General features: G+C 37.7%; 60 protein-coding genes and 1 pseudogene (2 of these 61 cut by a window edge). 51 read left to right on the forward strand and 10 right to left on the reverse strand.

Annotated features, from left to right (window positions below; all coding sequences use genetic code 11):
• From LEUM_RS05235 to LEUM_RS10350, 4 genes are all read left to right on the forward strand, one after another.
• Window positions 1-2,032 carry the 3' portion of a sacsin N-terminal ATP-binding-like domain-containing protein gene (locus tag LEUM_RS05235; RefSeq protein ID WP_011679818.1) on the forward strand. The gene continues 392 nt to the left of window position 1, outside the view, so the window shows 2,032 of its 2,424 coding nt (coding positions 393-2,424); its start codon lies off the left edge, out of view; the stop codon is at window positions 2,030-2,032.
• Complete coding sequence (locus LEUM_RS05240; RefSeq protein ID WP_011679819.1) at window positions 2,025-3,008, forward strand: TIR domain-containing protein; 984 nt, start codon at window positions 2,025-2,027, stop codon at window positions 3,006-3,008. Before LEUM_RS05235 ends, LEUM_RS05240 begins: the two co-directional genes overlap by 8 nt.
• A gap of 88 nt (window positions 3,009-3,096) precedes the next feature.
• Complete coding sequence (locus LEUM_RS05245; protein WP_011679820.1) at window positions 3,097-4,029, forward strand: hypothetical protein; 933 nt, start codon at window positions 3,097-3,099, stop codon at window positions 4,027-4,029.
• A 3-nt stretch (window positions 4,030-4,032) separates the two neighbouring features.
• Window positions 4,033-5,586 (forward strand): AAA family ATPase, encoded by a 1,554-nt coding sequence (locus LEUM_RS10350; RefSeq protein WP_011679821.1) that lies wholly within the window; start codon window positions 4,033-4,035, stop codon window positions 5,584-5,586.
• Between the two features lie 190 nt (window positions 5,587-5,776).
• On the opposite strand, the pseudogene LEUM_RS10505 reads toward LEUM_RS10350, so the two are convergent.
• A pseudogene (locus LEUM_RS10505) lies at window positions 5,777-6,085 on the reverse strand (IS30 family transposase); the annotation flags it as partial.
• A 659-nt stretch (window positions 6,086-6,744) separates the two neighbouring features.
• Between LEUM_RS10505 and LEUM_RS05255 the strand changes: the two are divergent.
• From LEUM_RS05255 to LEUM_RS05355, 21 genes are all read left to right on the forward strand, one after another.
• Window positions 6,745-8,079, forward strand: coding sequence for an MFS transporter (locus LEUM_RS05255; RefSeq protein ID WP_011679822.1), 1,335 nt, complete (start codon window positions 6,745-6,747; stop codon window positions 8,077-8,079).
• A 40-nt stretch (window positions 8,080-8,119) separates the two neighbouring features.
• Window positions 8,120-8,785 carry a flavodoxin gene (locus LEUM_RS05260; RefSeq protein ID WP_011679823.1) on the forward strand — a complete coding sequence of 222 codons (666 nt, stop codon included), beginning with the start codon at window positions 8,120-8,122 and terminating at the stop codon, window positions 8,783-8,785.
• A 42-nt stretch (window positions 8,786-8,827) separates the two neighbouring features.
• Entirely contained in the window at window positions 8,828-9,661 is an 834-nt protein-coding gene (locus LEUM_RS10355) for an alpha/beta hydrolase (RefSeq protein ID WP_011679824.1), read from the forward strand.
• 146 nt (window positions 9,662-9,807) lie between these two features.
• A complete protein-coding gene (locus LEUM_RS05270; protein ID WP_011679825.1) occupies window positions 9,808-10,440 on the forward strand; it encodes an NAD(P)H-binding protein in 633 nt (210 codons plus the stop codon).
• Window positions 10,441-10,536: 96 nt separating this feature from the next.
• Window positions 10,537-11,214, forward strand: a complete 678-nt coding sequence (locus LEUM_RS05275) for a flavodoxin (protein ID WP_011679826.1) — start codon at window positions 10,537-10,539, stop codon at window positions 11,212-11,214.
• 3 nt (window positions 11,215-11,217) lie between these two features.
• The gene (locus LEUM_RS05280; protein WP_011679827.1) at window positions 11,218-12,486 is read left to right on the forward strand and encodes a ferric reductase-like transmembrane domain-containing protein; all 1,269 of its coding nucleotides are present in this window, start codon (window positions 11,218-11,220) and stop codon (window positions 12,484-12,486) included.
• A 179-nt stretch (window positions 12,487-12,665) separates the two neighbouring features.
• Complete coding sequence (locus LEUM_RS05285) at window positions 12,666-13,655, forward strand: aldo/keto reductase (RefSeq protein ID WP_011679828.1); 990 nt, start codon at window positions 12,666-12,668, stop codon at window positions 13,653-13,655.
• A gap of 32 nt (window positions 13,656-13,687) precedes the next feature.
• Window positions 13,688-14,134, forward strand: a complete 447-nt coding sequence (locus tag LEUM_RS05290; RefSeq protein WP_011679829.1) for a cupin domain-containing protein — start codon at window positions 13,688-13,690, stop codon at window positions 14,132-14,134.
• Window positions 14,127-14,444: a carboxymuconolactone decarboxylase family protein gene (locus tag LEUM_RS05295; RefSeq protein ID WP_011679830.1), complete on the forward strand. Its 318-nt coding sequence runs from the start codon at window positions 14,127-14,129 to the stop codon at window positions 14,442-14,444. Before LEUM_RS05290 ends, LEUM_RS05295 begins: the two co-directional genes overlap by 8 nt.
• Window positions 14,445-14,512: 68 nt before the next feature.
• On the forward strand, window positions 14,513-15,256 hold the full coding sequence (locus tag LEUM_RS05300; protein WP_011679831.1) for an SDR family oxidoreductase: 744 nt from the start codon (window positions 14,513-14,515) through the stop codon (window positions 15,254-15,256).
• A gap of 44 nt (window positions 15,257-15,300) precedes the next feature.
• Window positions 15,301-16,167: an aldo/keto reductase gene (locus LEUM_RS05305; RefSeq protein WP_011679832.1), complete on the forward strand. Its 867-nt coding sequence runs from the start codon at window positions 15,301-15,303 to the stop codon at window positions 16,165-16,167.
• Between the two features lie 167 nt (window positions 16,168-16,334).
• The gene (locus LEUM_RS05310) at window positions 16,335-17,213 is read left to right on the forward strand and encodes an aldo/keto reductase (protein WP_011679833.1); all 879 of its coding nucleotides are present in this window, start codon (window positions 16,335-16,337) and stop codon (window positions 17,211-17,213) included.
• Window positions 17,214-17,245: 32 nt separating this feature from the next.
• Window positions 17,246-17,632, forward strand: a complete 387-nt coding sequence (locus LEUM_RS05315) for a MerR family transcriptional regulator (RefSeq protein ID WP_010295482.1) — start codon at window positions 17,246-17,248, stop codon at window positions 17,630-17,632.
• Window positions 17,633-17,784: 152 nt separating this feature from the next.
• The gene (locus LEUM_RS05320; protein WP_011679834.1) at window positions 17,785-19,191 is read left to right on the forward strand and encodes an NAD-dependent succinate-semialdehyde dehydrogenase; all 1,407 of its coding nucleotides are present in this window, start codon (window positions 17,785-17,787) and stop codon (window positions 19,189-19,191) included.
• 88 nt (window positions 19,192-19,279) lie between these two features.
• Window positions 19,280-20,155 carry an alpha/beta hydrolase gene (locus LEUM_RS05325; protein WP_011679835.1) on the forward strand — a complete coding sequence of 292 codons (876 nt, stop codon included), beginning with the start codon at window positions 19,280-19,282 and terminating at the stop codon, window positions 20,153-20,155.
• 236 nt (window positions 20,156-20,391) lie between these two features.
• A complete protein-coding gene (locus LEUM_RS10360; protein WP_010287471.1) occupies window positions 20,392-20,619 on the forward strand; it encodes an alpha/beta hydrolase family protein in 228 nt (75 codons plus the stop codon).
• A gap of 368 nt (window positions 20,620-20,987) precedes the next feature.
• On the forward strand, window positions 20,988-21,065 hold the full coding sequence (locus tag LEUM_RS10795) for a putative holin-like toxin (RefSeq protein ID WP_243236589.1): 78 nt from the start codon (window positions 20,988-20,990) through the stop codon (window positions 21,063-21,065).
• 226 nt (window positions 21,066-21,291) lie between these two features.
• Complete coding sequence (locus LEUM_RS05340; protein ID WP_011679838.1) at window positions 21,292-22,614, forward strand: Y-family DNA polymerase; 1,323 nt, start codon at window positions 21,292-21,294, stop codon at window positions 22,612-22,614.
• Window positions 22,607-22,975: a hypothetical protein gene (locus LEUM_RS05345; RefSeq protein WP_011679839.1), complete on the forward strand. Its 369-nt coding sequence runs from the start codon at window positions 22,607-22,609 to the stop codon at window positions 22,973-22,975. The genes LEUM_RS05340 and LEUM_RS05345 overlap by 8 nt, the downstream gene beginning before the upstream one ends.
• Window positions 22,972-23,226 (forward strand): hypothetical protein, encoded by a 255-nt coding sequence (locus tag LEUM_RS05350; protein WP_011679840.1) that lies wholly within the window; start codon window positions 22,972-22,974, stop codon window positions 23,224-23,226. Before LEUM_RS05345 ends, LEUM_RS05350 begins: the two co-directional genes overlap by 4 nt.
• 16 nt (window positions 23,227-23,242) lie before the next feature.
• On the forward strand, window positions 23,243-23,563 hold the full coding sequence (locus tag LEUM_RS05355; protein WP_011679841.1) for a MazG nucleotide pyrophosphohydrolase domain-containing protein: 321 nt from the start codon (window positions 23,243-23,245) through the stop codon (window positions 23,561-23,563).
• Window positions 23,564-23,958: 395 nt separating this feature from the next.
• On the opposite strand, the gene LEUM_RS05365 is transcribed toward LEUM_RS05355, so the two are convergent.
• Together LEUM_RS05365 and LEUM_RS05370 are read right to left on the reverse strand one after the other, a co-directional pair.
• Window positions 23,959-24,282 (reverse strand): hypothetical protein, encoded by a 324-nt coding sequence (locus LEUM_RS05365; protein WP_011679843.1) that lies wholly within the window; start codon window positions 24,280-24,282, stop codon window positions 23,959-23,961.
• Window positions 24,263-24,493: a hypothetical protein gene (locus tag LEUM_RS05370; RefSeq protein ID WP_011679844.1), complete on the reverse strand. Its 231-nt coding sequence runs from the start codon at window positions 24,491-24,493 to the stop codon at window positions 24,263-24,265. The genes LEUM_RS05365 and LEUM_RS05370 overlap by 20 nt, the downstream gene beginning before the upstream one ends.
• A 17-nt stretch (window positions 24,494-24,510) precedes the next feature.
• On the opposite strand from LEUM_RS05370, the gene LEUM_RS05375 reads away from it, so the two are divergent.
• Window positions 24,511-24,720: a hypothetical protein gene (locus LEUM_RS05375; protein WP_011679845.1), complete on the forward strand. Its 210-nt coding sequence runs from the start codon at window positions 24,511-24,513 to the stop codon at window positions 24,718-24,720.
• A 219-nt stretch (window positions 24,721-24,939) separates the two neighbouring features.
• Here the strand turns inward: LEUM_RS05375 and LEUM_RS05380 are convergent, their stop codons facing one another.
• The 3 genes from LEUM_RS05380 to LEUM_RS05390 form a co-directional block, all read right to left on the reverse strand.
• On the reverse strand, window positions 24,940-25,158 hold the full coding sequence (locus LEUM_RS05380) for a hypothetical protein (RefSeq protein WP_011679847.1): 219 nt from the start codon (window positions 25,156-25,158) through the stop codon (window positions 24,940-24,942).
• Between the two features lie 215 nt (window positions 25,159-25,373).
• The gene (locus LEUM_RS05385; RefSeq protein ID WP_011679848.1) at window positions 25,374-25,817 is read right to left on the reverse strand and encodes a hypothetical protein; all 444 of its coding nucleotides are present in this window, start codon (window positions 25,815-25,817) and stop codon (window positions 25,374-25,376) included.
• The gene (locus tag LEUM_RS05390) at window positions 25,798-26,154 is read right to left on the reverse strand and encodes a hypothetical protein (protein ID WP_011679849.1); all 357 of its coding nucleotides are present in this window, start codon (window positions 26,152-26,154) and stop codon (window positions 25,798-25,800) included. The genes LEUM_RS05385 and LEUM_RS05390 overlap by 20 nt, the downstream gene beginning before the upstream one ends.
• 517 nt (window positions 26,155-26,671) lie before the next feature.
• On the opposite strand from LEUM_RS05390, the gene LEUM_RS05395 reads away from it, so the two are divergent.
• The 8 genes from LEUM_RS05395 to LEUM_RS05430 all read left to right on the forward strand — a co-directional run bounded on the left by LEUM_RS05395 (window position 26,672) and on the right by LEUM_RS05430 (window position 38,296).
• Window positions 26,672-27,265 carry a deoxynucleoside kinase gene (locus tag LEUM_RS05395; RefSeq protein ID WP_011679850.1) on the forward strand — a complete coding sequence of 198 codons (594 nt, stop codon included), beginning with the start codon at window positions 26,672-26,674 and terminating at the stop codon, window positions 27,263-27,265.
• 435 nt (window positions 27,266-27,700) lie between these two features.
• Complete coding sequence (locus LEUM_RS05400; protein ID WP_011679851.1) at window positions 27,701-27,967, forward strand: hypothetical protein; 267 nt, start codon at window positions 27,701-27,703, stop codon at window positions 27,965-27,967.
• Window positions 27,954-30,221: an ArdC-like ssDNA-binding domain-containing protein gene (locus LEUM_RS05405; protein WP_011679852.1), complete on the forward strand. Its 2,268-nt coding sequence runs from the start codon at window positions 27,954-27,956 to the stop codon at window positions 30,219-30,221. Before LEUM_RS05400 ends, LEUM_RS05405 begins: the two co-directional genes overlap by 14 nt.
• Before the next feature lie 13 nt (window positions 30,222-30,234).
• Window positions 30,235-30,717, forward strand: coding sequence for a hypothetical protein (locus LEUM_RS05410; RefSeq protein WP_010284510.1), 483 nt, complete (start codon window positions 30,235-30,237; stop codon window positions 30,715-30,717).
• Window positions 30,714-32,612, forward strand: coding sequence for an AAA family ATPase (locus LEUM_RS05415; RefSeq protein ID WP_011679853.1), 1,899 nt, complete (start codon window positions 30,714-30,716; stop codon window positions 32,610-32,612). The genes LEUM_RS05410 and LEUM_RS05415 overlap by 4 nt, the downstream gene beginning before the upstream one ends.
• Window positions 32,599-35,619 (forward strand): type IV secretory system conjugative DNA transfer family protein, encoded by a 3,021-nt coding sequence (locus tag LEUM_RS05420; protein ID WP_011679854.1) that lies wholly within the window; start codon window positions 32,599-32,601, stop codon window positions 35,617-35,619. The genes LEUM_RS05415 and LEUM_RS05420 overlap by 14 nt, the downstream gene beginning before the upstream one ends.
• The gene (locus LEUM_RS05425) at window positions 35,616-37,718 is read left to right on the forward strand and encodes a pLS20_p028 family conjugation system transmembrane protein (RefSeq protein WP_011679855.1); all 2,103 of its coding nucleotides are present in this window, start codon (window positions 35,616-35,618) and stop codon (window positions 37,716-37,718) included. Before LEUM_RS05420 ends, LEUM_RS05425 begins: the two co-directional genes overlap by 4 nt.
• Window positions 37,719-37,780: 62 nt before the next feature.
• Window positions 37,781-38,296 carry a hypothetical protein gene (locus LEUM_RS05430; RefSeq protein WP_011679856.1) on the forward strand — a complete coding sequence of 172 codons (516 nt, stop codon included), beginning with the start codon at window positions 37,781-37,783 and terminating at the stop codon, window positions 38,294-38,296.
• 55 nt (window positions 38,297-38,351) lie between these two features.
• On the opposite strand, the gene LEUM_RS05435 is transcribed toward LEUM_RS05430, so the two are convergent.
• Both LEUM_RS05435 and LEUM_RS05440 read right to left on the reverse strand, forming a co-directional pair.
• The gene (locus LEUM_RS05435; protein WP_242824513.1) at window positions 38,352-38,606 is read right to left on the reverse strand and encodes a hypothetical protein; all 255 of its coding nucleotides are present in this window, start codon (window positions 38,604-38,606) and stop codon (window positions 38,352-38,354) included.
• A 26-nt stretch (window positions 38,607-38,632) separates the two neighbouring features.
• A complete protein-coding gene (locus LEUM_RS05440) occupies window positions 38,633-39,412 on the reverse strand; it encodes a ParA family protein (RefSeq protein ID WP_011679857.1) in 780 nt (259 codons plus the stop codon).
• A gap of 370 nt (window positions 39,413-39,782) precedes the next feature.
• On the opposite strand from LEUM_RS05440, the gene LEUM_RS05445 reads away from it, so the two are divergent.
• From LEUM_RS05445 to LEUM_RS05515, 15 genes are all read left to right on the forward strand, one after another.
• Window positions 39,783-40,112 (forward strand): hypothetical protein, encoded by a 330-nt coding sequence (locus tag LEUM_RS05445; RefSeq protein ID WP_004915939.1) that lies wholly within the window; start codon window positions 39,783-39,785, stop codon window positions 40,110-40,112.
• Window positions 40,112-40,765, forward strand: coding sequence for a hypothetical protein (locus tag LEUM_RS05450; RefSeq protein WP_011679858.1), 654 nt, complete (start codon window positions 40,112-40,114; stop codon window positions 40,763-40,765). The genes LEUM_RS05445 and LEUM_RS05450 overlap by 1 nt, the downstream gene beginning before the upstream one ends.
• Before the next feature lie 2 nt (window positions 40,766-40,767).
• Complete coding sequence (locus LEUM_RS05455) at window positions 40,768-42,723, forward strand: type IV secretory pathway, VirB4 protein (protein WP_011679859.1); 1,956 nt, start codon at window positions 40,768-40,770, stop codon at window positions 42,721-42,723.
• A gap of 1 nt (window position 42,724) precedes the next feature.
• Window positions 42,725-42,919: a hypothetical protein gene (locus LEUM_RS05460; RefSeq protein ID WP_004915944.1), complete on the forward strand. Its 195-nt coding sequence runs from the start codon at window positions 42,725-42,727 to the stop codon at window positions 42,917-42,919.
• Window positions 42,920-42,922: 3 nt separating this feature from the next.
• Window positions 42,923-44,173 (forward strand): phage tail tip lysozyme, encoded by a 1,251-nt coding sequence (locus LEUM_RS05465; protein WP_041775241.1) that lies wholly within the window; start codon window positions 42,923-42,925, stop codon window positions 44,171-44,173.
• 12 nt (window positions 44,174-44,185) lie between these two features.
• Window positions 44,186-44,611: a glutaredoxin family protein gene (locus tag LEUM_RS05470; protein ID WP_011679860.1), complete on the forward strand. Its 426-nt coding sequence runs from the start codon at window positions 44,186-44,188 to the stop codon at window positions 44,609-44,611.
• A 2-nt stretch (window positions 44,612-44,613) separates the two neighbouring features.
• Complete coding sequence (locus LEUM_RS05475; RefSeq protein ID WP_011679861.1) at window positions 44,614-45,171, forward strand: hypothetical protein; 558 nt, start codon at window positions 44,614-44,616, stop codon at window positions 45,169-45,171.
• Between the two features lie 2 nt (window positions 45,172-45,173).
• Window positions 45,174-45,770, forward strand: coding sequence for a hypothetical protein (locus LEUM_RS05480; protein ID WP_011679862.1), 597 nt, complete (start codon window positions 45,174-45,176; stop codon window positions 45,768-45,770).
• Window positions 45,771-45,933: 163 nt separating this feature from the next.
• The gene (locus LEUM_RS05485; protein ID WP_011679863.1) at window positions 45,934-46,557 is read left to right on the forward strand and encodes a Type 1 glutamine amidotransferase-like domain-containing protein; all 624 of its coding nucleotides are present in this window, start codon (window positions 45,934-45,936) and stop codon (window positions 46,555-46,557) included.
• 162 nt (window positions 46,558-46,719) lie between these two features.
• On the forward strand, window positions 46,720-47,109 hold the full coding sequence (locus tag LEUM_RS05490) for a hypothetical protein (protein WP_004901735.1): 390 nt from the start codon (window positions 46,720-46,722) through the stop codon (window positions 47,107-47,109).
• 15 nt (window positions 47,110-47,124) lie between these two features.
• The gene (locus tag LEUM_RS05495; RefSeq protein WP_011679864.1) at window positions 47,125-49,263 is read left to right on the forward strand and encodes a hypothetical protein; all 2,139 of its coding nucleotides are present in this window, start codon (window positions 47,125-47,127) and stop codon (window positions 49,261-49,263) included.
• Window positions 49,264-49,273: 10 nt separating this feature from the next.
• Complete coding sequence (locus tag LEUM_RS05500; RefSeq protein ID WP_011679865.1) at window positions 49,274-50,155, forward strand: sortase family protein; 882 nt, start codon at window positions 49,274-49,276, stop codon at window positions 50,153-50,155.
• Window positions 50,156-50,220: 65 nt separating this feature from the next.
• Complete coding sequence (locus tag LEUM_RS05505; RefSeq protein ID WP_011679866.1) at window positions 50,221-52,239, forward strand: SspB-related isopeptide-forming adhesin; 2,019 nt, start codon at window positions 50,221-50,223, stop codon at window positions 52,237-52,239.
• Between the two features lie 611 nt (window positions 52,240-52,850).
• Window positions 52,851-53,768, forward strand: a complete 918-nt coding sequence (locus LEUM_RS05510; protein WP_011679867.1) for an IS30-like element IS1070 family transposase — start codon at window positions 52,851-52,853, stop codon at window positions 53,766-53,768.
• Window positions 53,769-53,921: 153 nt separating this feature from the next.
• Window positions 53,922-54,947 carry an IS30 family transposase gene (locus LEUM_RS05515; protein ID WP_011679868.1) on the forward strand — a complete coding sequence of 342 codons (1,026 nt, stop codon included), beginning with the start codon at window positions 53,922-53,924 and terminating at the stop codon, window positions 54,945-54,947.
• Between the two features lie 411 nt (window positions 54,948-55,358).
• Here LEUM_RS05515 and LEUM_RS10365 read toward each other — a convergent pair whose 3' ends face one another.
• Complete coding sequence (locus LEUM_RS10365) at window positions 55,359-55,832, reverse strand: NUDIX hydrolase (RefSeq protein ID WP_011679869.1); 474 nt, start codon at window positions 55,830-55,832, stop codon at window positions 55,359-55,361.
• Between the two features lie 142 nt (window positions 55,833-55,974).
• Here LEUM_RS10365 and LEUM_RS05525 point away from each other — a divergent pair, with 142 nt between their 5' ends.
• Window positions 55,975-56,892, forward strand: coding sequence for an IS30 family transposase (locus tag LEUM_RS05525; protein ID WP_011679870.1), 918 nt, complete (start codon window positions 55,975-55,977; stop codon window positions 56,890-56,892).
• Window positions 56,811-57,437 (forward strand): HAD-IIIA family hydrolase, encoded by a 627-nt coding sequence (locus LEUM_RS05530; RefSeq protein WP_242824514.1) that lies wholly within the window; start codon window positions 56,811-56,813, stop codon window positions 57,435-57,437. The genes LEUM_RS05525 and LEUM_RS05530 overlap by 82 nt, the downstream gene beginning before the upstream one ends.
• Before the next feature lie 42 nt (window positions 57,438-57,479).
• Here LEUM_RS05530 and LEUM_RS05535 read toward each other — a convergent pair whose 3' ends face one another.
• A protein-coding gene (locus LEUM_RS05535) for an ASCH domain-containing protein (protein ID WP_011679872.1) crosses the window boundary here: on the reverse strand, window positions 57,480-57,671 show its 3' portion. Its footprint extends 147 nt past the window's final position; the window shows 192 of its 339 coding nt (coding positions 148-339); the start codon falls outside the window, past its right edge; it ends in the stop codon at window positions 57,480-57,482.

Consider the following 57,671-nt stretch of genomic DNA (forward strand, 5'->3'; position numbering starts at 1 on the left):
AGAAGATAGTGGCAATGACTTTGAAATCACTATAGATCGTTCAGGAGAAACACACGAAGACATTGCAGCATCAGTTGAAGAAAACTTTAGTTTACTTGAAAACTTAAATTGTACAGAACCTAATTTTTTTCAAAGCAAAACTACAGTATTCGAGTATGATTTGAATAATTCGGATGATGTTGATGAATCAATCAAGGCAGTCCAAAATGGCATAAAAAGCTTGCATGAACATGCCCGTTATTTATTAGTACTAAACACGTCTATTAATTCGATCACTGTCAATGATACGAAGCTATCTCTATACTCAGATAGTCAAAAGTTTAAAAATATGGAAAACATGAAGATGTTTGCAGTCAAAAATTCTGCGCAGCAAGATTATCAATATGTTGCCAAATACGATTTTGAAAATGGAAGTTTGTTAACTCCCCTAGAAAAAAAGGACTCAAATTTTTCTTTTTCTCAAATTTCTGATCAAACAGCCAGATTATTTTGCAAATTTCCATTGGTGGGAACAGAAAAATTCCCTTTTCCCATTGTATTAAATTGTGACAATTTTAACACTGAACTTGACCGTGACAATATCTACATTGGGGATCCCTTAAACACTAGTATTCTTGATACTGCTGCTGCCTCATTCAAAGATATTTTAAATAGTTTGAGTTCACAAACAGAAGTAGATATTTATAATGTTTGTAATTTAAATATTGATTCTGTTAAAAAAATGAAAAAATCGCAATGGTTAAATTCTATTTTAGAGACAATCAACAACACAAGAATGGTGGAAACATCAAGTGGTAATTTAATTTCAATAACGAACCAAGCTGGTGATATTCAAGTTTTGGTACCTACATGTGCTAAGGAAGAATATTTTGACGATTTTTGGGAATTGTCATATAAATTACCTAATATTCAGATTACTTCTAAAGATACATCAAGTGGTTGGCGCAAAATTATAAACAATAATTTTACGTTTGAAAATGTGCAGCAGGAATATTTTAGAAATAAAGATTTAAAAAAATTTTTGAGTATTTTTAATAATGGTGAAGAAGCCATTGAGTGGATTAATAAATATTACTCGATATTTGAAAAAGCTGATCCTAAAAATTTATCAGAATCCTTACTACCCAATTGGTCTGGTGAATTTAAACTTGCCAAAACAATGAAGTATACTAGTGGGATAGATGAGCTGTTTGATTTACTGCTGATTATTATTCCAGAAATGAGTAAAAAAATCATTCACCCAAAAATAATCATTCCACAAACAATTTTAAGCAACATTACTATATTTGGAGACAAAGAACAGGCAAAATTAATGGAAGACAGAGTATTGGGAATAATGCACAGACTTGATATTGAAAACAATGGGAAGAGAGAAAGCGAAAATCAAATACTTTTCGATAAAATTTTAATTTTCTTCTCAAAATATCAAACGTTTTCAAAAACCAATTTACCAACTTTGTATAAAGAACGAAACAAATTACGACCCGTAGACTTCTCAGAAGAACTTAACAAAATTGGAGATATTATAACTGAAAAAGGGATATCCCCAGATTCCTTAAAAAATATCTTATTAAATACCGAATTTACTCAAGCTGTCGAAAACGGATTGCTGGATGATCCAGAATTAATAGATAGATTGAGGCATGAAATCTTGCACACTCCAGAAGCTGCAATAAAGGTTCAAAAATTAATCAAGAGATCTGTAACCAATGTTTATTGTTCATTATTAAGTAATCCATTATATACTGTTCCTAGTACTGTAGAATTATGGAAAAAGGAAAGTCTATCTGAAACCGTTTTCAAAGCAAAGAAGCAAGGTCGCGACATTTTAATTGTTGTCAGACCAACTGATGAACAAAAAATTATTTTTTATAGTGAAGAAGAATTGAGCACATTGAGCAGTGATAAATTTGAGTTGTGGACTGACAACAATGAAATTGTTACACCAGTATCATTGGGAGACTTGTTAAGGACAACACAAATTACGGAAATACCTTTAGTAAATTTGTTTACGGAGAAAGACAATGAATGAGAGTATCAGTGATATATTGATGACGAACCAACGAGGGAACGTAAGATATGTTTTCCCAGGGGAAAATACAGAAACATTGGCTAAAATGATAGCAACATTAGCAAACACAAAAATGGGAGGAAAAATTTTATTGGGTTTTCAAGACAGAGGAAATATAATTGAATGTAAAGGCTTTTCTTTCCCTTTGCCCAAAAGAGAGGAAATTGTAGACTTTTTGGATGGTTTTGCAGGGTTCGAAATTTTCGATGCTTCATATTACAAACAGCGAATTGCAGTGATTAATGTTCCGCCTAGTTTTGAAAAAATTGCTTTTTCAAAAAATAAGTTTTATAAGTTTGATAGTAATTATACTAATGAACTTTCAGAAAAAAAGCCAGTTAAATTATTTATCTCTTATAATCATGAAGTATCTGAAATTGCCGACTTTATTGAAACAAAAATGAAACAATTGTTTCATTACGACTTGATTATCACCCGAGACACCTCATTAGTATACAAAGATGACATTGACAAATTTATGTTGTCCATAAAAAAACATGATATTGTTCTATCCTTAATATCAAATTCCTACCTTGAGTCAGAAGCATGCATGTACGAAATATCAGAATTAATGAAAGATTCGGAGTACTCAAAAAGATTAGCGTTTATAGTTTTGACTGAAAAAGATAACGAATTATTGGAAAAACCAATTAGTATAGAAAAGTTAGTGCCGTCTATTTATAGTGATAATAGATTCAAGTACGTAACATTTTGGAATGATAAAATTGATTATTATCAATCTGTGTTGAAAGATACTAAGCATCATCCAGAAACTTCTTTAGAGATTATAGACACGCTAAGAAGAATCACTAATATAGCTAATAATATTGGCGAATTCGTTAGCATGTTAAACAAAACAATGGGAAAGTCATTGTTCGATATGATTGATGATGATTTTTCTGATATTGCCAATATGATCAAAAAATATGTTGATTAAAGGTAAATAAAATTCTACACCTAGTTGATATTATCCTGAAAATGAAAGGGTAAAATTTATTTAGAAGTTTTATTTAGGAGGTTTTAGTTTGAAACAATCAAAGTCAAAAGATTTTAATATATATTATCTTAGTTTTACCAAGGTTTATGAAATTGCCATGATGATAAATAATGTTATTTTATCAAAAATAGAAAAGAATCACACAAAGAGCTTTGAAGAACAGTATGGATTTACTTCGTCCATTTCTGCGCAAGGGTCAAAGTTTTTTTTAAATGGTATTAAAGCATCTATTTCAACAGATTCAAAAGAAACAGCCTTTTCATCATCTAGGGTTGTTGAAACTCTCGATGTTAAAACTACCAAGTCGATATTACTTCGTAGAGTAATTGAACAGTGTATGAAAATCAGTTCTTTTGGGAACAGTAGTGAAGGCGATTTAATTAAAATTGATCATGTGAAGTTAGAGATTCTAGACGAAGAAAGCTTAAGGCGATTCCTCATTATTAGAAGAGATGCTCTAAAAGGTATGAAAGTGGAAGGCATGGAAGTGAATAATATAGTGAGTTCAATGCTTCAAGACTATGCTTACATACTAAAGGGAAGAGTTCATAATGATTTTACGAATTCGTATTGCTCAGAAGAAATTCTAATTAAAATTCCTTTAGAAATACAAACGGAATTCGAAAATAAATATAGTATTGATGACTTATTAATAGGTCATGTGTCAATCATAGGAGTTTATAAAGGATTGATTGAAAAAGAATCGGTCTCTTCTAATACATTTACTTTTTTTCAAGATATAGGTGAAGGCAAGACTAAAGAAAAAACTACAAAAATAATAAAAAGTAATGAACCACCACTCGTTTCAATGAGTAAAACAATCAATACTGACAAATACCATTTTGTTGACACCCTGGCAATTATTCAAAATGTTTCTTTCAACCTTGAAGAATCAGAAACTGTAATACCTCACTGGTGGAACAAACTTGGGATTTGGTTAAGTTCGTTGTGGAGGAAGTAGTCGATGAATTATTTTACTCTTTATACTTATAAGAATTTAACCGAATTAAGAAAAATTCAACAACAAAATAATGTTACTACTTTTATATTTGAAGAAACGCTTGAACTATTGAAAGAAGAACAAGATGTTTGTATAGACATCACTTCTTTAGTTCACATGTTAAGACAAAATCAAGGCAATATATATTCAGCTGGTATCAATCTTAGAGAAATTAACGAAGATTCGAAAATAATAATTGAGGAGAGTTTGGCAGAGATTGCAATAGATTTCTTTCCGCACATTTTTTCTAGCCATATTTCTCTTTTGAATAAAGATGAAGTAGTTACAGAGAGCCAAATTCCAAAAACCTTTGTTCACTATAGGAGGTCTCTGTATACTTATTATGCTAATGAGGACTTGAGTGCAATTATTGATTATGCTAATGAAAATAATATTTCTATAACTACATTTTCTTATGCAAATGAAAATCTTTCTACAGAGATTAAAAAATTTAATTTAAACTCAAAATTAGCAATTGTTGATTTGACATCTGCAATTTATGCAATAGAAGATAACAAAAACTTAATTTACATGATTGAGTCCTTTTTAAACCAATTTTCAAATGTTAACGTAATAGGATTAGCTTCACAAAGTGACCAAATTCTAAAATATTTTTCACTTTATATTGAGGGGGTTGAATCATTAAAAAAAATCCTCCCAGATCTAAAAATTAAATATTCGAATGAAATTGTATCAAAAGAAGTAAAAAAAATAACTTCATTTTCTGAACATGAATTGGATTCGCTATTCACGTCTTTTAATCATAAATTAATAGGGCATGATTATTTTAAAAGGAAATTAAAATATTTACTTAACAATTTCATCAAATTAAATAAAGCTAAGGAACAAAAGGTTTTTTCAGTTTTTCTTTTTGGCTCATCTGGAATTGGCAAAACAGAGGTTGCTCGGCTACTCGCCAATGAATTACAAGAAAATAGTTACCTTGCAAAAATAAATTTTCAAAATTATAGCAGTCAAGATGCACTAAATACACTGATTGGTAGTCCAGCAGGATATGTTGGCTATGGAGAAGGAGAATTACGCAAAAAAGTGAATAAAAGTAAAGTAGGTCTAGTATTACTGGATGAATTCGAAAAAACTACAAAACCGGTCTTTTCGTTTTTTTTGGATCTTCTTGAAGAGGGGACATTCACTGACTCAATGACACGAGAACATGATCTGGATGGATATGTTTTGATTTTTACGTCTAATATTCAAAATGAAACCGAGTATAAGAAAATTATTCCCCCTGAATTACAAACAAGATTTGACTTAGTATGTGAATTCCAAATCCCATCTATCAATGAAAAAAGAAGGTTTTTAGAATTATTATTTGAACAGGCACAAAGAAAATTTGTAGATCAATTTTCTAAAATTAAATGTACAGAAGAAGATAAGGAAGAATTATTTGCTTTTGATTATTCAGAGGTGAATGCATTTAGAGATCTAAAAAGACATTTCAATAATCGGTTAATGGATTTTTTCACATCAAAGAATGTAGATATTGACATGAAATAAAAAAACAAGGAATAGTACTTTAGTCATTCCAAAATTTACACCATATTTTACCTATTTTAAACGGAGGTGAAGTTACGAAGATAAATTACAAGAAACTAAATAATGTTTCAAGACTATCAAACCATGATCAGAAAGTAAAAAATTTCATCATGTTTAATTTTTTGAAAATGCTTATGGTAGATTGCAAGAATTAACTGAACACTACAAACTGATGAAAAACCTTTCGTGGTGATTGCCAATTGAGTATTTTCATTGGTATTGCATTAATCCAATGGTTGATTTGATCTAATTCTTTGTTACAGACGGTTTCAATTTTGTGCTCTTTTGGTATAAAACGACGAACGGATCGATTTAATATCTCATTACTCCCACGTTCTTCTGGTGAGTTTGAGTGTGCAAAATAGACTGGAATACCTAGTTTTTGCTCGATTTCGTTATATTTTGCAAATTCCCGTCCAAGATCGACAGTGATTGACTTGGCATTCTTGATTCCTTTAAAGGCGCTGCGGTTTTTTATTCAAGTGTTCAGTTTAATTTTACAATCTACCTTATACAGAATTAATTTTCAACCATCAACGAATAACAGATGTTACATAATAAAATTGGTTAACATTATGAAAATAAATATATAATAGCACATTACAAAGCGTTTAATTTAATATTATAATCCATCCTAAGAACTTAATGGAAAGCATGAATACTCTTTTTCAATAAAAATGATTATATTGAAATAAACAAAATACGTAATATTGACTTTTAAGTCTATACCAATTGCAGTTGACATAATAGCTGCTATATAAAGTATCACAGTGACAGGCTTTCAAGAGCCTGTTTTTTGTTTGTGAAATAGAAAAATTCACAAGCTAATTTAATTGCGCATTTTTTCATTTCACAAGCACACATTTTTGACATATTTCACAAGCGACTATGTTTTAGACCAATCGCTGATATTAAGCACAGTCATCGTGCATAATATCAGTAATGAAGCAAAATTTTGGTAATTTTGAATTGATTGCCAACCATTAATATTTGCTCTGGTGGGTTGTGCATCTGTATATTGTTGACAATGTAAACACACTTAAAAAATGGATAAGTATTGACTTAGAGTGTACTCCAAGGTGTTTAATAATATTATTAAATGAAAAGAGGAAATACTTTATGAAACAAAAGTTTGGCATGGTTTTGCCGATTGTCTTATTGACATATTTTTTGATTTTGCTGGATAATTCGATAATTTTTACTGGGACAGTTAAAATTGCTAACGAATTGAATCTGGACGCACGTGCGCTGTCTTGGGTTTCGAATGCTTATTCGCTCACATTTGGTGGCTTATTGTTGGCTATGGGACGTGCAGGGGACTTATTTGGTAGAAAAAATATATTTATAGTTGGCCTTTTTGTTTTCGCGCTAGGATCCCTTGCGGTAGGTATATCAAATAGTGATTTAACCATTATTATCGCAAGAGCATTTCAAGGAATCGGGTCATCAATTTTAGCGCCATCAACATTAGCCCTAATTATGGATGCTTACACAGGCGAAATGCGCACTAAAGCAATCGGATATTATGGTGCCACGGCTGGCGTCGGTGGTATTTCTGGGTTAATACTTGGCGGTTGGATTGCTGATGCATTCTCATGGCGTTATGGCTTTTTAATCAATGTGCCAATTGCTGTTATTATTGCAATGTTATCTATTAAGTATATACCTAAATCTAGAGTTGCTTCAGGTAGGATTGACTATCTTGGCGCAATCTTGTCGGTAATAGGTATGGCAACCTTGGTTTATAGCATCGTAGGTGAAAGTGGAAATATTGTTTCGCTAGCGATTTCAGCAGTTGCATTTATCATTTTAATTATGATAGAGAGAAAAATAGCCCAACCATTGTTGCCATTGAAAATATTTGCTGATAGGGAGCGTTCAGGAGCTTATATTGCTAGATTTGTTTTTATGGGAGCAATGTTTAGCTACTGGTTCTTAACACCACAGGCAATGCAGAATTCGCTAAATTTCTCTACACTAATAGCCGGTTTTTCGTTTATTCCAATGTCAATTCCTCAATTCCTTTCTGGTATGAGATCTGCAGATTTGTCAGCACGATTTGGGAATACAAAAATTTTGATTATTGGTATTACGTTATCGTTGATTGGAATACTTATACCAACATTCATTAATATCCATCAGGGTTACTGGTTAGTTGTTGCGCTGCCTATGATTCTGCTTGGATTTGGTCAGGGATTGACTTTAAGTCCGTTAACTGTTGCTGGTGTTGCACATACACGACCTGAAGTAGCAGGTGCAGCAAGTGGTGTTGTTAATACAACCCATCAAATTGGGTCTTCTGTTGGTCTATCCCTAGTTGTTGCGATCACTTCAGGCATTAAATCTCCAGATATTCTTTATCAACACGCGATGCTTATAGACAGCGTATTGGTTGCAATAGCCTTGATTGTTGTCTTGCTAGTTATCTATCCAGTTTCTCGTAAAGAAGATTAAATCAGCTGTTCTAAAAATTACGGATTATAGAGGTTAACGAATGAAAAAGATACTTTTATTAATAGTCGCCGTTGTCATTGTAGCTGGTGCTATTTTATTTTGGGTTACAAATCAAAGCGGTACATCTCAAACAACTAAAACACAAAGTACATCACAAAAAAATAAGGAGACAAGTAAAATGGCAGAAAATAAAACTTTAATTGTTTATTATTCACGAACTGGTAACACAAAGGCAGTTGCTGAATTAATTCACGATCGGGTTGGTGGCGATTTGGTTCAAATCGAAACAAAAGAAGCACGGCCAAAGGATTATCGTTCTGAAGTATCTCAAAATGCGCAAGAACAAAACAATAATACTTTGCCAGCATTAAAGACTAAAGTATCAAATTTTGATGACTACAATCGTGTCTTTATCGGAACGCCAACTTGGAATATGGCACTCCCACAAGCTGTGGAATCTTTCATGAACGATTATAATTTTTCCGGTAAAATTGTTATTCCATTTAATACTAACGGTGGATATGGCGCAGGTTCAACATTTTCACAAATAAAGTCCGGTACCAAAGGGGCAAAAGTTCTGGATGGCTTTTCTGTAGAGGGTGGTCAAGAAACAAATGGTGTCTTACTTGCCATTAAGGGTAATCGTCGTGTTGAAGTGGCAAAGGAATTGGACAAGTGGTTACAAAAGATAAATATTGAAAAATAACGCTTACCAGTACAATACTAATATAGTGCTAGGAGTTATCATATGATTAACCGTAAATTGAAAATAATAGTTGTTATTTTTCTAGGTATAGTAGGTGTTATTTTGGTGATGAATCAACAGCATGTGGTTAAAAATAACAATATAAAAGAAGAAAAACGTGGTTCTAACGATACGGACTCATTACGTTATCAAACAACATACCGTGGTAAGACCTATCAAAAATCGGCGCCAGTATATTTACCAGAGGATTACCACTCTTCCAATAAAAAATACAATGTTTTGATTTTAATGCACGGTTGGTCGATGACGGATGAGGATTTTACAGCAGGACGTGCTGATGACAAAGCACCAATAATAGCTGACTTAATGAAGAACGAAAAAACGCCATTTATTGTCGTGACGCCAACATATTATCCCAATCGTTCGTTTGTGACCAATAGCTGGGATGATGATCGACCATTAAATGAACGATTTTCTAAAGTTGAGGTGACAGAAGTGCTTAAGGCAATTAAGGCAAAATATCGCGTCTATGATTCGCGAGATCATTATGCTTTTGCTGGTTTTTCAATGGGATCCGTCACAACTTGGGATGTACTAGAAAATCAATTAGACAAGTTCCGTTATTTTCAGATGATGGCTAGTGGCTATGACGGGGATATGGTAGCTTTAAGACAACGATTACAACAGTCGGATTTGTCTTTTGATGCTACCATCAGTGCTGGCAGTAACGACAGCACAATTTACGGCGCCCGAGATTCAGCTAGAAGTTTACAAGAATTTAAAAATGTTCGATTGTTTACTGATCGTGGCGGTGAACATAATTTACCTAGTGCGATGCGTCAATTGAAGTATGGTATGACATATTTCTTCAAGTAACTGGTAACAACAAATTAAAAAGTGTACCTAATTTTGAGTTATAAAAAGTAGGTACACTTTTTTAATACAGTATTAATGTTTTACTTGACTTAGAGTGTACTTCAAGGTGTTTAATAAAATTATTAAATGAAAAGAGGAAAATTTACATGAACATTTTAATTCTTGGCGCAGCAGGGCAAATTTCTCAACAACTAACAACCCGCTTGATCAATGAAACAGATACAAATTTAACATTATTTGCGCGTAATGCCGAAAAGCGTTTGTCAATGTATAAGAATAATAATCATGTTCGATTGATTTCTGGTGAATTTGAAGATGAATCTTTACTAGCTGAATCAATGCAAGGGCAAGATGTTGTATATGCTAACTCTGATCGTAATATGCAACCAATATTAGCGGCCATGAAAAAGGCAGGCGTTAAACGGATTATTATTGCAGGTGCATTAAGCATTTACGATGAAGTTGGTGGGGCATTTGGCAAATGGAATCGGTCAATGATGGGACCTACACCGGATTCTAGAAAGAAAATGATTTCAGATGTTGAAAATTCAGGTTTGGATTACACTTATATGCGAATGACTTGGTTGTATAACCAAAAAGGTAACGTTGCTTATGCTACAACTCAAAAGGGTGAACCATTCGTTGGTGCACAGGTTACTCGTGAAGCAATTGTACAATATATTCTAGATTTGTTAGCAAATCCAAATCGTGATTTGCAAGTTAGTGTTGGCATATATGAACCTGGAACAGAAGATATGGCAAAGCCTAGTTTTTATTAAGAAACCATCACGGTATACGCGATATACTGTCAAACGACTTATTGCCACACCACTGTTAAAAAGCGCCTGGCGCTGTTTTCCTAAGGAGGAGACATTATGAAAGTTCGTATCACCATTTTTGGTGTTGTCATTATTGCTCTTGTAGCAGCTATTTTTACTTTTAATTCTCGTAATCAGAGAAACCAGTCAACCACGACTACATCAACACAAAACAGATCATCTAAGCCTGTTAAGTCTGCTAATAGTGGTAAAACATTAGTCGTTTATTTTTCAAGAAGAGAGGCTGCTTCCAGCATCTATAAAGATAAACCGCTACCTATTGGTAATACCAAGCGGATTGCGGGTATGATTGCCAAGAAGACTGGTGGAACTGAATATGAAATTATTCCAGCAAAGTCCTATCCACGCGACTTTAAAACAACTTCAGAAGTTGCACAACGTGAACTAGATGAAAATGCCCGTCCTAAAATTAAAAATCCGCTACCAGATGTTTCAGGTTATAATACAGTTTTTGTTGGTGCACCAGTATGGTGGGGCGATTATCCTATGGTAGTCCATACATTTTTGGATGCAGTGGACTTAAATGGAAAAAATATTGTACCTTTTGCAACTTCAGAGGGATCTGGGCTAGGCAATTTCGATTCAGTGTTATCTAGTCAATATCCAAATGCAAAAGTCTTGGAAGGTCACTTTGAACGTGGTAAAGATGTTGCGGACAGACGTTCTAGTGTCGAGTCAAATGTTAATAGATGGCTGAATGGTTTGGGATATTAGTTTATGAAACAATCAAAGATAGACTTTTTGCTAACTTGGGCGGTAGTATTAGTTGTTTTACCGATGCCATTAATTTATACATTTAATCAGGGTTTAGTGGATTCTGCTGCCAATATTCGGACATATGATTTCGGCATTCTAGCCTATGTTTGGTGGTTGGTCATTGTTTATTTATCAACGAGACCTAAATGGATTGAACGTTTTATACCGTTGCCAAAAATGTATATGATGCATGGTTTGTTGGCTATCATTGCATTACTATTTGCAACCCTTCATGAGCAAATGAGTTTTACCTATCATGCACCGATTAGATTAACAGGAGATTTTGCCTGGTACCTATCGATATTTGGTATTGTTTATGCTGTTTTATTCATGTCTAATTGGTTAATTGATCGTATACCATTGGTTATGACAACAAAAAACAAGCTTAAATTTTTATTGAAACACCAAGTATCGATTTGGGTTCACCGCTTACATTTTGTTATGATTGGTTTGATTTGGTTTCATGTCCACTTAATTCCTCGTGTAACACAACTATCTAATTTCTTAATTATTTTTGATTTATATACGTTGGCAGCTTTAGCTTCTTACGTTTATGTCAAGTTGATACGAGACACGAGAAAAAATAGCGGTATATTAGTTGAAAATCGAGCATTAGATGTTAAAACACAAATGATTACTGTTCGTCTAGGAAAGTTTGCGCCTGAGTATCAAGCTGGAGATATTTATTTTATCAAAATAGAAGGCTTTTCAAACGAAGCACACCCATTTTCTGTTGCTTCGGCGCCCAAAAAGGATAATAGATTAGTTAGTTTTGTCATTCAAAATGTTGGCGATTATACACAAAATATTAATCGCATACCATTAAGATCGAAGGTAAAGTTGGAAGGCCCATTTGGTCAATTTGATAAATTGATTCGTGGACTGCCAGATGATCAACCGATTATTCTCTATGGGTTAGGTTCTGGTGCAGCGCCAATGTTAAGTCTTGCTCAACAATTTCATGAAAAAGCCATTCATGTGATATGGAGTGCCAGAAGAGATAGTCGATTATATTTAGATAATGAATTTAAACCAATTGATGTGCAGTACACTTCTAAAAATGGTCGATTTAGTCCGGAAGAGCTAAGTCAAGTCCTAACTGCGTCAGAAATAAAAAATGGTATTTTTATCATTGTAGGTGGATCAGCAACAGTCCTTCGAGTGAGGAAAATGTTGAAAAAAATTGGTGTCAATAATGCCAGATTAATAGATGAACGTCTAATCATGTGAATAAATTTCTGAGCTATCACAATCAATTATTCAAGAACATACTGATTATTATAAAAAGCTGTCCTAGGATAGCTTTTTATTTCACCAAAATTAAGACGTTTTAGTTGACTTTGAGTGTGGTCTAGGGTTTAGACTAGCATTGTTGAAGTATTAGTAATGTTGGAAGGAGTAGAATTATTGTGAAAACCAGATTTTTGGGAAGTGACAACCATTCAATTGAAGTCAGTACAATCGGATTAGGAACGATGGGTATGAGTTTTGCCTATGGTCATTTACCTGATGAACAATCAATGATCCCAGTTCTACAAGAAGCTGTGGAAATGGGAGAACATTTCATCGATACGGCAGAGGTCTATGGCCCATTTACCAATGAGTCTTTAATTGGCAAGGCTTTATATCCTTATCGTCATGACATGGTTATTGCGACTAAAGGTGGCATTCAAATTGTCAATGGTAAACAAGTAATTGATGGCCATCCACAAACTTTAGAAAACTCAATAGAGGGTTCATTAAAAAGATTAAAAGTTGATGCTATTGATTTATATTACCTACATCGTGTTGATACGAGTGTGCCAATTGAAGAAGTTGCTGATTTCATGGGCCGTATGATTAAAGCCGGTAAAATAAAGCATTGGGGCCTTAGTGAAGCTGGGGTTCAGACAATTCGTAAAGCACATGCCATCACACCTTTAACAGCCGTTGAAAGTGAATATTCGCTCTGGTACCGAGAACCAGAAGAGCAACTATTACCGACACTAAAAGAGTTAGGCATTGGGTTTGTCCCATTTAGTCCGCTAGGTAAGGGATTTCTAACTGGTACCATGTCAGTTGATCAACCGCTCTCAAGTGATGATGTGCGTTCAACATTACCTCGTTTTAAACAAGACGCTATGGTAGCTAACATGAAATTAGTTGATATCATTCAAAACTTTGCTAAAACCAAAGATGTTACTAATGCACAAATTGCACTAGCTTGGTTGTTAGCTCAAGATGAGTCGATAGTCCCTATTCCCGGTACAACTAAGATTCAAAGAATACGTGAAAATATCGATGCCGAAAAAGTCATTTTATCACCAACAGAACTGAAGGCTCTGACAGAGGCAGCTAATACTGTTAAAATCGTCGGGAATCGGTATAATGAAGAACTTGCTAAAAGAGCAGGCAATTAGTAATACGTATCATAAAAAAAGGAGTTAGTTTTATGACAATTGCGAATGATTTATCTAAAAGTGTCATTTTCCCTTTAGGTGAAAAAATAACAAATAATTATTTTATAGGTGATGCTTATTTACAAATGATAGTTTCCAAACCCACAACATCTACTGGTGCTGTTGGGAATGTTACTTTTGCACCTGGGACTAGAAATAATTGGCATTCACATACAAAAGGTCAGACGCTTTTTATTACTGGCGGTGAAGGATGGTATCAAGAAGAAGGTAAGCCAGCAGAAAAATTAGTGGCGGGTACTGTCAAAGTTATTCCTGCAAATGTTAATCATTGGCATGGCGCAACCTCTGATTCTTGGTTCGTACATTTGGCGATTGCACCAGGCACAACAACGTGGCAAGGTCCGGTTGATGATCAGCAGTATATTGATGCAGAAAATGGTGAAGCTGTTTTTGAAACAAAAGGAGAAAATGATGGTTGAGAAGCAGACAGCAGGACACGATAAATTAGGCGAATTTGCACCAAAATTTGCAGAATTAAACGATGATGTTTTGTTTGGTGAGGTATGGTCACGAGAATCAGAGTTATCCGCCCACGATCGTTCAATAATTACGATTTCCGCACTGATTTCTGGCGGTAATATGGAACAAGCTGGGCATCACATGACGTTGGGTAAAAAGAACGGTATTACGCAAAAAGAGATTTCAGAGATGATCACACACCTTGCATTTTATGTCGGGTGGCCTAAAGCTTGGTCGGCATTTAATATTGCCAAAGAAATTTGGAATTAAATGCTTGACTTGAAGTTAACTCTAAGGTGTTTAATAAAGATATTGAAAAGAAAAGGAGAATTGTACGCATGGCCGATTCAAAAGTAATTGTTATAACTGGTGCCTCATCTGGTATTGGTGAAGCTATTGCTAAAAAGCAAGCAGCAGCCGGAGACAAGATTGTTTTAGGTGCACGTCGTGAGGAAAACTTGAAACAAATTAAGGCAGATATTGAAGCTGGCGGAGGTCAAGCAGAGTATTTAGTAACTGATGTCACAGATGTTGAGCAAGTTAAAGCGTTGGCTCAAAAAGCTATGGATGCCTATGGCCGTATTGATGTTTGGATCAACAATGCAGGATTGATGCCTCATTCATTATTAATTGATGCCAGAATTGACGATTGGAATCGCATGATTGACGTTAACTTGAAAGGTACGTTGTACGGTATTGCTGCTGCACAGCACATCTTCCATGATCAAAATACAGGTCACTTCATCAACTTGGGTTCTGTGGCTAGTCTTTATTCACATGCTGGTGGAGCGGTTTATTCAGCTACTAAATGGGCTGTTAAAGCCATCTCTGAAAGTTTACGCGAAGAAGAAGCGCAAGCTGGTAAAAATGTTCGTGTGACATCACTTTATCCTGGTGCAATTGAATCAGAATTGGTTGCTAATATGACGGATTCAAAGCGTCGTGAAGCAACAGCTGAATTTTACAAGAACTTTGCCATTCCAGCTGAACGTATTGCGCAAATTGTTAATGATGTCTTGAATATGCCAACAGATACGACACTGAACGAAATTGTTGTACGGCCAACAACTCAAGTACAATAAATTATAATATACTTTTTGGAAAAATTATTTAATGGAGAAAAAATATGAACTTTAAAACACTTAATAATGGTGCGCAAATGCCTCAACTAGGATTTGGTGTATTCCAAATTCCTGCTGAAGAAACAAAGCAAGCAGTTGTTGATGCGATTAATGCAGGCTATCGCTCAATTGATACAGCTCGTGTTTATGGTAATGAAGCAGAAACTGGTCAAGGTGTCAATGAAGCGATTGCTAATGCTGTTGTGGCACGTGAAGAACTTTTCTTGACAACAAAATTGTGGCTTTCAGAATTTTCTTACGAAGCAGCAAAAGGAGCAATTGATGATTCGCTAAAAAAATTGGGTACGGATTATGCAGATTTAATCTTATTACACCAACCTTATGGTGATGTTTACGGTGCCTACAAAGCTTTGGCAGAAGCACAAGCTGATGGTAAAGTAAAATCAATTGGTATTTCTAATTTTTATCCAGCTAAGTTTGTTGAATTTATTAAAGTTATTAAAACAATGAATTTGCCAGTACCACAAATTGATCAAATTGAGTTCCACCCATATTATCAAGAAAAAGTTGCTCGTCAATTGCATGATAAGTATGGTGTACAGATTGAAGCATGGGGACCACTTGGCCGTACTGCAAACAAGTATGATACTTTCCATCAACCAGAGCTTGTTGAAATTGCTGCAAAGCATGATAAGTCTGTGGGACAAGTAGTCCTTCGTTGGATTATGCAGTCGAATATTATTACAGTAGCAAAGTCAGTTAATCCAAGTCGTATGGCAGAAAATATTGACATCTTTAACTTTGAACTTGATGATGATGATATGAAAAAAATTGAAACACTTGATAAAAATGAACCAATTTTTAATCACTTGGATATCAGTACAGTTGAAAGAATGTATGGTTGGGTGTAATCGGTACAGTTAATGTAGTAAAAGTAAATTTATCAAAAAAATTATAGTTAGTATTGACTTTGAGTGTACTCTAAGGTCTATGCTATATGTATTAACAAAGAAAGGGAATGTGTTAGATAGTGTGCACTGACTAAATGAGCAGACAAATCAACACAAAGTGATTAATCATGGAATATAAAACATTAGCAAGCGACATCAAAATGCCAGTATTGGGGTTTGGTGTTTTCCAAGTGCAAGAAAAAGGAGCAGCCAAACAAGCTGTTATTGATGCCATCAAAACAGGATATCGTTTGATCGATACTGCTGCTAGTTATGGTAACGAGCGTGAAGTTGGTGAAGGTATCGCTGAAGCCATTGAAACAGGTTTGGTAACACGCGAAGAATTGTTCGTTACGTCAAAGATGTGGGTTCAAGATGTTTCAGCTGATAAGGCTGCGGCAGCTATTCAAGCATCACTTGATCGTTTGAAGTTGGACTATTTGGATTTGTATTTGTTACACCAACCATACAATGATGTCTTTGGTGCATGGCGTGCAATGGAAGCAGCATACAAGGCTGGACAATTAAAAGCTATTGGTGTTTCAAACTTTGATATTGCACAGTTGACAAACTTGGCTGAGTTCTCAGAAATTAAGCCAATGTTGAACCAGATCGAAGCTAACCCATTCCAACAAAATAAAAAAGATGCTGCTTACTTTGCAGAATATGGCGTTCAAGTTGAGGCATGGGCACCATTTGCAGAAGGTAAGAATGGTTTGTTCTCAAACGAATTGTTGCAAGGTATTGCAGACAAATACAACAAGTCAATTGCACAAGTTGTCTTGCGTTGGTTAACACAACGAGACATCATTGTTGTTGCAAAGTCGGTTAAGCCGGAACGTATGGCACAAAATTTGGATGTGTTAGACTTCAAACTAACTGATGAAGAAATGCAAGAAATTGCAACATTGGACACTAATATTAGTCAATTCTTTGACCATGCTGATCCTGATATGATTAAATGGATGGCAGGTCGTGAAATCAGCTATGATGTGACGGCTGATTAATTCAAAGTAAAAGATAATTAATTGGTGCAAATATGAATATTAAAAAAGCTGCTGAGACAACTAAATTAACTGCAGATACGATTCGTTATTACGAGCGAGTTGGCATCATTGGCGCAGTACCAAGATTAGAGAATGGTATTCGAGATTTTGATGAAAGAAGTTTAACACAACTACATTTTGCTAAAATAATGAGAAACGCTGGTATGAGTATTGAAGCATTAAAGCAATACATTGATTTGATATATGAAGACAATGAAGCTACTATACCTGCACGAAAAGCGATGTTGGTGGATGCAGCTGATGAAATGGATCAAAAAATCAATGATTTGGTTGTTGCTAGAGATTATTTGAGAAGCAAAGTAGATAATTATTACGGGCATATGCGTGACATGGAGCAAAAATTAGTAAGTGATGAATAAGTCTATGTTCATTACAATGAATAACACTAAAAACTGAAAAATATAAATCAACATCTCTTCATAAAATTAATTTTCAATGCGAAAATATAGTATTGATTAGGCCGTGTAACATTTTATAATTCAGTATATTTAGTAATGAAAGGTCGAATAATATGAGTTATCAAACAATCAATCCATTAACAGATGAAGTGATTAAAACATATGACAATCATGATGATGCCTATGTCGAAAAAGCAATTGCAAAGGGTCATGCACTGTATAAAAAATGGCGTAATGATCCTGTTGAAAGTCGTGCCGCAGCGTTGAATAAAGTGGCTGACGTGATGGAAGCACAAACGGATGAGTTAGCCAAAGTCTTGACCCTTGAAATGGGAAAACGTTTCCTAGAAGCGCAAGGCGAGGTTGCTATTTGTGTATCAATTGCACGTTATTATGCCAAAAATGCAGCGGAATTTTTGAAACCAGAACCAATTGAATCATCGATTGGACCAGCCCAAACCATTTCAAGACCAACTGGTGTCTTGATGACAGTTGAGCCTTGGAACTTCCCATACTATCAGATTATGCGTGTCTTTGCGCCTAACTTCATGGTGGGTAACCCAATGCTATTGAAGCATGCAAGTTACACGCCAATGGCTGCTGGTGCTTTTGAAAAAGTTGTTAGCGAAGCAGGCTTACCAGACGGTGCTTTTACTAATCTTTACGTTGACTATGATCAAGTTAATCATATTATTGCAGACGATCGTGTTCAAGGTGTGGCATTGACAGGATCAGAACGCGCTGGACAACTCATTGCTGCGGAAGCTGGTAAGAGCATGAAGCAGAGTTCACTTGAACTTGGTGGTAGTGATCCATTTATTGTGTTGGAAGATGCTGATCTTTCAGAAATTAAGAAAATTATTGGTGGCGCACGGTTGTATAATGCTGGGCAAGTCTGCACATCATCAAAACGCTTTATCGTCACAGAAAATAACTATGATGCAGTGTTAGATATGCTCAAAACAGCGTTTGCTGAAGCAAAAATTGGGGATCCAATGGACGCAACGACAACGTTGGCACCATTGAGTACTTCAAACGCTAAGCAGAACCTGACAAAGCAAGTTAAGTTAGCCGTAGAAGCAGGGGCAACGCTTGCGTATGGTAGCGTAGAACAAAACTTGCCAGCTGCACAATTTGAGCCAGTCATTTTGACAAACATTACTAAGGAAAACCCAGCATTTTATCAAGAATTCTTTGGTCCAGTTGGACAAGTATACAAAGTCAAGGACGAAGAAGAAGCAATTGCTTTAGCCAATGATTCGCACTATGGTTTGAGTGGTGTTGTGTTTGGTGGTTCAGCTGATCATGCTGCGGAAGTTGCTTCACAACTAGAAACAGGTGCAGTCTTTGTGAACAGTTTTGGTGGGACATTACCAGAATTACCATTCGGTGGTGTTAAAAATTCAGGATACGGTCGTGAATTAGGTCGCTTCGGTATTGAAACATTCGTCAACAAAGAAACAATTGTGACGAAGCATGAACCAATTGATTTAAATGATGCATTTGGTGGGTTCGTTTAAAGACAACAAAAACATTATTGACATTCCAGCAAAATAAAGCCATGCTGAGATTGAGATAGTGTTTTTTTTTGAATATAGGTAAAGAAATATGAGCTATAAACTCCGTCAGCAAGCTTTTGTTGTGTCAACTGTGGTTATATTTGTATTATTAATAATTCTAATGGTCGCTAATTTATTGCCTAAAGACATAAAAAGGAACAACCAAGTTGATTATAACAATATCCCAACATTCTTTTTTCATGGCGGTGGCAGTAATTATCATGCGGAAGATCAAATGGTTAGCGCGGCACAAAAAGATGGTGTAACTTCGACAGTAATAATTGCGTTCGTTAGTAAAACAGGAAAAGTCAGGCTGAGTGGTAATATTCCTGAAAACGCGAAAAATCCAATAATCAAAGTTAATTACGCAGATAATCGTGAATTAAATTATAATAAACACGGTTATTATGCAACAAATGTTGTTAAAAAAGTTACCTCAATCTATCATTTTAAAAAAATGAATATGGTAGGACATTCAGTAGGTAATATCTCAATTATTTATTATATGTTGCAAAATGAGCATAAAAGAAACATGCCTATTTTGCAAAAATCAGTGAACATAGCGGGACATTTTGCAGGATTAAAGTTTAATCATATTCCAAAGTCCATTCAAGAACCCGCTAACTTATCATTGAATAAGGATGGAAAACCAAATAAGATGAATGAAAGTTTTCAACAGATGGCAAGAATAAGAACGGATTATCCTGCAAAACAATTGGCAATTTTGAATATTATTGGTGATATTGGCAACAAAGCTGATGGCACAGTATCAAATAATTCATCATTATCACTGAAGTATATTATTGGTAATCGTGCTAAAACCTATCGTGTGCAAAAAATTGTAGGTAAAAATGCTCGTCATTCAATATTACATGAAAATAAAAGAGTTGATCAAATTTTAATCGACTTTTTGTGGTATAAGTAAGAAAAAATCTATTATTGTAGGCTTTATGGATTCGGAGGTGACGACTATTCAAGAGCAACTATTGGCTACTTCCGAAGCATGAGAGAGAAGTACGTGGTGAAGACACCTGATTTCAAACAATTGGCCCCTGATGAAGCGGGAAAGAGGCCATATGCCTTGTACCGAGATGGCTATGCTTATTACGCACAGAATTATACCCACCTAAACTCATCCTTTATTTATACAATAAGTAGTCAATGAACTTGATGACGTTTGATGCCTCAGAGAACGTGCATTTAATTAATGAGCGTCTGTTGATGATGGCAGAGAAAACGGCGGATACTTTCTATTCGACCGAAAAAACATATTCCAATGCAACTGGTATAAAAGATCGCGAATTGTCCTTATTTGAAGATGCACAACATATTGAGACATATTGGAAACCAGACTATGTTAAGCAAGAGTCAGAGAAACTGATACAATAGTTATCTGATAGGCAATAATTTTTAAAATTTGTCCACGGAACATCGGAATAAATTTACCAATTAAAGTTGACATAACAAACGCTATACAAAGTAACGCTATATCAACGTTTCAAAGGTGTCAAAAATAAGGTTTCCAAAAAAACTTTCACAAAGTCTTTGGAAGCCTTATTTTATTACTCATTTTTGAAAATTTCACAAGCGTTTAAGCTTTAGACCAATTGCCAAATTTAGGTGTGATATACTAGTTACAGCAAACAAGTTAAGATGGTGGCTATCCCGAGTGGAGGTGGTGCTTATGGTGTTAAAACTGTAAACCCAGATTCTAGGAAAGGAGATGCCTAGTGTCCGTTTCGGATACTTTACAGCTAATGATTGGTTTTGGGACATTTGTCTTGATGCTGGTTGGATTAGTTGTTGAGCTGATAAAAAACAGCAATAAAAAATGACCACTCTTAACTTTGGAATAGAGTTAGTGGTCATTAATTAATCATTATACTTAGCCACCGTCTAAAACGGGTTTGCTAGGAGTCGTAGTTCGCGCTACGGCTCTTTTCTATGTCTTTATTATAGCATAGCTTTTAACTTTGTCACAAATTTAATGTTTTGTTCGCTTGCTTAATCGAACGCTTGTTCGTATAATGAATTATACACAATTGTTTTTGGAGGTTGCTGATGGAAAACGCAATCACAACTGAATATGATTATAGCAAAGAAAACCGTGGCGTGTTCTTCCTAATTGATTCAAAAAGTTTCTACGCCAGTGTTGAAAATGTTGAGCGGGGCTTTAATCCATTAAAGGGCGATTTAGTCGTGATGTCTGAACAAGCAAACACGAATGGTGGTTTAGTCCTAGCGGCATCACCAACAGCTAAGAAGGACTTAGGCATTAGTAATGTGATGCGCCAGCGTGATTTACCTGATGTGCATGGCTTGTTTATCGCACACCCTAGGATGAATAATTATATTGCTGAAAACCTAAAAATCAATAATATTTATCGTCAATATACCGATGATATTAATTTGCTGCCGTACTCGATTGATGAGTCTATTTTAGACGTAACCCACTCTTGGCGGTTGTTTGGTAAAACTCCTGAGGAAGTAGCTTTTAAAATTCAAAAGCAAGTTAGAGCGGAAACGGGTGTCTATTTAACAGTTGGCATTGGTGACACGCCTGTGCTCGCAAAAATAGCCTTAGATATTGAAGCGAAACACACTAGAAACCTGATGGGTGTTTGGCACTATGAGGATGTGCCGACAAAATTATGGCCAATTACGAAACTGGATGATGTCTGGAGTATTGGTTCCCGCACAGCACATAAACTTGAAGTGATGGGTATCCATTCAATGTACGATTTGGCGCATCAGGACCCTTATCAATATAGAGCCAAAATGGGATTGGTTGGCGAGCAATTGTTTGCCTTATCTTGGGGCATTGATCGTACAGATATGGCTGAGGTGGTCGTGCCTAAAAGCAAATCATATAGTAATTCCCAGGTATTGCCTCGTGATTATAAACGAAAAGAAGAGATTGAGATTGTTGTTCGTGAAATGGCTGATCAAGTGGCGACCAGGATTAGATCACATAAGAAACAAACTTGTTTGGTAAGCTTGTTCATCGGGTATTCTTTTGCCGAAAGTGAACGCCAGGGAAGTCATGGTTTTAGAAAGCAACAAAGGATTGATCCAACTAATGATACCCGAAAATTAATGGCTATCATGGTGGCTTTGTTTGAAAGGCATTGGCATGGTGAAGTGATTCGTAATATCGGGATTGATTATGGCGGCTTAATTGAAGACACTGGCGTGCAACTTGACCTCTTTGAGCAACCAGAAAAATCAATTAAATTCAACAAGATTGATCAAGTCGTTGATGAAATTCGAAAACGCTTTGGTACCACGGCTCTGATGCGAGCAATGTCAAAAGAAAAAGGTGGTACGGCGATTAACCGTGCCAGCCTCGTTGGTGGACATAACGGAGGTAACAGTTATGAATGATGCAGAATTTAGTAAGATGATTAACAATTACTTTCAAAACGACTATCGCGAGCGTGGCAAGGTGAAGTGGAATGGCTATTTCCTGTCGGACCATACCTCAGCTTTAAAGCGTGAAGCACAGAACAAAAATGCCGTACCTGTTAAACTGCCAATGATGTCCTTAACGGCTTGTCAAAATATCTTGCGTCATGCCTCAGCGAATTATGAATTTGTGACTGTACAACAAAATATTGAGGACACGGACGGTCAAATAGTACCTAACCTAACAGGTTTGGTCGATGGTTTTTCTGATTTGGGTGTCTATATTAATGAATCCTATATTGCCTTTGAAAATATTAGAGCGGTGGTGAAAGAAGAATGAATCAAATTGATGCTATCATTGTAGATATTAAAAAGATGTTTGCTAAACAACCTAACACAATCTATGAGGTGAGAGTGGTTGATCAAATATACTCAAAGAAGGTTAACATTTTCTTTGAATACTATAAAATTGGCAAAGCAACACACTCACAACAAATAGCTCGCTTAGATAGTGAGTACAGAGAACAGATACCTGAAATCATTGCTAAAATTCGCAAAGAAACAGGGTTAACAGTTAATACCAACATTTAATCAAAGGAAATTCAAAATGATAATTGATGAACATAGACAATGGCTAATAAATTTTTATAAACAACGTGACTGGTATCAATATTCACCATTTATCCGTCTCAACTTTTTGATGGAAGAAGTTGGTGAGCTGGCACAAACAGTACGAGCCATTGAATTGGGACGTGATCACCCTGGTGAAACATCACAAACATCGACGCAACTTAATGAGCATCTTAAAGAAGAATTAGCTGATGTTTTGGATCAAGTTTTAATTTTGAGTGATAAATATCAGCTAGATGTGGACGACTTAATTGTCCAAAGTGAAACAAAGCTGAAAAAGCGCTTTCATGAAGACTAAAGATTCATGCTATAATGATAAACGTAAATGATACCAGTGGCATTTACAACGCGCTTAACCATTGGATACTGAATGTTATTGTTCGGTAAAAGCTCTGATTATCAGGGCTTTTTATTTTGTTATGAATTGTGATGACGCGGCCAATATATCATTAGTGCTAAGGCAAGTGACAGAATGAGAATAATTAGCACCAGCATCACTAAGATACTTTTGATGCCAAAAGCAATAGCTAGGCTTATCAAAATAATAAGTGGTAAATAAAAGTACCAATACGAAATCAAATGACCAACAAATAGGATACTCAAATACAGGATGGTGCCAATGATGTGGCCGAACAGCCAAAATAGAAACATTGCTAATAAACATAAACAAAAAATTAACATGATTTTATCCTCCTATTCGGATAGTTTTGTCAGACAGAGAGAAAAAAGCTCCTTTGTCACTGAGGGATAGTTCAATAGATTCTTAATATCAAAGTGCGTTTTCGTATAAGCGCAGACCAGATAACCAAAATACCAGTCATGGCCTGATTCACTCAGACCATCTGGGTGGTCAACAAAAAGACGTTGCAATCGCTTTAAAATACGCGGACCAAAAATAGCATCGTCAAAGATTGCTTGTGCTAAATCTGGGTAGATATATTGGCCATTGCTTTCTAAAATGACTAATCCGTTGGCATTAGTAATGGTAGACAATGTTTTAGTTGTGAGTTTTGACATGAGTTTTCTCCTTATGGGGCAGGTGACCAGTGTCAATCCAGCTACGCGTCGCTTTATAAGCGGACTGCTTAAAAGCCAAGCATGCTAAGACATAAAAGCCAGCCAGGGTGAGCAAAACATACAGCATCGTGCCATTGATGACCATTAATAAAATATCCAAACTGATAATTGATGTGGCAATAGTAGTGATAACTTTGGTAATTCGATTCATAGTAGTTCTCCTTGAGTATGTACGCACCAGGCAGAAACTTTTTCCTGTCGGCCCTGCCTGTGATTGGTGTGTTATTTCGTTTTGACGAAGAACATGAGGACACAAGCAGCGCAGAATACAAGGGTGAGCGTAGCGAATTTACGAAGCCCTTGTATTTTGTGCTAGTGCTTGTTGCTGTGGTATCATCACCACAGCTTACAAGTCACTGGTTGTGGCACAATGTTTGACTCAAAGCGAAGTGGCACCCAAGAGCTTGGCAGGACTAGCGTAGCGTGTTTGATCCCGCTTGCGGGTCTGGGGAACACGGCAAAAAATTTTACCGCTCATCATCTTCACGCGCAATCATAATCACACCGACTAGGTAATATAAAATATAGACCAGCATGGCAATTAGCATGAGAAGTTTAAAAACGAATACACCCATAAACACACACTCCTATCTGTGATTAAAATTCCTCGTAGTCCGTTGTCTCTTGTTTGTACTCCGCACTGATTTCACGTAAATCTAAATCATCTGCTCCTAAAATCACTTTTTCATCAAAATAGTGACGTTTACCAATTTCAACAGCTTGTATCAGCTTCTGCTCATCTGTGAGTGTATCAGGGACATTAACTGCCACTGTTCTAACCAATGTTTCCATAAATTTAACGTTGACGATTGCCATATTATTCTCCTTAAATTGTGGTTCTTAGGGTAACGTGTTTACCCTCAGCCAATTCTTCCGTGATAAATGCACTTAATCGCAGTGCTTCATCATCTGATAAATCTATTTCACCTGAGTCATTGCTAGTGGACTCACTGACGTGAATTTAACTACCGCCCATAGGAAATTCAGTAGACCATGAAAAGTAACGTATGGCTATCTTTTCAATCACTTCATCATTCATTGTTATTAGTCTCCTGTTGGTTTTGCGTGTAATAGGTGAGTCCGTTTTCTTCAACTTGATTGAACATTTGGATAAAGTCCTTATCAAGGATATTTTTCTTTTTGTTCAATTCAAATTGTGACCAAGTAAATTCCATTGCTTGATATTGACTAGGGGTAAGACTGCTCGGCTTTACTTTGGTATCAAGGCAGAGCATAGCTTGATAAAACAACTTTGGGCTTTCTTTTTGCAAGGCTTGTAAAGTGTTAAAAATGGTGTTGACTAATGAGATACTAACATTGGCTTCAACCATTTCTTCAAAGCCTTTACTTAATTGCGCTTTATAGTGATTAGTTGGCACTTTGGTCTCATTGAACAAATAAGTCATATCAGCGATTGATTGTGCCATTTTGGCGATTGGTAATTTGCTAAAGTCATCATAGAATTGCTTTGTCATTATTTTTCTCCAGTTCATCAACATTGACTAATTTAATATTGTTGCTGTATTGGGTGGCTAAAAAGGCAAACGTGTCTTTCAAAATATAATCTGTAGAACGATTAACGCCATAGATTTGTAAATAAATTGGGTAGCCATGCGTGAGAACAACTTGCTTATCAGTTGAGGCATAACGTACGGTATGACCGCTGTTGCGAATGAGTTGATAATAAACTTCCATAAGAAATAAACCTTTCCAAAACTTTTTCCTGTTGGCAATCGCTCCAATTGAGCTGGTTACATCGTGACGGGTAACAATTGGCATGATAACCAAAGAAACACAAGGATTGCGCAGCAACTTGCCACGTCCTTGTGTTTCTTTGTAGAGAGTGTTTGGCGCTTACGCCTTACAGACTCTTTATCATGCGATTGTGAAAACGGCACAGAGCAAACAGAACAATTTGGTGCGATGCGAACGGAAGTGAGCCTTTTGACCCCCAATTAACTTTACTGGTGTGGTATTAACCACGCCTGTCAAGTTAATGTTCAGGGGGACTGGGGGAAGGACTATGATTAAAAATAGTCATTTTTTTTTGAGAAATTGACTGAGCAATAGCGTCAAGCACTGTATCAATTGACACACTCGCTGAAATCCAAACATCCATTGGTTCGTTTATAAATTTTTGTATTCGTAACCATTTGACATGTGGACAAAGCAACGCAAAAAAATAACCCAACTTATTGACTTCAGAACATTGATAGTGTCTATAATATAAAGGGTATTGTTGCAATTAAAATGAAAAAATATCATTGGAAGAGTGCCTTCATCACTGAATTTAATATTGGCATGAGAACAGAGTAGTTAGGTGGAAATAATGGTTAATTTGTCATTACAAGGTTCTATGGCTGTGGGGAAAACTACTGCCTTAAGGCTTATTGAAAAACATGATTCTACAATTCATATTAGTCATGAAAAAAATAAACAGGTTGTTGATGAAATCAGGAATAGAAAATTAGACAAAAATAGATACAACGACTATATAGAAATACAAAGATTATTTATTTTAAACGAGGTTAAAAGATATCAATTGGCTTCTCAATATAATTGTTCCATAATGGATTTTGGAGCAGAAGAGATTGAATTCTACACGTTAAATTATCCAAAAGCAATCGGAATTGATTGGGAAGTAGCTAAACCTTTAGAAACAGAGCTACAACTTTTAAAAAGATGTTTCCCGAAAAGAATTCTTTACTTAAATGCTGCAAACGAAACATTAGTAGAACGAAAAAAAAGAGATATCTCAAGAAACAGAGAATTTTTTGATTTCTATGTTCAAAAATTATTACCCTTAAAGCGAGAATGGTTTTTTAATCAGGATGTTGTTGATGTTATAGAAGTCGATAGTAAATCAGAGAGAGAAGTAAGTGATTCCGTTTATGAATGGATTGGTATCCAAATGAATAAATAGCGACTGTCATTTGTTCCGATACTAAAAAGATCAACTACATTAAAGGTGAAGATTATTCTCGATGGAGATAAATTTTCACCTTTTGAGATTTACTTTAACATTTGAAGGATGCAACATATTTAACCCCTAGATTTTTTTAGCTTTTTAGCTTGTTAGAGTTTTGGTAGTCACAAAAGCAAGAATGGATGGTGCATAACAGCCAGCAGGCAGGAAAGCCATCACATTTAAACGGTTTGGAAATCGTTTAAATGTGATGGCTTTTTTTGAACCCCCAATTAACTTTACGGGTGTGGTATCAACCATGCCTGTAAAGTTAATTTTTTTTTTTGTGGGCTGGAGGAATTTGTGTTGTCTCAGGAAAAACCATTTACTTTTATGAGGTTATTTAAAAGGTTGGTATATTGACCCTATATTAAACAAAAAGGGAGCTACAAAATGGCTAAAAAAACGATTGACCAACAAATTAAAGAAAAGCAAACACGTTTGGATGAACTAGATTTACAGGCAAAAGCAATTCAAGACGAAAAGCGCGCGATTAAAAAAGACATCAAACAACTTAATGATTCCCTGGTGGCTGAATTGGGAAGGTCACTGTTAGCCAAAATGAATTTGGAAACAGATGACATTGACCAGGCATTTGCTGAATTGAATCACTTGCCAATTGACAAACAAGTTGGAGGACAAGCCCATGGCGATCAGTAAGGAAGAACGTTCGCAACTCAAGCTGTTACCAATTCGTGGCTATTGCGATTGGAAGGGTATTCCATACACGACGGACACTCCCACTGAGTTACGTATGGTTGATCATGACAGTTTAGTTGTTAGAACAAAATTAAACCGCTTTGTCTGGAACTCAACTGGCGTTAAAGGTGACTTGGTTGATTTCATTCACTACTACGAATTAGGCAAATCAGACGGGGACAGTAAAGGTGCCGCTATTAAAAATCAACTGGCCTACGCGCGCTTTGTCAAAGGTGAAAATATTGATGTCTCTAAACTTTATGAAGACAGCACGCCTCGTTACAAGTTTGATTATGATAAAGTCTTCAAAACCCAGGAAACAAACGTGGCTAAAGATTATTTAGTTAATCAACGCAAGCTCAATCCACAGTTCGTTGACAATTTATTGAAAAGTGGCGCAGTGGTGCAAGGTAGCCGTTACCGTGAAGGTGATAAGCTGCATCAAAACCCCGTCATCTTCCCCTGGAAGGATGTGAATGGCAAAATTGTGGGCGCTGATCGTCAAGGGACTGAACAAGACTTTGAACATTACAAAAAACGTGGCACATCCAAAAAAATCTTTGCTGGCAGTGGTACCTCAACGGGATATAACCTCTCATTTGGATCAGGCGACAAAACATTAATTTTATTTGAAAGTCCAATTGACTTATTGAGTTATGCGCAACAAAATCATCAAGATATGGTGAAAAGTAACGCCACACTATTGTCTGTGTCTGGTACTGATGCCAAACGTGGCTTGCAATATTTGAATGATGCGGTTGCTGCCAAGCGAGCCAAATTCAATAAGATTATTGTGGCTTTTGACAACGATGTCGCAGGGTTTAAAGCCGCTGATTACTTTGATCGTTTTAGTTTTAAAAATCCAATTACTGGTGAAGCGATTGAAGCAGGGCGTCATATTCCCTTACAAGGCAAAGATTGGAACGAACAATTGAAAGCAGGTGTTACAGGGCGGCGCGTTATGAGTATGACGGATAATGCTAATCGCTTAGATGCCTTAGAAAAACTTGCAGTGCAAGAGACACAAACAGGCAAACCAGATTATGTGGATGTCAAAATGAGTACCATTCAACCTGTTAAGCCAGCAGTTGACGAAAAAACACCTAAAAAGAGTAAAGAACGTCGTTCCAAAGCTGATCGTCGTAAGGAAAATGCTTTGAAGAATAAGCAGATAATTCAAGAGGCAATGGGAAAGGTGGCCAAGTACCAACAAGATCCCGCTGAACTTAAAAAGCTCCTTGACTTTACCGCGACTGGCTTAAATTATTCGGCTCGTAATTCAATGTTGATTCAACTACAAAATCCAAAAGCCACCTTGTTAAAAGGCTACAAACAATGGTCTGCTGATGGCATTCAAGTCAATAAAGGTGAGAAGGGCATCAAAATATTTGGTGCCCCAACAAACTTAAAGACGATTATTGCTGAAAATGGCGAAAAAATACGCTGGTCTGATGCAACGCCAGAGCAAAAGCAATTAGCTAATAACAAGCAATTGGAAGTCCGCAGTGTGAAACATTATCCAGTCGAAACGGTGTTTGATGTTCGGCAAACTAATGCCACTGCTGCGCAGTTGCCCAGCATGCTACCCAATCGTCCCATTGACTTAGCAACGGATAAAAGCCCAAAACATTTGGATGCGGCCTATAAAACGTTGTTGAAGTTCGCCGACAAACTTAAAGTGCCCGTCATTGACCAAGGTGTAGATGAACAAATTGCCAAGCGGCCAATGACCTGGCAGGGACAAGCAAAAGGGGCCTTTGTTCAATCAAAAACCAATAAGGATGAAAAATATATCCTATTGCGCAGTGATCTTACCCCAACCGATAAAATCCACACCTTAGCATACGAAATAGCGCACGCGCAGCTTCATTCTTTGCAGAGTCAAAATAATTGGCCCACAGCCATTAAAGAAACGCAGGCAGAGTTATCCAGCTATGTGATTACTAAAAACCTAGGCATTGAGCCTGGTGAGAAAAGCGTTGATTATATTGCGGGTTGGTCGAAGAATTTAAAGGCGCTAGAGGGTCAAAATACTGGCAAAATCATTAGTCAAGCACTCAAAGCTAGTACGGATGTTACTCAGTATCTATCGGATAACTTGAGCAACGGTGAAGTCCGTCAACCAAAAACAACAAAATTGCTTAAGCCTGATAAGTTAGCGGTTGTTGAACAAAACTATCAGGCCATTAATCAAACAAGTACACGACACATGTAAAAGGAGCAAACACATGTCACAAGAAAACATTCAAGAAGTTACAGGCTTTATCACAGGCATTACAAAGTCTGCGGAAGTTAATATTTTATCCTTCCAGGAAAAGGGTCAACCAGGTGCCATTGCATTGACAATTGAAACCAGACGCTACCACGAATTATTCCCAGCAGGCGATCCAATTTTAGGCATTGAAATGGTGGCCGTATTACAACAAGTTGGCAAGAAACTACAAGTGGTGTCAATTTATGATCCCGAAGGTGATTGTATTGCCGCTGATGAAGTGCCAGAACTTGGCCTATTGAATCATCAATTAGATGATGTCAAAAACACTGATGTCTACACAAGTTTACCCGCTGATCGTCAAAAAGCAGTTGATCACATTGATGCGAGTACAAGCGAATTAGAAGAATTAGCCAGAGAACATGATGCTGCCAATCAAGTCCCTGAAAGCAATACGAATTATGGTGATCCCGTCACCGACCAGGGAGGGAATGAATGATTGAATTAAAACAAAACAATACCACACCTTACCTTGATCGCTATACAACAGACATTAGCGCCAAAGTGATGTCTGCTCCAGAAAAATATCATGCCTACGAACGTGAAAGCATTACACGTCGTATCATGGTCTCTCTGATGAAACAAATTCAAAATGCGCCTTTATTAGTTGGGTTACCTGGCGTTGGTAAAACAGCTATTGTAGAGGATTTGGCACGTCAATTGTTAAGTACCTCAGTTTCTTCCCTCAAAGGCAAGCACTTAGTTCAAATTAGTTTGGCCAACTTGATGAAAAGCAGCGATGGTGAGTCATTTGCGCATAAGTTTCAAGCGATTATTGATGAATTGATTGCTAATAAAGATACTGTGATTGCTTTTATTGATGAAATTCATCAAATTGTTGGCACTGGTGCTGAAACATCAGGTAGTTCATTGGATGCGGGTAATATTATTAAACCAGCCCTGAGTCGTGATGATCTCCAAATTATTGGGGCGACGACTACGAAAGAATTTCACGAATATGTGGCGCGTGATGGTGCACTGATGCGGCGATTTGATTTGATTGAAGTGCCAGAATTAAGCTTTGAACAAACGAAAAACGTTTTATCTAAAGTCGCCTTACAACTCAATAACGGTATTGAAGTGCCAGAAACAGTACAAGACAGAATTATGGCACTATCACAACGCTATATCACTGACCGTTACTTTCCTGAAAAGGCAATTATGTTGCTGGATGGTGCGTTAAGTGTAGCACGCCTAGATAATCGACCAACACTGTCAAATCAAGACGTAGCTACGATTATCCATGATGATTATCATGTGCCTGAATATGTCATTAATCAAACGACTGATGAACGATTATTGAACTTGTTACCAAGACTCAAAAGCCAGGTGATTGGTCAAGACACAGCCTTAGAAAAAGTTGCGATGAAACTGACTAATCGTGAGGCAGGACTAGCCGACACTTCAAAGCCTGAGTCATTTCTCTTTATGGGTCCAACTGGTGTTGGTAAAACTGAGACAGCTAAGCAACTAGCGCTAAATCTATTTGGTAATAAACAGAACTTTATTCGATTTGATATGTCTGAGTTCAAGTTTGCAGGGACTAGCCTAGAAAGATTTAAAGATCAGCTCACAACTAGAGTCAGGCACACACCTTACGCCGTATTATTGTTGGATGAAATTGAAAAGGCTGATCCAGAAGTCATGGATTTACTTTTGCAGGTCTTAGATGATGGTCGTTTGAGTGATGAATATGGTCGTGTCATTAATTTTAAAGACTTAATCATTGTCATGACAACTAACTCAGGGGCAACAGCAGTGATGAATCGTGATGCCAAATCAGATGCTGTTAAAGAAGACAAAAAGCGTCAAGCAAACTTTGAAGAACAACTCGAAATTGCCTTGCAAAGTGATGGTTACCGTCCTGAGTTTATCGCTAGAATTGGTGCCATTATTGTCTTTGATGTCTTAAAGATGGCGGATATGGTGCGAATTGTTGAATTGAAGTTGTCACGACTCAATCAAAAAGCACAAGAGAGTGGTTTCAATATTGTTTTTGACACACAAGAGGTGGCACGCTATATCCCATCATTTGACCTGGGCTTTGAGTATCTAAATGGTACACAGGAAGTCAGCTCACCAATTGCCAACTACATCGCAGACGTTGGTTATAAACCGTCTCGAGGAGTCAGACCAATTGATGACACGATTGCTACGTATGTGAGTGATCCAGTGTCTGCCGCAATTATCCAAAAGCGACAAGGACTAGGACAGGACTTTGATACTTTCATCTTTAGAGCCATTGGTAATCCACCATCTTTGACAAGTCCTTATGGTGAATGGCAAGTCGTGGTTTCCACAGCTAAGGAGGCAGCAGACAATGAAGCTATTTAAAAAAGATTATCGTGCCGAAAGACAATTCATGCGCGAAAGTTACATTCGTTGGCGTGGTCGTCCCTGGTTCTTGTGGTTGTATGGCATTATAGCAACTATTGGTGTGATATTTATATCGCTTTACGTCACGATTATTGTTGACTTGTTAATAAGAGTGGTTGGCCCATATATTCAAGCCTTCAAGTTTTATATGCAAAGTGGTGTTGCTCATTGGCCTGAATTCAATGATGTCATGAACATGACCGCGACTGTGCTCAATCCACTCAATATTTTCACTATTCTGTCTCGACTAACTTTAGTGACAAGCATTGTACTAATCCTTTGCTTGTTACTCCTACTCAAAAAATATGTCTTCCAACGCATCTATGACTGGTATCAATTGTTTAGAGACCAAACGCGTAATACTAACCGTTTTGCGGAAGTCCGTGAAGTGGATAAGGTTTACAAATTGATTCCTGATCGCAATAAGAATTTTAAGGGTCACCCAGGACAACCAGTGCTGCACACACAAGGATACACCTTCGAATTCTTTATGATTCATCCGTTCCTGTGGGCGTGGCAATGGTTTAAGCGGCCACTAGGTATGAATTCACTAGAATTTAGCGGGGTGTACAAAAAAATACGTCCCGTTTTACTGGAACGTTTGCCAAAGCTATTTGAAAAGCAACTGAATGTTCAAGGCGGTTTTGATGGTTTTTATTGGGTGGATACCAGTAACACCCATTCAAAGACAACTGGGATGACGCGTTCTTCAAAAGACCAAATGCGAGGCTATACCTTAATTGACATCATTTGTCGTGCCGAAATCAAATGGAACATTATTGATACTGATGCCAAAAACGAAGATGCCAAAATGAGTTACAAGTCATTACGCACAGCAGGTTATGACGTGAAATTACTCAATATCATGGAGCCAAGTGAGTCTGAGTCCTGGAATCCTCTTGAAATTGCGATTGATTATGCCTTTGATGGGGATTGGGACAGTGCCAATACGGAATTGCGTAAGGTTGTACAAGTCATTGGTGGATCAAGTGGTGAAGAAAGTAGTCACAAAGATATTTGGGATAGTGCCGCTGAAAGTACCATCCAGGCAGTCATGCTCACGGTGCTAGATATTTCTGTACGTCACCAGGACAAATCAATGGTGACCATCTCAAACGTCCTGCAATTCATCAATGATATGAACAAGTTCACGGATAAAGAAGGTGATGGCTTAACTAAGTACATTACTAACATTGGTAAACTACCGCGAACACCAGCGCGCAATATGATTATTCTAAACGCCGCTGAGTACCTATCTGCCACAGGGGATACCAAATCATCAATTTCTTTCTCAGTTATGAATCGTTTGAATTTGTTTGCCTCAGAGTCAATCACACGTTTGACAACCTTCAACACTATCAATTTGACCGATTTAGGGTTTCCAAGAATGCTAAAGATTAAGTTCTCTGCCTGTTATAAAGGCGTCCATGTGAGCATTCATGTTTATGAATCAGGTAAAAAGCATGCAATAGAAAAGGACAAGCTAACTGTGTCCCAATCAGGCACGCTAACTTATCCGATTCATAACCATTTACCCGTCTCATGGCAAATTGAGTTGTCACTCGATAATGATGGCAATTCAATTGCGATGCGTAAACAGTCGTTTACGTTGACTGGTAAGATTGTACAACGAAAATTACTCAATGGCAAGATTAAGCGTGACTTGTTTTCTAAGCAGCCTGTCATCCAATGCCTGGTTGATCAGATTAAACCACAAGGCACTACTGAGACACCAGGTGTCAACTTGCGTTACTCAGAAAATCCAATGGCAGTCTTCATCATCACGCCACAATCTAACGATGATTTTTCCGCTTTGGCCAGCTTGTTTATCTCACAAGTTTTCTCAGTCAATACGGACATTGCATCAACGATTACCCGCAGGAAAATGGACAGTTGGATACTTTATAAGCTCAATGAGTTTTCTATGTTCCCACGTATTCCAGGCTTCACCAACATTCTAACGCGTGGTTTAACCTATGGGCATTTGGTTGATTTGTATATTCAAACCTTAACACAACCACGATTGCATTATTCTGAAATGGAAACCAATGACATCAATGGTAACACGGGTAACTGGTTCCACATTTTAACTAATGATGAGCAAACGAATGAAGCCTTATCCAAGCAATTAGGTGAGGTTGAAGTCCAAACCGAATCAGTCAATTCACAGATTGGGTTAGATCGTCAAGATCGTGGTAATCGCCATGCACAAGTTAGCAAGGTTCGGCTGTTGGATGCCAAAGAAATTAGTGAATTGAGTCCTCGTGAAATGATTACCATCCGTACGATCAAACGTGCTGATAAGAAGGGGCGTTCTGTTCGCCCTTTGCCAATTTTCTCTACGGGTGCTTACCGAATGCCGTTTGCCTATGAATTATTGGGTAAGCAGTATTCACTTGATTACTATACGGCAGACTTGAACATCAAAGCGCAGCATAACGATTTGAAATATGATGACCTCTATCATGACTTTGTGCCTTACTTTGATGAACTTGATCAACAAGTCCAACTAGAAATTGAGGAAGACGGCGCAAGTGGCAATCAAATTGATAATCGTCAAATCAATACGTTAGCTGATGATGAAATCAACAACATTTTGGCCAAAGCGCATCAAGGTATCGAAACAGCCACAGTGCAAACACAACAAGAACTCTCTGATGAGGAACGTTACTTAAAGTGGAAACATGACTTTAACCCTGATGAGCCTTTTATGACCGAAGAACAACTAGACAATGTTGAGCTACGTCAAATTGTAGAGAAATCCATCAAAATGAGGATACCACGCTCAAATAAGACCGAAGAACAAAACAGTGCCGTTGCTTACTTAAATCGTGGCAAATATTTGACACTTTCTGGCAACAACAATAACGGTAAAGTTCTAAGATTACTAAACAACGAACCCGCATACATGTGGGAAATTTATAAGCAGCTCAACGCTGCAACAATTCAAGGAGAAGTCGAATGACAAATCTATTCACGGGTATCAATACATTAGCTGATAGTTTACCAACGTTACCTAATAATGGGCCGACAGCTGATTTTTACACGCAATGGTCGCAATACCTGTCACCATTGCCCCATATATTTTTAACATTGATCATGTTATTCATGCACAGTATCGCGTTAATTTTTTATTACATTGCTAATGCGGTCTTCACAGCATACCAATCATCATTCAAGTTATTGGACTTTATGAATATCTTTTTCCAGCCTAATAGTGATGTTTATCAAAATTGGAATCTAGGTAATATCCTCAAAGACTTCCTGTACTTGGGGTTTGTGATATTTGGTATTATGATGATGGTGCAGTGGATTCAATACACCGCTACTTCTGGTCGCAAAGGTAGGGAATGGCCTAAGGGTATAACCATTACAGTTGCCGTTATCACGGCTTTACCCTGGGCGATTGGATTGATGAGCGGCATTGGGACAGCCACGGTCAATGATACATCCGGTACAAAGGACAAGAACATTGTTACACAATTATGGCAGGGTAATTCTACTAATTTAAAGGAATTAGCAAAAAATAATTTTGATTTATCAAAATATAAGAACCAACATGTTTTAACTAATGATCAAATTGAAGGTTCAGATTTCCACTCAGTGATGAGTGATGCTGGTTACACCGACGGTTTAAGTGACGCTCAAAAGTCTGTATTTACCAAAAAAATAGGTGGCAATGGCAACATGGTTGATATTACCGGTGACTCACTTGTTCTGGGTAAGACATTTGCGGATGATTATCCAGTGATGAAAACAAACTGGTTAGGAATTATTGGTGGTGAGATCGTCTTTATTATTGTCGTAGCTGGGGCAATTGTCCGTTTGCTATCGTCTGTTTATAAAATGGCTTTTATGGCAGGTTCAATTGTTTACTTTGGCCTCAGAGATGGCACACAAGGCAAACGTGTCCAACAAGTTCTGGGAATGATTGAGGGACAAATAACAGGTATTGTCATGATGCCAATTTCATTAATCTTCTTCTTTGCCTGGGTAGAATTTGCCTTTAATACCATTAATGGTTTAGGTCTAGATATGTGGCCATTTACAATTTTGTCGATTGCCGCTCTGCTATCTGGTGGTAAAGGGCTCGCAGTTGGCTTTGAAATGATTGAACAATGGACTGGTGTTCGCTCAGGCCATAATCCTGTTGCTTCGATGATGTTAGCCAATCAAGCTGCTCACATGGTAGGTGGCGCCACAAGGGTTGCCAAGAAAAATATTGGCAAGGGTCTCAACGCAATTTCACCAGAACAGAAAAAGAAGAATCGTGAACTAGGTAAGAAGATTGCCAACTCAGGTGGCAATCAAGGCTTAGATAATAGTAAAGCACTGACTGATCATAGCTTAAATGATACTGGTGTCGCTGCATCCGCACAAGCCACAGGTAAGGCGGCAAAGGCGGCTGAGGTAGCAGGACGTACAGTCGGAGCAATGAAACATCCAGGTAGTTTATTGAAAAACACTGGTCGTGCGGCTGGTGATAAAGTTAAAGGTGGCGTGAATAAAGCCGTTGGCAATGTCAAAGATTATGCTGGTGGTGTCGCCGACAACTTTGCAGGAGGACAACAAGCCGTTGAAGCCTTTAATAAACGTCATTCACCTGTGACACCAAAAGCAAACAGCGGTGATACACCATCTTCTTCTCAACCACGTAATGTGCATGAAGCACTTTCAAAGGCTGTCACAGATTCACCTAATTCTCATCCAAAGGATACAGCAAATAAGTCTCAATCTAACATAAGCCACGCTATGTCAGATGCACACCGTGGCTTACCTACTAGAACTAATTCACCCAAGTCTAGCGCTGCTGATTCAACTAAGCCAATTGTGAGTGGTGGAACAGTTGTTCAACCTAAGGGAGTCGGTGCAACACCAGCAACCATGTCACGTCCAAACACCCCACGTTTGAGCGGTACATTGCCTGGCAAAAAGTCGGTGACTCAACCGTTGACAGCAGCGCAACAAAAAGAAAAGGATCGCGCCTGGGCTGAGAGTGTTATTGCAAAACAAAAAGCAAAAATGCAGAATCAACAAAGTGTATCAAGTAAAGAAGACAAGTGAAACTTTTAATTTGTAGGCTAATACGGTAACATTAACAGTAGTTGATTTTAGGGAGTATACTGATGGAGAAAATTAAGCTAAATAAAATTTGGATTACAATTGTGGTGATTGGAATTATCGTTATCGGAATTTTGTTAGCCATGTTGCACCAACAAAAACAAAACAGTCCTGAGGCACAATCATCAAGTTACGTGTCAAGTGCTAAGGCTTCATCCGTCTCAACCTCGGTTCAAGACAAGAACAATGAAAAAGCCTATGCTAAAAAAGCTGCAAAAATGAGTGGTCACGTCCTGGAAATAAATGGAAAAGAGTATTTTACATCATGGACAAAAGCCGATTTCCAAAAATGGGCTAACTCCTATATGTCAATGAATTTGGATGATCGGCATAAAGATGGTGTGAAGGAAAGCTTTGGCACATCTACCACTATTGAAAATAGCGATACTCAAATGCTATATCCTTTAGATAATTGGGCTAAGGAAATACAAGATAAGGGAACCCCGTCAAACTACTTTAATACAGTGAAAGAGTTCAATAAACAATACCCAGGTGTTAATCCTGATGATATAAAGAAATAGCTAATCTAAAAGGCGGTGATTACTTAAAAATCACTGCCTTTTGTTTTGTTCTAAATTATTTTGATTGATTTAAGACTTGTTCTAATACTAGATCTACAAAGGCACTTGATGAGCGGAATCCTTGTTTGGTTGCTAATTTCTCAATGCCTTGTTTTATTTCAGGGCGAATGGTGTAAGTCGTTTGTATTTTACGACTACTATGATTTGAAGAAGGTAGTTTGAATCCGTCTCCTAGCGATACCTCTGATTGTGGTTCGTCTCGACTAAAGGCATCTGCCATTTGTTTTTGAGCGCTGGCTTCATCAAACATACGGGAGTCTTTTTTATCGTAATCCATTATTTCACACTTTCTAATAGCTTTTGATAAGCATCATAAATTTGCTGCAGGGTTTTCGGGTTGCGCTTGGCTTGTTCTAAATCAAACACTGGGGTTTTAAGCATGGTTGAACTATTAAACACTTCACGCTCATTTAAGACAGCGACAAGGTTTTCAATTTGGTCAATAAGTTGCCCAAACTCATGACTTGAACGGGTATTATGCTTTACACGATTTGCAAGGTACAAAACTTTCGCTTCAATCAGTGATTCGCGTGTTCTAATATCAACGGCATCATCACGGAACTCTTTCATCCGTAAATCAAATTGTTGTTTTGATTGAATAAAACCATACTCTGAGGGTTCTAGTGGCACCACAACATAATCAGAAACGGCAATCATATTCTTCGTTAACGTTCCGAATTCTGGATGGGTGTCAATTAGAATATAGTCATAATCTTTGATTTCCTCAAGGTGATCTTGAAGCCACATCATCATCAAAAAGTTTTTATTATTCTTTGATTGTAATGTACCTTCTAATTCGTCTAAATGAGGGCTAGCAGGTAACAAACCTAATTGTGGGGTAATTTGTCTAATTTGGGCTAAACCGCCTGTAAAGACGTCATATAGCGTATTTTTATTAGTATAGCTTTCATAGGTAGAGGACAAGTTACCTTGATAGTCTGAATCAATTAACAAAACCTTGTAGCCTTGTCGAACCAGAAAACTTGCAAAGTTAAATGTCATCGTTGTTTTACCAACGCCACCTTTAGATGCTGAAAATGTAATTGTTTTACTCATGATGAAGCTCCTTAGTTATTTTATTTGTCAAAACGAAATAACGATGAAACCATCAATCCAGGCATGTAAAACTTGTTTACATATATATATTATATCATACGTATAACATGTATATCAATATACTATACTTTAAATATAGGTAAAGGTATGTTTGTGTTATAAGATGAATATATACACATCTATCAATATCTTATATAGATTGGATACACAAAAAGATAACAAGCAAATCATTGTCTCCTGTTCGTGCAGGGGCTTTTTCTTTGGCTCAGGAAAAACCATTTACCTTTATGACATTCTTTCGATACCTTGTACACTGACCACAGATTGAACTTCAATCCAGGCAAAAATAACTTGTTAAAGGAGAAATTATATGTATGAACACTTTACCCCTGGACGCAATATTTGGAAGAAAGTGTCACGGTGGATGTTTTTCACGATGGAACGAATCTTCGTATTAGTCATTGTTTTTGGGATTACTTACCTGATGATTAAATCATTCTATCCCTACAATATTGGCAAGTATGGGCTGATTCTAATTGTCAGTAATGCGTTACTAGCTGGCTTTTTAATTTTACCTAGTCCAAGTAACCCAATGGGTCTCATGTATCAAGAAATCCTACGTGGCATCTTAAAGTCCAGCAAGCACGCCACAGGTGATCTAACTGCGATTACTGAAAACAAGAAACGAGAGGAAAAATAATGGGAATAAAAGCTAAACAAGCACAAAAGGGAAAGGGTTTAACAGTTGTCAAACAAGCACTTGATAATCGCAAACCAATTCCAATCTACTTTGCTTTACCTTATAAAGACATTTTGAATAAAAAAGGGCATCCAATTTTATTGGCAGATGATACATACGCTGACATGCTCAATTTACCTGGAAAAGATTTGGATTTCCTGAATGCTGAAGGCGATAAGAGTTCCAACGCCATTATCGCTGACTTTCACCAGTTGCTATCAGTTTACGTGGAGGACTTTGATATTTTCATTAGTCAACTACCCGCTGACACGCGAATCCAGCAAGCTTCATGGGGACAAGAGTTAGTGAGAGTGGAAAGCCAATTGAATAGTGTTGACCTAGATGATCGTCATTATCAACAATTGTTAATGATGCGCCAAACTATTTTGCAAGAAATTAATATTGAAAAAAATGTGGTCGGTGACATTAAACATCAAGAATATACCGCTGTGATCTATGGCAAGACGTTAGCTGCCTTAGATAAAAATCGCCGTGACTTTATGGCACACGCAGGCATGGCGTTTACACCTGAGCCAGTCTCAATTAATCGTAAAAAGATGGTCATGTACCAAATTAACAATCCTGGGGAAACCTTAGAACTGGAGGAAAAATAAGCATGCGCACAAGTTTAAATACAGCAAAACGTTCCGCATTGAAAGCACGCGGCTATAATTTAGAACTCATTGAGGAAGTTCAAAACCCTAGTGGCATTGAATTTCATACCACTTACTTTGATGATGGTATGGCAAGTAGTGCCATTGTCAATGTCTATGACTATCCCAAGAATGAACAGTTACAAGGCTGGTTCAAAGAGTTAATCAATCACAAGAACACCATTGTAGACATCAAGATTGGGACTGAGAACAAGTTTGAAGTGCAAAAAGCACTTGAGACAGCTACTAACACGTTGCGTAGTAAGGCACGTAGTGAAGTGACCTCACAAGGTGACGCGTTGGAAGCCGAACAAGATGCTGACATTACACTCCAAGACTTGAATGAAGCCCGCAATGGTCGTGAAATTTACAAACGTGTCTACGTTAGATTATTGATATCAGATGTTTCTCCAGAAGAATTACGTCGTCGTGTTAAAGAAATTCAACAACAGCTTTCTAACTACCGCATGAAAGTTTATCCTTCTGAGCAATTAACCCACTTCCAACAGTTCTTTATGCCAGCAATGTCAATTGAAAATCAAACGATTAAGGACAAAGGGTTCCCAATGAAAGCCTATGCTTTAGCTGGTTCTTATGCCTTTAATCAAACCTTTATTGCACATCCTCGTGGTTCATACATGGGCTTAACCATGCAACGTGGTGAAGTTATGTATGATCCTAGCTACAATGACCACCGAACACAGTTAACCGCTTATAACCTAGTTGTGGGTGGAGAGCGCTCAGGTAAAAGCTCGTTTGCCAAAAAGAACTTGGGGCCATTAGTTTCTCGCGGTGATACAGTTTGGGTATTTGATAAGTCTAATGAATGGCGTGATCTAGTGAATTACTATTACGGTGTCACTCTGACGCTTGATGGTAGTCAAAACATCATTAATTTGATGCAAGTGTTTGGCACTGTCCTTGATGCAAATGGCAATGTTGATGTCATTGCAAGTTTCAACCAGCATCGTACAAAAGTGATTACGTACTACGCGACACTTAATCCACAAGCCGACAAGAAAGAATTAGAAATGTTGGGTAACCTAATTACTGATTTCTATGTTGAACGGCGTATGTGGTCATTGTCACCAAAAGACAACCCGCAAGATTTACGTGTAATCGGGCTACGAAATGAAGCCTATCCAATTCTCGAAGATTTTCAAACCTTCCTAGAAACCCGTAACATGCTGACGCGCAACATGACACAGCCTGCCGTAGAACGTTTGGATAACATCTTATCGACAATTAGCAGCTTAATACAAAATCATGGCGACATGGTTAATGGTGTAACGACCATGCCTGATCTGTCTGGTGAGCGTTTGATTCGTTTTGATACTAGCGGTCTTTCAAGATTTGAAGATGATCTCTACAACGCGCAATATTTTACCATTTTGTCTTTGATGGAAAGCTACATCACGATTAATGGAACACAACAACGTGAGCGCATTAAGCGTGGTGAAGTTTCAACTCAGGCCAACGACAATGGTAATCCACCAAAATACTTCTGGTGGATACAGGATGAAGCGGATGATATTTTCAATGCTAAACATTCATTAGGCATAACCTTTGGCGATAACATGATGGCACAACATGGTAAAGATTTTTTCGGGATGTTTGCTATCTTCCCAGGACTCAAAAACGTTGTGCCAACGGGTAATGCCTCAGACACTGAGGCTAGTCGTGCCGCATCTTCCTTCTTCGGCCGATTCCCAAAGCAAACGATTGGACGTCTATCAAAAACGGATACAACCCGTTTACGTAGTGTGGTGAGTGAAACTAATATCACTGATGGTCAACTACAAGCGTTACAAGGATTGGATCAAGGTGATTTCTTAATGAACTTGGTGGGTAAGCAAGCTACGTTCATGCACGTTGATCTTAATGACTCAGAAATTAATTTGTTTGGTGGAGGACTGTAAGATGAAGTTGCCACATCCATTAAAGAAGGCGCGTGATAACCGTGAAAAAATGAAACAAGAGGCGCAACAAATCGTTGAAAACTATGACAAAGGTCAAAAGCCTCAACCAGTGGATAACAAAATTATTTGGTATGTCATTGGTGGTTTTGTTTTTGTTTTTATTCTCAAAGGCCTCAGCCTTTTAATGGGAGGTTAGACCATGTTAGAACGTTGGATGCAAGATAAAAAGCGTCGCTTGTATGTCATCATCGGCATCATCACTACAGCAATTCTGTCAATATCAGTTATTGCCTTAATGTGTGTCATGGTCTTTTCAACACAGAATGCCAATTGTTGGAATGATGATACAACCATTGATGATGGTGGCACTTCAATCGGTGGCGATTGGAAAGATCCCAACTCAGCAACGCACAAAGCCATACAACATGCAATTGACCGTTTTCATAAAGAAATTAAAATGTCAGGCGACAATATCGCTGCTGCAATTGCGATTGGTCTTAGAGAAAGTGGCTTTAATTCGAAAGCCGTCAATCCGGCTGGCTCGGTAAAAGGCATTTGGCAGTGGGGTGCTGGAGGTATTAACGGAAATCGCTATGGTGACACAGCTGATACAGTGCAAGCACAAGTTCAACTGGCAATCAATGAATTGCATAGTAGTCATAAAGCAACTCTAATTGGCTTAGCGGCCGCTAACAACATTAACAGTTCAATGGTGGCTTGGGATACAAAGTTTGAAGGGGTCGGAGAAAATGATCCACAACGAAAAGTCGCCGACACCGCAAAAACTGCCGAAGAAGTCAAAAAGGTTTTCAAACTAGATTATGCAGGTGATATTGATGTCTTTGATGGCGGCAACAACGACTCGGGTTCTAGTGATACCTCAAGCGATGCCAATTCAAGTGCTATGTCTGATGCCTCATGTGACACAGGGTTGGATACCAACACAGATGGCTTACCAGTTAAAGGAAAATACAACATAACAGGTGGCTATCCAAACTATGCAGGCCTAACAGGCGCAGAACATTATGGTGTCGATTTTCAAACCGTCAACCACACTATGACTGGTGGTGAAAGTAATGTGTACGCTGTTCATGATGGCACGGTAGTAGCCAAAAGCTTTGATAGCGTTGGGGGTAATTGGCTAGTGATTAAAGGCACTGACGGGGTGTTTACCTATTACGGTCACGCACCAACTCAGTCAGCCATTGTTGTCAATACAGGTGATAAGCTTTCTGCTGGTCAACACATTAGTCATGAAGGACAAACTGGTGAAGCAACAGGTATTCACGTTCACTTCGCCGTACAAACAAAAGATCAATACAATTGGGCGCCCGAAAGTAAAGGACTAAAATCCCCTGGACTTTATCTCAAGTTACCCGCAAAGGCAGGTACTAACGTTGTTATTCCTAGTGGGCCATTTGATTCTAGTACAGGCAAAACAGATAAATAGGAGTATTCAAATATGAATAAATTAAAGAAATGGGGCATTGCAGTGTTCTCTTTAGCTGTCATTGCGATATTGACTGCGATTGGTGGAACTTATTACTACAACACAGAGGTGAATGGTTATCCAGATACCAAGAACTTCGCTGACAAGATTGATCAGTTAGATGGCAGTAGCAAGCAAAAGACAGTCTTAATCTTCCATAAGCCTGGTTGCCCTGACTGTAAGAAAGCGCGTAGAACGATTAAAAAGACGATCAAGACACATCAAAAGACAATTGATTATGTTGTCATCAACGTCAAGAAGTCTGATGCACAAGCATATCTTGCTAAGTACGGCGTGACACAAGTACCCACAGTGATTGCTTTAAAAGGTAATCAAGTGATTGACAGTACCAGTTCAAACAACAACAAAACAATTGCCAAAGTGGTCGCAGGAGATTAACCATGACAAAATTCAATTTAAAATGTGTTTACGCGTTTGTGTTAACGCTTGCTTGCCTGTTTTTAGTCCAGCAAGGACTTAGCTATCAACGCACGGTCAAGAGTGTGAATATCGTGCATCAAGAAATCAAGGCAACAAAAGCTAAGTCAAATCAGTATAGGGTTCAAGCTAAACAACTTGATAAGGTTAAAACCGCTGATATTCGAGATATGCAAAACATTCAAAAAATTGGCAATACATTTCTCAATGAAATGTTTGCGATCTTACCAAAGTTAAATAAGTCAGATGCTAAAAGCAGTGTAGCAACCGATGACGTTGTGTCAGCTTTTCTAGGGGCAACGTTTGGTGGTGATGTGGATGAAGGTGTGCCAACTTTTCATTTAGAAAGCAATGATATTGTCTATTTCAAAGCAGCCGATGGCTCAGGTCTAGGATTTGGGACGGTTAAATATAAATTAGGCAAAGAGGAAACCAGCACAACACTATTGATGCACATTGAAAATGGCAAAATTACAGAACTCCAAACGGGTGCTGTAAAAGATACCTCAGGAAGGAAATAACCTTGACAAAAGTAAATAAAAAAATAGCCTTATTGTGGGCTATTCCAGTGTTGATGGTGGCTGCTGGACTGGGTTTTTGGTTAGCTACTCAAGTCGCTGTTAAAATGCATCAAAGTGCATCAAATGAACTAGCCGTGCAACAAAGCAAACTCATCAACAAGAAATCAAAGATCGGTACGATACTGGATTCAAAGCAACCTAATGTTTCGGCTGCCTCTACTTTGCTTGATAAACTATTTACTCTCGATTGGACAATTGCCTCTCAAAAGGAATTTGATGCTAAAGCCAAACAGATGACACCTTATGTGACTCAGGAGGTCGTCAAAAATAGTTTAGATTTCAAGGCTGATCCCGATAAAATGATTACACAGACAGGTGTGGTAATGACTTATGATCACATGGATTTCTTACCCACCTCAGCAAGTGCCACAGAAGTGAAGGGGAAGGTAATTGTTTTTGTTAAAAGCCATCTCAAGGACTCGGCAGATGCCACCACACGTTTTGTCTATAATGTCAGCTACAATCCTAAAACAAATCTCGTGACACAATTAGACCGCATCGGAACTTATCAATTACAAAGTGACAGCAGTGTGTTGTAGCATAAAATAAATAATCAACATTTTTTGATTAGATTATAAAGCTCATTTTCAAAATTCTTATTCACAAATGTTTGATAAATTATAAATTTTAATTTGTGCTATAATAATATTCTAATATATCTTATATAAATTAACATTTTAAAGAAGAAGGATTTTATTAACAATGAATAAATTGTTACTTACTGCTTATGGATTTTCAACACCAAAAATTATAAATGTTGCTCAAAAAATGATTCAAGAGAATAAAATAACAAAGGCTTGTATTATTTCCACATCTTGGCCAAAAGAAAAACAAAAGCACCCTCAGATGCAACAAATAAAAAGAGATCTCCTCAGCATGAATATACAGCAAGTAGATTTCTTAGATGTGGAATTTGAAGATGCTAACAAACTCTTTGATTACGACCTAATTTTTCTGAATGGGGGCTATCCATTTTACCTTTTGCATTTTATCAAAAAAAGTGGTGCTGATCAGATTTTGAAGAAAATAAACCAAAATGGAGGACTTATATTCGGTTTAAGCGCCGGTTCAATTATTTTAGGCCCTTCCATAGCTCTGATGCAGTACCTTTATCCAGAAGATAATCAGTTTAATGACTCGAATTTAGATGGCCTTAATTTAACAGATATTCATGTGTATCCACACTTTAAAGAAATGCTAACCCGCGATCCCACAATAAAAGATAAAATTAATAAATATGAAAATGAAACCGGAATTAACATTACAAGACTTAATAACGACCAAGCCTTAGCAGTTAATAACGACACTCAAACTTTTTTGGATTGAGTGTCGTTGAATTATTTTTTGTAAATTAACTAAAGCTCATCCCGTTGGATGGGCTTTTTTGTTTGCCTCAGGAAAAACCATTTACCTTTATGACAATTTTTTGATTCTTGTTATTCTGTGCGTGTGTTGATAACACAACAAAGAAAAAGGAGGACTTTTTGAATGAAAAAGTCAAATGCACATAACAAGTTTCTATGGGAGCGTCATCCGATTTCACGCTTACAACAAACATTAGCGGGATTGGTTGCTTCATTACCAATGTGGCTACCGACTGTTGCCTCAGCGGATATTGGTGATGCTGCCAAAACAAGTGGTTCAAAGGTCATCACAATTCTTTATATTGTGTTGATCGTTGTTGGCGCTATTTGTTTATTGATTGGTTTCATCATGCGTGCTACTGGTAATGAACAGATGGCGCAAAAGAGTAACAGCAAGCTAATGCACGCCATGTTCGGTATTGGTGGTGGTGCCTTAACTGGCCTACTGTTGACATGGATTTGGCAAACTGCCACAACTGCTGGTGGCGGAAACGTCATCAACTGGCCATTCTAGACGGGGGAATAAAAGATGTTTGGGAAGAAAAAACAAACTAGTATCGGTGATCCATTTTTTACCCGCGTTGAACAAACTGAAATTGATTTCAATGATGAGGTGATTCAAGACCTGGCTGAAAAAAGTGGGATAAGTGAAAGCTGGCCGAATGTATCACTGTCAGGGCTACAACAATTCGCTGCTGGTTTGGTCAATGATGTGGTGCGTGCAGGTGATCATGATGTTCGTTTAGGCAATGTCGTCTACTTTATTACAAACGAAAAAGGTCGTGCTGAGCCAACCGGATTAAGTTGGGAAAGAGCGACACTAACAGCAGGGTTTGAAAACATTGTTGTTAGTACCGCTGATCATATTTTTAACGACACAGAAATTCGTCAAGATGAAGATATGACTTATGAAATTATTGTTGAGGCCTTACAACCTCTGATGGATGCCGTGCTTGCAGATGGTAGTCTGTCATCAGATGATTTGCCAGATATACCTTCTGAGGAACAGTTTAGACAAGCGCGTGAAACTGGTGAAGTCCTAACAGTTGAGCCTAATAAGTTCCAACGCACAACGATTGAAGTAAAGCCACTGGTTCAAGCTGTTGACAATGAAACTAGTGACCAATCAGAGGAAAAGGTCGTAAAGACTGTATCTGCTATTCCTAAGATAGTTGAACGGCCAAAGCAGCCTGCAAGTGGTGACATAGTGAAACCAATTGTTCAAGCTGTTGTTCCGACTCAAGACAACTCAGAGGGTGTCATGACCGAAAATGATCCCACACAGAAGTTAGTTGATCGTGTCAACCTGGCACCAAATGCATTTGAGATGAGTGATGTCAAAGCTGATTTACCTGCGGAACACCCCGATTACGTGGTTAGTCGTTTGAACGCAGACAAAGCCAAAGCAAATGACTTTCTGAATGATACCAGCAACATTTACACGCAAAAGATACGCAAAGCGATGTCCGACTTGTTGAAGCAAGAACAAGCAAAGACTAAAGCAGCAGTTGAACAGTTACGTGACACTAATGTTTCTGAGACGGTTGATGCACAAATGAAAGAAGAACGGGCAACAGAATTTGAAACACGTTATGCACAAGCACATCGGGCTCGTGAAGCAGGTTATCGCACGGCTGTGGAAGATGAGAATGCGCGTCATGATAATACACTCAAAACGCTTAAAAGTGAGTTTGTCAGCGACCTAGAGGCTTTGAAAGTATCTGTTAATCAAGAGCTGGATAACTGGTTTATAGAACGTTCAAAAGACTTGCAAAGTAATCTTCAAGCCACAGTAGACGATCAGGTCTCAGAAGTGACGTCACAAGCGCAAACAGAGACGCTAACCAGTCTTAAAGCTTTGCGTGATGAGTTATTAGCTCAAAACACACAATCCTTGCTAGACATGCATCAAAAGCTGGAAGAAGACATCAGTAACAAGCGGGCACAATATCAAGCTGAGCATGAAAAAGCAATGATCAGTGCCACTGAGTTGGAAAGTGCTAAAACGCATGCTGGTAGCCTCAGTGAACTTGAGCAACAAGTCCAAATTTTGAAGCAAACTAATTTAAACCTCGAGCAACAATTAAAAGGTAAAGATGCTGTCAATAATGATGAGGTCTCACAACTCAAGCAACAGCTACAAATGCTTCAAAATGCGACCAAAACTCAGACTCATGATGAAACTAACCAACAATTGATGACTTTGTTAGCAGCGCAAATGAAGCAGCCTCAAGTTGAACAAAAGAAAACAAGTGCTTGGCAATCAGCGGCGATTGGTGTTTTGGCTGTTCTGGCTATCGGTGGTGCGGGCTTTGGTGGTTATGTAATGGCCCAACACAAAACAGATAGCGCCACCGCACAATCATCAAAAGCAGTCTCTGCGAGTAGTCACAATGAAGGCAGCGCAACCGTAACCTTAGCACCTAAATCATCTGAGGCTGGTTCTTCTTCAAAGGTTAGTGCTTCAAGTAGTCAATCAAGTTCGTCTAGCTCATCTAGCTCACAAGCTAACAGTTCTTCTACGTTAGCTGACCGTTACCATGTCGGTGAAGACGTTGATGCCACAATCAATGGTCAAACCGTCACAGCTAAAGTCGTTTCTGTACAAGACAAAACCATTACAGTGCATCATGATGGCTACGATTACGTTGTACCATTTGACAATTAGGCGGTGAACTATGGCAATCAACATTGAACAAGTCAAGCGCCGTCGAACGACAGCGCAACCTAGACGTCCAAATTTCCATCGTTTGAAAAGGCACCATCCAATTCTAAAAACACTGTTATTAGCCATGATTGGCATCTTAATTGTCACCGGCGCTGTGATTTACGGTAACCATACGCAGTGGCAAACAGCGCAGAAGGTTCAAAAAGCTAGTCATAAGGCTGTTGCTAAAGCAAAAAAACAACCTGTTGTCAAAGCAAGTCAAGTCAAACAAGTGGCGGCACAGACAAGTGTCAAACCTGATTACTCAGGGACTGGCGGTTTAACTAGCAAAAAAGATATGTTAAAACTAGCCCAAAGCAATCAAGCTGAAATCCTACGTGGACATGTGGCTGTGCCAAGTTTTAGCATTAATGAGCCAATCTATGAAGGCACAAGTAACCACGTCTTAGCCATTGGTGCGGGCATGAATGCACCCAACCTAAAGTTTGGAACTGGATTAGTCCCAATATTTGCTCACAATATGGGTGATTATAACGCCGTGTGGCCATACCATCCTACCAAGTTTAGTACGCTACAAAACATGACTGAAAAAACCATCATCGGGAAAGATATTTATCTCTCTGATGGTCATACAGTTTATCGTTATAAAGCGACCAAATTAGATTATGGTATCGCTGTGGGCGTGATGAATCAAGAACTAGCTGTTGAGAACACAGGCAAACCAAAGGTTAAATTGATTGTTTGTTTGGAAGATCAAGAATTTTGGCAGCAAGTTAAAGCGAGTCACTACACAAATTTCACCGCTAAAAAGCGAATCGTGCTGACGGGTGAATTAGTTGGTCAACAATCAATTAATTCCCTGGACAGCAATTTAAAGCAACAACTGCAATAAAACTTATTAAATAGTAAGGGTAGCAAATCACCACCCTTCAAAAATCGGAAGAGAGAATATTTATTATGTCACATAACATTAAACACAAACTACGCCATCGTATTTTTGAAGGCGCAGCCATTGCCACGATTATGATTCCAATGGCTTCACCAATCATTGCACATGCCACGGATACCCCAACACCTGTTAGGCTCTCTTCAACTGGGACGAAAGTGAAAATTGATGACGCAGATTTGCAAAAAGCCATTGCTGATGCCAAAACCGCTGGTGTGGACTTAACGCAAGAAAAGACTGATACACAAACAGTTAAATCTAGCGAAATAGCATCCGCCAAAAGTAAGATCACTGACACCTACAAGACACAGGTTTCAACGCTTGAAGCTGCTACTAAAAAGCAGACCACCGCTAACACTGACTACGCTACCAAAGAGGCGCAGTATCAAAAAGATTTAGCTCAGTATAACAAAGATGAAGCCGCCTATGAGGCAGAAATTGCTAAACATAAAGATGATACGCCTATCGCTGACAAGAATGGCATCAAGGTTAATGGTGATTATAATGAAGCTGGTAAAGGCTCACTAGATTACTACAAAAATTTTGATGTTGTCGTTGATGGTTCAAAGGTGAAAGACTTTGCATCTGTTTCTGATTTAGGTTGGAACAAAGATAGTAAGGTCACTGCAATTGGTAAAACACAAGTTTTGAATACTGACAGCACAAACTTTAATGCCCCTTCAAAGGATATGTACCTAATTAAGGATTTCAATAAGGGACAACAGTTCAAGATTGTAAATGTTGGGACTGATAAGATTACAGGTAAAAAAATCAACGCGATCATTACCTTTACCAATACGGTTAAAAGTACCGGCTCTGATTCACATTACCTAGCCGTTGGTAAGCAAGATATGGATGGTCAAACTAATGATTCTGTCCGTTTTGAATATCTTAATACCGATGGGGTCAAGACTAAAATCAATTATGAATACTCTGATGGTAAAGCGGCCAATTTGGTAACCGCGTTCGCCATTGGTGACGTTGATGTCTTACAAGGTATGCAGACTGACTATGGTAATGTCACGCAATTGAGTCCCAAAGACAATGGTCTAGAGATTGACAAGAATGCCCCTTCTGGATTATTCGGCACTTATACGACAAGTGCTGCTGGTTTGGACGGTTTTAACGACACACCGCTTGGAACGGTCGGTTTAGTAGGAACTGGTTCAAGCTTCACGTATAACTTCTTTGATGAATACACTAAAAATGCCACCAAAGCAGATACGACGGCAAGCAATGTTATTACCGAAAAGGGTGGCTTGGTTAATGCCTGGAAGGCTTTGGGAACACAATATAATCTATTTGGTTCCTCTGCGGCTCTAAATGTAGTGACACCACCTGTTAAGCCAACACCACCAACAAAGGAAACGGTCAAGGCTAGTTACAAGCTCAGCGAATTATACACAACGCCAGAGCCACACAAGTCAGAAACAGATGATAGTGGTAAGGACAACAACGGTCAAAACGTTAAGCCAGGTCAAACTTTGAAATACAAGTTGACGTGGGATTTGAAAGGTTTAGAAGCCATTGACGTGGATAAGGATACTTTGGCTAAGGGCTTGTCATTCATGGATGATTATGATGAGACTAAGCTAGATATTACTGATCAAACTAAAAAAGATTTCACTGTCATTGATGCTAAAACACAAAAGTCAGTGATGGATGAACTCCAACAAGATTGGGATATCAAGAACGGTAAGTGGACATTGAAGGCCAAGAACGTGCAAGACTTTTTGACTAATCATGCAGGTCATGAATTCACAATCACGTTTAATCCAGTGATTAAAAAGGATGCCACAAGTACGGTGACAAACACTGCGGTTCAAAAGGACTTTGGTCAGGATTTTGATACTGAAACAGTGAAGAATCTAATCACGCCTGATACGCCAAAGCCAGATACACCATCAACGCCTAATACAAGTTATGGTGAAGCGCCAAAGGGTTGGTTATATGGGGCGATTGCAGCGATTGCATTAGCAGGCGCCGCATTTGGGTTCCGCAAGCCAATCAAGAAGTGGTTCCATAAGTAACAACAAAGTACAAGATTAAACAGTGCCTTAGGGCATTGTTTTTTTGTTTCTCCTTATCCAGAGATAAAATAATGAACAATAAACCTTGTTTTGTTCTTCACAAAGTGGTATATTAAAAGTGTTCAGAGGGGGTATTGACATGTGATATTGACAGTCTGTTTTCCTAAACATATCATTTCTTTTTTGAAAATTATCACGTCTCACTTCACGAATTTAACAATATCTCATGGTCTCTCAGAACATATTTCTTAAGTTAAACAGTGAATCTTTACTCCAGGTTGACTGCGCAAATAGAGCCGTCCTTTGATGGCTTTTTTTGTGTGTGATTTTGAACAATCATACTTGACAAGCCAAAAAGACACGGCAAATTGATGGTTATAACATTAAACCGTTAGTACAATAATATTAGAAAATATAGATCAATAACTTAGGTAAAAGCAAGTCTATTATCTATATCAATACAAGTATACACGTCTACATACGATAAACATATTGATGTGTATGTTAGCATATATATGGTAGATTGTAAAATTAAACCGAACACTTGAATAAAAAAGCCGCAGCGCCTTTAATGGTAATTGCCTAAAATAACCATAAAGGAACTGCGACTCATGACTAGTTTATCATCTCAAGAACGCACTGTCATTCAAACTTTACTCGAATTGAATTATTCTGTTCGTGCCATTGCGCGCTTTATTAAACGCTCTCCTTCAACCGTTTCGATTGAAATTCATCAAGTTACACCCTATAAAGCTGAGATTGCTCATGCGTTGGCATTGAAAAAACGTCATCTACGTGGTCGTCATGACACGCTAACACCAGCTATCGCTGTCTTTTTGAATCACCACATTGGTATATTGAAGTGGTCACCAGAAACCGCTGCGCATGTTTTAGGGTTACCTTTCAAAACGATTTATAATTGGCTCAATGCTGGTCGACTCAAACTATCATTGGCTGATTTACCTGACAAAGGTATCCGTCAAAAGCGTCAATCTGATGGTAGACGACAAGTATTTGTGCATGGTCGTTCGATTGAAACGAGACCTGAAAGTGTGAAAGCACGACAAACCTTTGGACATTTTGAAGTTGACACCATGCAATCGGGTAAAAGACGTGGCGATGTGCTGGTGACAATTACTGAAAGACTAAGCCGGCAACATATTGTGAGGCAAGTTAGTGGTCGCAATAGTCAGGCAGTGACACCAGTCTTAATTCGTTTTTTTCAAGGGATCAAAAATGCCAAGTCAATCACTGTTGATCGTGGGCGAGAATTTGCAAAATATAACGAAATCGAGCAAAAACTAGGCATTCCAGTCTATTTTGCGCACCCGTATTCACCTGAAGAACGTGGGAGTAATGAGATATTAAATCGATACGTCCGTCGTTTTATACCGAAAGAACGTAAAATTGAAACAGTTAGCGCCAAAGAATTAGATCAAATTAATCATTGGATCAATGCGAGACCAATGAAAACACTCAACTGGCAATCACCACGAAAGGTTTTTCAGCAGTTTGCAGTGTTCGGTTAATTCTTTCAATCTACCATATATATAAACTATAACAGCATTAAAACGTTGATACCAAGCTATTTGCGCAGTTATTCACTTTTGTTTTTCTTAACATTTAAACTATTGACCGAATGTCATTTTTATAGTCTTATTGAGAGAAGGAATAATTGCCACATGACTAAGAAAAATCCAAAATCAAAGTACGCTCGCTTAGATTTTAGCGAGCGTGTGACGATACAAAATATGATAGATGACGGCAAAACTAATGCAGAAATTGCTCGTAAACTAAATCGTCCTCGTGCAACCATCACACACGAACTAAAACGCAATGCACGCGTTATTATTTGGCGTGGCAAAACCAAGATATTACGACATACATACGAACCGGTACAAGCAGCTAGACGCGCTGAGTATCACCAGTCAAAGTCACATCATTCACAGCCAAAAATTACGCCAAAAAAACGTGAAAAGATTGATTATTATCTCAAAAAGAAACATTGGTCGCCAGAACAAATTGCACATGGTGTGCCACGAATTGGTGTTTGCACACGAACAATCTATAACTGGATACTTAATCGCAACCTGAGTGCGACATTAAATGATTTACCGCTTAAAGGCAAAAGGCGCAGGCATCTTAGGGCAAAACCAGTTAATCCAGAACATAAACGGATGATGATTGAAACACGTTCAATACACAACCGTCCAGAAGTCATCAATAATCGTTCAACATTTGGTCATTGGGAAATTGATGGGGTGATGAGTCCTCAAGATTCCCAATCTTTCGTGATCACATTTGTGGAACGAAAAACACGTTTTATGGTTGGTGTCAAAGCTAAGAGTAAGAGTTCAGATGATGTCAAAACAGCCCTAGATACCTTTATGTCAAGGTTTGAAAATGTTTGTGAAAGCATCACATGTGACCGCGGCACAGAATTCACCAGTAGTTTATTTATTTATAGCATTGAAGATACATACGGTAAAAAGTTATATTACGCTGATCCACAATCACCAGGTCAACGTGGTACAAACGAACGCATGAATCGTGAATTAAGGCGTGTATTTCCTGCTGGTTATGACTTTACTAAGATTACCCAACGTAAGCTTCAAAACGCCATTCAGGACATTAATGAGCGTCCTAGAAATGTGCTCAGGTTCAAAACACCTGAAAAAGTCTTTACCAAGCGAATCATGGTAGCTTAATCATCAATAGCTGCTAAAAATCGCTAATTGTTAAGACAGTGCAAAGTCAATAGCTTTGGGCTGCATTTTTGCGTATAATAATAACCAGATAAACACGAATTAAGTGCTTGATTAGCTTAAAAAAGTCAAAATGGCAATGCAAAAACTAAATATGCGACCAACATTAAACATCAAAAACAAATTATGGTAGTGGAAATTTAGAAACGCAAAACCATAAACAGCACAAAAACAGTCTTTGTAATCAGATTGTAAACAAATCCGCTATCACAACAGCGACAACGGATTAGGCAAAATAAAATCTATTTTTTTAGATTATTTGTTACTTTGAGGGTTGACAAATTCAGTTCGTCTTTTAGTTAACATAATATATATTATCGAAAGTAAATATTTTAAAATAAAAATTATAATTACCTACACTATCAATTGTTTATACAACGCTTTAAGAATATACCAATCTGAGTAATCAATATTTGCCATATTTAATATCTGAATAAGTGGAATCCATTGCGTTTTATTATTTTCATCTTCACTGGCATTATATATGAACTCTTTTGAGACAGAGCTATTAACATGTGAAACATAAACAACCCTAAGATGCTCTCTTTCATTTGTGGATCTTTGAACTGAAAAGGAATCCAAATACGCAATGTGATTCAAATTCAAGTGAACCTCCTCACTGGTTTCTCTGAGAGCTGCATCTATTGGCTTTTCTCCTGGTTCAATATGTCCTGAAGGCAGTTCCCACTGTTCCCGCCACGTATTCCATCCCACGAGTACTTTACTATCATCCAGTATAATAACGGTGGCGCTTGAAAGAATTGTCTGATTTTGATGGATTAATGATTTGTAGGAAATATTTTTTTGTTCCATTTTAATTTTATTCATTATGCTTCAGACCCTCATGAATAAGCTGTATACTAAAAATATGAATATGGTAGATTGTAAAATTAAACCGAACACTTGAATAAAAAAGCCGCAGCGCCTTTAATGGTAATTGCCTAAAATAACCATAAAGGAACTGCGACTCATGACTAGTTTATCATCTCAAGAACGCACTGTCATTCAAACTTTACTCGAATTGAATTATTCTGTTCGTGCCATTGCGCGCTTTATTAAACGCTCTCCTTCAACCGTTTCGATTGAAATTCATCAAGTTACACCCTATAAAGCTGAGATTGCTCATGCGTTGGCATTGAAAATACGTCATCTACGTGGTCGTCATGACACGCTAACACCAGCTATCGCTGTCTTTTTGAATCACCACATTGGTATATTGAAGTGGTCACCAGAAACCGCTGCGCATGTTTTAGGGTTACCTTTCAAAACGATTTATAATTGGCTCAATGCTGGTCGACTCAAACTATCATTGGCTGATTTACCTGACAAAGGTATCCGTCAAAAGCGTCAATCTGATGGTAGACGACAAGTATTTGTGCATGGTCGTTCGATTGAAACGAGACCTGAAAGTGTGAAAGCACGACAAACCTTTGGACATTTTGAAGTTGACACCATGCAATCGGGTAAAAGACGTGGCGATGTGCTGGTGACAATTACTGAAAGACTAAGCCGGCAACATATTGTGAGGCAAGTTAGTGGTCGCAATAGTCAGGCAGTGACACCAGTCTTAATTCGTTTTTTTCAAGGGATCAAAAATGCCAAGTCAATCACTGTTGATCGTGGGCGAGAATTTGCAAAATATAACGAAATCGAGCAAAAACTAGGCATTCCAGTCTATTTTGCGCACCCGTATTCACCTGAAGAACGTGGGAGTAATGAGATATTAAATCGATACGTCCGTCGTTTTATACCGAAAGAACGTAAAATTGAAACAGTTAGCGCCAAAGAATTAGATCAAATTAATCATTGGATCAATGCGAGACCAATGAAAACACTCAACTGGCAATCACCACGAAAGGTTTTTCAGCAGTTTGCAGTGTTCGGTTAATTCTTTCAATCTACCATATACTAAATAATTATACGGCCGTTTTTATCGATCGTGATGGTACTATTGGTGGTAACGGCCATTATCAGTCACTCAATGATTTCGAACTTTTTCCTTATGCGCTTTCTTCAATCGCAAGATTAAAAGCACATGGAATGAGTGTATTTGCGCTATCAAATCAAACCCACATTGAAAAAGGCGATATGAACTATTATGACTTCTTCAATTCACTGATTAAAATGGGGTTTGATGATGCGTTCATTTACCCTCATTCCGAACAAACAAACTGTAATTGTCGAAAACCTAAAAAAGGATTAATTGAACAAGCTCATCGTAAATACAATTTTCAAAACAAACAATCCATCATTATTGGTGACCGATTTTCATCAGATATTCAATTAGCTCAGAATTGTCAAATGTTGGGTATTCATGTTGCAACAGGTAAATTCGAACCTCAATATTTTATTGACAATCAAAATCAACAAAAAAAGAATATTATTACAGTTCAGAACCTCGAAAGTGCCGTAAATTACGTTCTTAGTAATTAGATAATAATATCATTTTTGAAAATATTAACTACTACTTACTGATCAATCACCCAACAACATTTCAATAGCTAACACCCCGTAATGTCTCTCCTGTTCGGGAGTATATATTTCATAAGTATCGTTAACTATTTTTTCGATATTATCAGTTGAATTACTACCAACCTTTGCACCATTAAATTGCGCATAGAGATCAGCAAACGTAGTGAACTTGTATAATTGTTTTACACTAACCAT

The organism is Leuconostoc mesenteroides subsp. mesenteroides ATCC 8293, assembly GCF_000014445.1.
Lineage (GTDB): Bacteria > Bacillota > Bacilli > Lactobacillales > Lactobacillaceae > Leuconostoc > Leuconostoc mesenteroides.

What these genes read in the sequence shown, in the direction of transcription:
- LEUM_RS05270 (WP_011679825.1), top strand. Translation starts at nt 9,808, where the DNA reads ATGAACATTTTAATTCTTGGCGCAGCAGGGCAAATTTCTCAACAACTA.
- LEUM_RS05485 (WP_011679863.1), top strand. Translation starts at nt 45,934, where the DNA reads ATGAATAAATTGTTACTTACTGCTTATGGATTTTCAACACCAAAAATT.
- LEUM_RS05395 (WP_011679850.1), top strand. Translation starts at nt 26,672, where the DNA reads ATGGTTAATTTGTCATTACAAGGTTCTATGGCTGTGGGGAAAACTACT.
- LEUM_RS05295 (WP_011679830.1), top strand. Translation starts at nt 14,127, where the DNA reads ATGGTTGAGAAGCAGACAGCAGGACACGATAAATTAGGCGAATTTGCA.
- LEUM_RS10365 (WP_011679869.1), bottom strand. Translation starts at nt 55,832, where the DNA reads ATGAATAAAATTAAAATGGAACAAAAAAATATTTCCTACAAATCATTA.
- LEUM_RS05290 (WP_011679829.1), top strand. Translation starts at nt 13,688, where the DNA reads ATGACAATTGCGAATGATTTATCTAAAAGTGTCATTTTCCCTTTAGGT.
- LEUM_RS05355 (WP_011679841.1), top strand. Translation starts at nt 23,243, where the DNA reads ATGATAATTGATGAACATAGACAATGGCTAATAAATTTTTATAAACAA.
- LEUM_RS05320 (WP_011679834.1), top strand. Translation starts at nt 17,785, where the DNA reads ATGAGTTATCAAACAATCAATCCATTAACAGATGAAGTGATTAAAACA.
- LEUM_RS05470 (WP_011679860.1), top strand. Translation starts at nt 44,186, where the DNA reads ATGAATAAATTAAAGAAATGGGGCATTGCAGTGTTCTCTTTAGCTGTC.
- LEUM_RS05280 (WP_011679827.1), top strand. Translation starts at nt 11,218, where the DNA reads ATGAAACAATCAAAGATAGACTTTTTGCTAACTTGGGCGGTAGTATTA.
- LEUM_RS05325 (WP_011679835.1), top strand. Translation starts at nt 19,280, where the DNA reads ATGAGCTATAAACTCCGTCAGCAAGCTTTTGTTGTGTCAACTGTGGTT.
- LEUM_RS05380 (WP_011679847.1), bottom strand. Translation starts at nt 25,158, where the DNA reads ATGGCAATCGTCAACGTTAAATTTATGGAAACATTGGTTAGAACAGTG.
- LEUM_RS05305 (WP_011679832.1), top strand. Translation starts at nt 15,301, where the DNA reads ATGAACTTTAAAACACTTAATAATGGTGCGCAAATGCCTCAACTAGGA.
- LEUM_RS05370 (WP_011679844.1), bottom strand. Translation starts at nt 24,493, where the DNA reads ATGAATCGAATTACCAAAGTTATCACTACTATTGCCACATCAATTATC.
- LEUM_RS05365 (WP_011679843.1), bottom strand. Translation starts at nt 24,282, where the DNA reads ATGTCAAAACTCACAACTAAAACATTGTCTACCATTACTAATGCCAAC.
- LEUM_RS05350 (WP_011679840.1), top strand. Translation starts at nt 22,972, where the DNA reads ATGAATCAAATTGATGCTATCATTGTAGATATTAAAAAGATGTTTGCT.
- LEUM_RS05465 (WP_041775241.1), top strand. Translation starts at nt 42,923, where the DNA reads ATGTTAGAACGTTGGATGCAAGATAAAAAGCGTCGCTTGTATGTCATC.
- LEUM_RS10360 (WP_010287471.1), top strand. Translation starts at nt 20,392, where the DNA reads ATGAACTTGATGACGTTTGATGCCTCAGAGAACGTGCATTTAATTAAT.
- LEUM_RS05340 (WP_011679838.1), top strand. Translation starts at nt 21,292, where the DNA reads ATGGAAAACGCAATCACAACTGAATATGATTATAGCAAAGAAAACCGT.
- LEUM_RS05275 (WP_011679826.1), top strand. Translation starts at nt 10,537, where the DNA reads ATGAAAGTTCGTATCACCATTTTTGGTGTTGTCATTATTGCTCTTGTA.
- LEUM_RS05260 (WP_011679823.1), top strand. Translation starts at nt 8,120, where the DNA reads ATGAAAAAGATACTTTTATTAATAGTCGCCGTTGTCATTGTAGCTGGT.
- LEUM_RS05505 (WP_011679866.1), top strand. Translation starts at nt 50,221, where the DNA reads ATGTCACATAACATTAAACACAAACTACGCCATCGTATTTTTGAAGGC.
- LEUM_RS05455 (WP_011679859.1), top strand. Translation starts at nt 40,768, where the DNA reads ATGCGCACAAGTTTAAATACAGCAAAACGTTCCGCATTGAAAGCACGC.
- LEUM_RS05375 (WP_011679845.1), top strand. Translation starts at nt 24,511, where the DNA reads ATGTACGCACCAGGCAGAAACTTTTTCCTGTCGGCCCTGCCTGTGATT.
- LEUM_RS05460 (WP_004915944.1), top strand. Translation starts at nt 42,725, where the DNA reads ATGAAGTTGCCACATCCATTAAAGAAGGCGCGTGATAACCGTGAAAAA.
- LEUM_RS05310 (WP_011679833.1), top strand. Translation starts at nt 16,335, where the DNA reads ATGGAATATAAAACATTAGCAAGCGACATCAAAATGCCAGTATTGGGG.
- LEUM_RS05510 (WP_011679867.1), top strand. Translation starts at nt 52,851, where the DNA reads ATGACTAGTTTATCATCTCAAGAACGCACTGTCATTCAAACTTTACTC.
- LEUM_RS05475 (WP_011679861.1), top strand. Translation starts at nt 44,614, where the DNA reads ATGACAAAATTCAATTTAAAATGTGTTTACGCGTTTGTGTTAACGCTT.
- LEUM_RS05345 (WP_011679839.1), top strand. Translation starts at nt 22,607, where the DNA reads ATGAATGATGCAGAATTTAGTAAGATGATTAACAATTACTTTCAAAAC.
- LEUM_RS05315 (WP_010295482.1), top strand. Translation starts at nt 17,246, where the DNA reads ATGAATATTAAAAAAGCTGCTGAGACAACTAAATTAACTGCAGATACG.
- LEUM_RS05420 (WP_011679854.1), top strand. Translation starts at nt 32,599, where the DNA reads ATGAAGCTATTTAAAAAAGATTATCGTGCCGAAAGACAATTCATGCGC.
- LEUM_RS05525 (WP_011679870.1), top strand. Translation starts at nt 55,975, where the DNA reads ATGACTAGTTTATCATCTCAAGAACGCACTGTCATTCAAACTTTACTC.
- LEUM_RS05400 (WP_011679851.1), top strand. Translation starts at nt 27,701, where the DNA reads ATGGCTAAAAAAACGATTGACCAACAAATTAAAGAAAAGCAAACACGT.
- LEUM_RS10795 (WP_243236589.1), top strand. Translation starts at nt 20,988, where the DNA reads ATGATTGGTTTTGGGACATTTGTCTTGATGCTGGTTGGATTAGTTGTT.
- LEUM_RS05410 (WP_010284510.1), top strand. Translation starts at nt 30,235, where the DNA reads ATGTCACAAGAAAACATTCAAGAAGTTACAGGCTTTATCACAGGCATT.
- LEUM_RS05255 (WP_011679822.1), top strand. Translation starts at nt 6,745, where the DNA reads ATGAAACAAAAGTTTGGCATGGTTTTGCCGATTGTCTTATTGACATAT.
- LEUM_RS05435 (WP_242824513.1), bottom strand. Translation starts at nt 38,606, where the DNA reads ATGTTTGATGAAGCCAGCGCTCAAAAACAAATGGCAGATGCCTTTAGT.
- LEUM_RS05515 (WP_011679868.1), top strand. Translation starts at nt 53,922, where the DNA reads ATGACTAAGAAAAATCCAAAATCAAAGTACGCTCGCTTAGATTTTAGC.
- LEUM_RS05440 (WP_011679857.1), bottom strand. Translation starts at nt 39,412, where the DNA reads ATGAGTAAAACAATTACATTTTCAGCATCTAAAGGTGGCGTTGGTAAA.
- LEUM_RS05490 (WP_004901735.1), top strand. Translation starts at nt 46,720, where the DNA reads ATGAAAAAGTCAAATGCACATAACAAGTTTCTATGGGAGCGTCATCCG.
- LEUM_RS05425 (WP_011679855.1), top strand. Translation starts at nt 35,616, where the DNA reads ATGACAAATCTATTCACGGGTATCAATACATTAGCTGATAGTTTACCA.
- LEUM_RS05405 (WP_011679852.1), top strand. Translation starts at nt 27,954, where the DNA reads ATGGCGATCAGTAAGGAAGAACGTTCGCAACTCAAGCTGTTACCAATT.
- LEUM_RS10355 (WP_011679824.1), top strand. Translation starts at nt 8,828, where the DNA reads ATGATTAACCGTAAATTGAAAATAATAGTTGTTATTTTTCTAGGTATA.
- LEUM_RS05415 (WP_011679853.1), top strand. Translation starts at nt 30,714, where the DNA reads ATGATTGAATTAAAACAAAACAATACCACACCTTACCTTGATCGCTAT.
- LEUM_RS05240 (WP_011679819.1), top strand. Translation starts at nt 2,025, where the DNA reads ATGAATGAGAGTATCAGTGATATATTGATGACGAACCAACGAGGGAAC.
- LEUM_RS05450 (WP_011679858.1), top strand. Translation starts at nt 40,112, where the DNA reads ATGGGAATAAAAGCTAAACAAGCACAAAAGGGAAAGGGTTTAACAGTT.
- LEUM_RS05300 (WP_011679831.1), top strand. Translation starts at nt 14,513, where the DNA reads ATGGCCGATTCAAAAGTAATTGTTATAACTGGTGCCTCATCTGGTATT.
- LEUM_RS05500 (WP_011679865.1), top strand. Translation starts at nt 49,274, where the DNA reads ATGGCAATCAACATTGAACAAGTCAAGCGCCGTCGAACGACAGCGCAA.
- LEUM_RS10350 (WP_011679821.1), top strand. Translation starts at nt 4,033, where the DNA reads ATGAATTATTTTACTCTTTATACTTATAAGAATTTAACCGAATTAAGA.
- LEUM_RS05445 (WP_004915939.1), top strand. Translation starts at nt 39,783, where the DNA reads ATGTATGAACACTTTACCCCTGGACGCAATATTTGGAAGAAAGTGTCA.
- LEUM_RS05495 (WP_011679864.1), top strand. Translation starts at nt 47,125, where the DNA reads ATGTTTGGGAAGAAAAAACAAACTAGTATCGGTGATCCATTTTTTACC.
- LEUM_RS05430 (WP_011679856.1), top strand. Translation starts at nt 37,781, where the DNA reads ATGGAGAAAATTAAGCTAAATAAAATTTGGATTACAATTGTGGTGATT.
- LEUM_RS05385 (WP_011679848.1), bottom strand. Translation starts at nt 25,817, where the DNA reads ATGACAAAGCAATTCTATGATGACTTTAGCAAATTACCAATCGCCAAA.